General features: G+C 61.1%; 52 protein-coding genes (2 of these 52 only partly in view). 29 read left to right on the top strand and 23 right to left on the bottom strand.

The annotated features are described in order from the left end of the window. The 4 genes from C5748_RS07060 to trxA form a co-directional block, all read left to right on the top strand. Positions 1 to 683, top strand: partial view of a nucleotidyltransferase family protein gene (locus tag C5748_RS07060; protein WP_245428852.1) — the 3' portion only. Its footprint begins 70 nt before the window's first position; 683 of the gene's 753 nt are visible here — the last part of the coding sequence; its start codon lies beyond the left edge, outside the window; it ends in the stop codon at positions 681 to 683. Further along, positions 683 to 3,817 carry a double-strand break repair protein AddB gene (gene addB / locus C5748_RS07055; protein ID WP_105741224.1) on the top strand — a complete coding sequence of 1,045 codons (3,135 nt, stop codon included), beginning with the start codon at positions 683 to 685 and terminating at the stop codon, positions 3,815 to 3,817. Before C5748_RS07060 ends, addB begins: the two co-directional genes overlap by 1 nt. After that, positions 3,814 to 7,458 (top strand): double-strand break repair helicase AddA, encoded by a 3,645-nt coding sequence (gene addA / locus C5748_RS07050; RefSeq protein WP_245428850.1) that lies wholly within the window; start codon positions 3,814 to 3,816, stop codon positions 7,456 to 7,458. The genes addB and addA overlap by 4 nt, the downstream gene beginning before the upstream one ends. Positions 7,459 to 7,531: 73 nt before the next feature. Next, positions 7,532 to 7,855, top strand: a complete 324-nt coding sequence (gene trxA, locus C5748_RS07045; RefSeq protein WP_105741385.1) for a thioredoxin — start codon at positions 7,532 to 7,534, stop codon at positions 7,853 to 7,855. A gap of 114 nt (positions 7,856 to 7,969) precedes the next feature. Here the strand turns inward: trxA and C5748_RS07040 are convergent, their stop codons facing one another. From C5748_RS07040 to C5748_RS06990, 11 genes are all read right to left on the bottom strand, one after another. Continuing rightward, positions 7,970 to 9,301: a bifunctional folylpolyglutamate synthase/dihydrofolate synthase gene (locus C5748_RS07040; protein WP_105741223.1), complete on the bottom strand. Its 1,332-nt coding sequence runs from the start codon at positions 9,299 to 9,301 to the stop codon at positions 7,970 to 7,972. Positions 9,302 to 9,305: 4 nt separating this feature from the next. Next, on the bottom strand, positions 9,306 to 10,241 hold the full coding sequence (gene accD / locus C5748_RS07035; RefSeq protein ID WP_105741222.1) for an acetyl-CoA carboxylase, carboxyltransferase subunit beta: 936 nt from the start codon (positions 10,239 to 10,241) through the stop codon (positions 9,306 to 9,308). 114 nt (positions 10,242 to 10,355) lie between these two features. Then, positions 10,356 to 11,195, bottom strand: a complete 840-nt coding sequence (trpA, locus tag C5748_RS07030) for a tryptophan synthase subunit alpha (protein WP_105741221.1) — start codon at positions 11,193 to 11,195, stop codon at positions 10,356 to 10,358. Next, positions 11,192 to 11,662 (bottom strand): hypothetical protein, encoded by a 471-nt coding sequence (locus tag C5748_RS07025; RefSeq protein ID WP_105741220.1) that lies wholly within the window; start codon positions 11,660 to 11,662, stop codon positions 11,192 to 11,194. The genes trpA and C5748_RS07025 overlap by 4 nt, the downstream gene beginning before the upstream one ends. Positions 11,663 to 11,670: 8 nt before the next feature. After that, a complete protein-coding gene (gene trpB, locus C5748_RS07020; protein WP_105741384.1) occupies positions 11,671 to 12,891 on the bottom strand; it encodes a tryptophan synthase subunit beta in 1,221 nt (406 codons plus the stop codon). A gap of 38 nt (positions 12,892 to 12,929) precedes the next feature. Then, on the bottom strand, positions 12,930 to 13,595 hold the full coding sequence (locus tag C5748_RS07015; protein WP_105741219.1) for a phosphoribosylanthranilate isomerase: 666 nt from the start codon (positions 13,593 to 13,595) through the stop codon (positions 12,930 to 12,932). A gap of 53 nt (positions 13,596 to 13,648) precedes the next feature. Further along, positions 13,649 to 14,281, bottom strand: a complete 633-nt coding sequence (locus C5748_RS07010) for a YdcF family protein (protein WP_105741218.1) — start codon at positions 14,279 to 14,281, stop codon at positions 13,649 to 13,651. Continuing rightward, entirely contained in the window at positions 14,278 to 15,036 is a 759-nt protein-coding gene (locus C5748_RS07005) for a M48 family metallopeptidase (protein ID WP_105741217.1), read from the bottom strand. The genes C5748_RS07010 and C5748_RS07005 overlap by 4 nt, the downstream gene beginning before the upstream one ends. A 107-nt stretch (positions 15,037 to 15,143) precedes the next feature. Then, positions 15,144 to 15,602 (bottom strand): DUF2852 domain-containing protein, encoded by a 459-nt coding sequence (locus C5748_RS07000; protein ID WP_105741216.1) that lies wholly within the window; start codon positions 15,600 to 15,602, stop codon positions 15,144 to 15,146. Positions 15,603 to 15,713: 111 nt separating this feature from the next. Then, positions 15,714 to 16,886 carry a benzoate/H(+) symporter BenE family transporter gene (locus tag C5748_RS06995; protein ID WP_105741215.1) on the bottom strand — a complete coding sequence of 391 codons (1,173 nt, stop codon included), beginning with the start codon at positions 16,884 to 16,886 and terminating at the stop codon, positions 15,714 to 15,716. Between the two features lie 4 nt (positions 16,887 to 16,890). Next, positions 16,891 to 17,679, bottom strand: a complete 789-nt coding sequence (locus C5748_RS06990) for an alpha/beta hydrolase (protein ID WP_105741214.1) — start codon at positions 17,677 to 17,679, stop codon at positions 16,891 to 16,893. A 314-nt stretch (positions 17,680 to 17,993) separates the two neighbouring features. Between C5748_RS06990 and infC the strand changes: the two genes are divergently transcribed. The 7 genes from infC to pheT all read left to right on the top strand — a co-directional run bounded on the left by infC (position 17,994) and on the right by pheT (position 24,621). Continuing rightward, the gene (gene infC, locus C5748_RS06985) at positions 17,994 to 18,533 is read left to right on the top strand and encodes a translation initiation factor IF-3 (RefSeq protein WP_105741213.1); all 540 of its coding nucleotides are present in this window, start codon (positions 17,994 to 17,996) and stop codon (positions 18,531 to 18,533) included. A 144-nt stretch (positions 18,534 to 18,677) separates the two neighbouring features. Then, a complete protein-coding gene (locus C5748_RS06980) occupies positions 18,678 to 19,295 on the top strand; it encodes a methyltransferase family protein (RefSeq protein ID WP_105741212.1) in 618 nt (205 codons plus the stop codon). A 187-nt stretch (positions 19,296 to 19,482) separates the two neighbouring features. Next, positions 19,483 to 19,683: a 50S ribosomal protein L35 gene (rpmI, locus tag C5748_RS06975; protein ID WP_105741211.1), complete on the top strand. Its 201-nt coding sequence runs from the start codon at positions 19,483 to 19,485 to the stop codon at positions 19,681 to 19,683. A 29-nt stretch (positions 19,684 to 19,712) separates the two neighbouring features. After that, the gene (rplT, locus tag C5748_RS06970) at positions 19,713 to 20,114 is read left to right on the top strand and encodes a 50S ribosomal protein L20 (protein WP_105741210.1); all 402 of its coding nucleotides are present in this window, start codon (positions 19,713 to 19,715) and stop codon (positions 20,112 to 20,114) included. Between the two features lie 308 nt (positions 20,115 to 20,422). Beyond that, on the top strand, positions 20,423 to 21,505 hold the full coding sequence (gene pheS / locus C5748_RS06965; RefSeq protein WP_105741209.1) for a phenylalanine--tRNA ligase subunit alpha: 1,083 nt from the start codon (positions 20,423 to 20,425) through the stop codon (positions 21,503 to 21,505). Between the two features lie 22 nt (positions 21,506 to 21,527). Next, positions 21,528 to 22,208 carry a hypothetical protein gene (locus C5748_RS06960; protein ID WP_105741208.1) on the top strand — a complete coding sequence of 227 codons (681 nt, stop codon included), beginning with the start codon at positions 21,528 to 21,530 and terminating at the stop codon, positions 22,206 to 22,208. A 7-nt stretch (positions 22,209 to 22,215) separates the two neighbouring features. Continuing rightward, a complete protein-coding gene (gene pheT, locus C5748_RS06955; protein WP_105741207.1) occupies positions 22,216 to 24,621 on the top strand; it encodes a phenylalanine--tRNA ligase subunit beta in 2,406 nt (801 codons plus the stop codon). Between the two features lie 118 nt (positions 24,622 to 24,739). Here pheT and ada read toward each other — a convergent pair whose 3' ends face one another. From ada to C5748_RS06925, 6 genes are all read right to left on the bottom strand, one after another. Then, positions 24,740 to 25,819 carry a bifunctional DNA-binding transcriptional regulator/O6-methylguanine-DNA methyltransferase Ada gene (gene ada, locus C5748_RS06950; protein WP_105741206.1) on the bottom strand — a complete coding sequence of 360 codons (1,080 nt, stop codon included), beginning with the start codon at positions 25,817 to 25,819 and terminating at the stop codon, positions 24,740 to 24,742. A gap of 134 nt (positions 25,820 to 25,953) precedes the next feature. Then, a complete protein-coding gene (locus C5748_RS06945; RefSeq protein ID WP_105741205.1) occupies positions 25,954 to 26,823 on the bottom strand; it encodes a metal ABC transporter permease in 870 nt (289 codons plus the stop codon). Further along, positions 26,820 to 27,680 carry a metal ABC transporter permease gene (locus C5748_RS06940; RefSeq protein WP_105741204.1) on the bottom strand — a complete coding sequence of 287 codons (861 nt, stop codon included), beginning with the start codon at positions 27,678 to 27,680 and terminating at the stop codon, positions 26,820 to 26,822. The genes C5748_RS06945 and C5748_RS06940 overlap by 4 nt, the downstream gene beginning before the upstream one ends. Continuing rightward, entirely contained in the window at positions 27,677 to 28,582 is a 906-nt protein-coding gene (locus tag C5748_RS06935) for a manganese/iron ABC transporter ATP-binding protein (protein ID WP_105741203.1), read from the bottom strand. The genes C5748_RS06940 and C5748_RS06935 overlap by 4 nt, the downstream gene beginning before the upstream one ends. Continuing rightward, positions 28,579 to 29,499: a metal ABC transporter substrate-binding protein gene (locus tag C5748_RS06930; RefSeq protein ID WP_105741202.1), complete on the bottom strand. Its 921-nt coding sequence runs from the start codon at positions 29,497 to 29,499 to the stop codon at positions 28,579 to 28,581. The genes C5748_RS06935 and C5748_RS06930 overlap by 4 nt, the downstream gene beginning before the upstream one ends. A 274-nt stretch (positions 29,500 to 29,773) precedes the next feature. Further along, positions 29,774 to 30,190, bottom strand: a complete 417-nt coding sequence (locus tag C5748_RS06925) for an Lrp/AsnC family transcriptional regulator (protein WP_105741201.1) — start codon at positions 30,188 to 30,190, stop codon at positions 29,774 to 29,776. 146 nt (positions 30,191 to 30,336) lie between these two features. Between C5748_RS06925 and C5748_RS06920 the strand changes: the two genes are divergently transcribed. From C5748_RS06920 to C5748_RS06905, 4 genes are all read left to right on the top strand, one after another. After that, complete coding sequence (locus tag C5748_RS06920) at positions 30,337 to 31,392, top strand: ornithine cyclodeaminase (protein WP_105741200.1); 1,056 nt, start codon at positions 30,337 to 30,339, stop codon at positions 31,390 to 31,392. A 96-nt stretch (positions 31,393 to 31,488) separates the two neighbouring features. Further along, complete coding sequence (gene rocF / locus C5748_RS06915; RefSeq protein ID WP_105741383.1) at positions 31,489 to 32,409, top strand: arginase; 921 nt, start codon at positions 31,489 to 31,491, stop codon at positions 32,407 to 32,409. Between the two features lie 313 nt (positions 32,410 to 32,722). Then, a complete protein-coding gene (locus C5748_RS06910) occupies positions 32,723 to 33,883 on the top strand; it encodes a CaiB/BaiF CoA transferase family protein (protein ID WP_105741199.1) in 1,161 nt (386 codons plus the stop codon). Continuing rightward, on the top strand, positions 33,880 to 35,019 hold the full coding sequence (locus tag C5748_RS06905) for an ABC transporter substrate-binding protein (protein WP_105741198.1): 1,140 nt from the start codon (positions 33,880 to 33,882) through the stop codon (positions 35,017 to 35,019). The genes C5748_RS06910 and C5748_RS06905 overlap by 4 nt, the downstream gene beginning before the upstream one ends. Before the next feature lie 6 nt (positions 35,020 to 35,025). On the opposite strand, the gene C5748_RS06900 is transcribed toward C5748_RS06905, so the two are convergent. Together C5748_RS06900 and C5748_RS06895 are read right to left on the bottom strand one after the other, a co-directional pair. Then, entirely contained in the window at positions 35,026 to 35,556 is a 531-nt protein-coding gene (locus C5748_RS06900; protein ID WP_105741382.1) for a polysaccharide biosynthesis/export family protein, read from the bottom strand. Between the two features lie 213 nt (positions 35,557 to 35,769). After that, positions 35,770 to 36,990 carry a GNAT family N-acetyltransferase gene (locus tag C5748_RS06895; protein WP_158259821.1) on the bottom strand — a complete coding sequence of 407 codons (1,221 nt, stop codon included), beginning with the start codon at positions 36,988 to 36,990 and terminating at the stop codon, positions 35,770 to 35,772. 122 nt (positions 36,991 to 37,112) lie between these two features. On the opposite strand from C5748_RS06895, the gene C5748_RS06890 reads away from it, so the two are divergent. Together C5748_RS06890 and C5748_RS06885 are read left to right on the top strand one after the other, a co-directional pair. Further along, the gene (locus C5748_RS06890; protein ID WP_105741196.1) at positions 37,113 to 38,114 is read left to right on the top strand and encodes a glycosyltransferase family 2 protein; all 1,002 of its coding nucleotides are present in this window, start codon (positions 37,113 to 37,115) and stop codon (positions 38,112 to 38,114) included. Further along, complete coding sequence (locus C5748_RS06885; protein ID WP_105741195.1) at positions 38,111 to 40,279, top strand: beta-galactosidase; 2,169 nt, start codon at positions 38,111 to 38,113, stop codon at positions 40,277 to 40,279. Before C5748_RS06890 ends, C5748_RS06885 begins: the two co-directional genes overlap by 4 nt. A 7-nt stretch (positions 40,280 to 40,286) precedes the next feature. Here the strand turns inward: C5748_RS06885 and C5748_RS06880 are convergent, their stop codons facing one another. Both C5748_RS06880 and C5748_RS06875 read right to left on the bottom strand, forming a co-directional pair. Further along, complete coding sequence (locus C5748_RS06880; RefSeq protein WP_146119488.1) at positions 40,287 to 41,381, bottom strand: GNAT family N-acetyltransferase; 1,095 nt, start codon at positions 41,379 to 41,381, stop codon at positions 40,287 to 40,289. Positions 41,382 to 41,400: 19 nt separating this feature from the next. Beyond that, a complete protein-coding gene (locus C5748_RS06875) occupies positions 41,401 to 42,732 on the bottom strand; it encodes a lipopolysaccharide biosynthesis protein (RefSeq protein WP_105741193.1) in 1,332 nt (443 codons plus the stop codon). 153 nt (positions 42,733 to 42,885) lie between these two features. Here C5748_RS06875 and C5748_RS06870 point away from each other — a divergent pair, with 153 nt between their 5' ends. From C5748_RS06870 to C5748_RS06850, 5 genes are read left to right on the top strand one after another with little or no spacing between them, the layout of a single operon-like run. Further along, a complete protein-coding gene (locus tag C5748_RS06870) occupies positions 42,886 to 44,373 on the top strand; it encodes a GumC family protein (RefSeq protein ID WP_105741192.1) in 1,488 nt (495 codons plus the stop codon). A 6-nt stretch (positions 44,374 to 44,379) separates the two neighbouring features. After that, a complete protein-coding gene (locus tag C5748_RS06865; protein WP_105741191.1) occupies positions 44,380 to 44,694 on the top strand; it encodes a hypothetical protein in 315 nt (104 codons plus the stop codon). Next, positions 44,687 to 45,457: a polysaccharide deacetylase family protein gene (locus C5748_RS06860; protein WP_105741190.1), complete on the top strand. Its 771-nt coding sequence runs from the start codon at positions 44,687 to 44,689 to the stop codon at positions 45,455 to 45,457. Before C5748_RS06865 ends, C5748_RS06860 begins: the two co-directional genes overlap by 8 nt. Continuing rightward, a complete protein-coding gene (locus tag C5748_RS06855; protein WP_199194728.1) occupies positions 45,454 to 46,710 on the top strand; it encodes a glycosyltransferase family 4 protein in 1,257 nt (418 codons plus the stop codon). Before C5748_RS06860 ends, C5748_RS06855 begins: the two co-directional genes overlap by 4 nt. Then, a complete protein-coding gene (locus C5748_RS06850; RefSeq protein ID WP_105741189.1) occupies positions 46,707 to 47,858 on the top strand; it encodes a glycosyltransferase family 4 protein in 1,152 nt (383 codons plus the stop codon). The genes C5748_RS06855 and C5748_RS06850 overlap by 4 nt, the downstream gene beginning before the upstream one ends. On the opposite strand, the gene C5748_RS06845 is transcribed toward C5748_RS06850, so the two are convergent. Next, positions 47,845 to 48,633, bottom strand: a complete 789-nt coding sequence (locus C5748_RS06845) for a phosphate/phosphite/phosphonate ABC transporter substrate-binding protein (protein ID WP_245428847.1) — start codon at positions 48,631 to 48,633, stop codon at positions 47,845 to 47,847. The genes C5748_RS06850 and C5748_RS06845 overlap by 14 nt on opposite strands. Next, positions 48,630 to 49,682, bottom strand: coding sequence for a fatty acid desaturase (locus tag C5748_RS06840; protein ID WP_105741187.1), 1,053 nt, complete (start codon positions 49,680 to 49,682; stop codon positions 48,630 to 48,632). The genes C5748_RS06845 and C5748_RS06840 overlap by 4 nt, the downstream gene beginning before the upstream one ends. Positions 49,683 to 49,815: 133 nt before the next feature. On the opposite strand from C5748_RS06840, the gene C5748_RS06835 reads away from it, so the two are divergent. The 7 genes from C5748_RS06835 to dnaK all read left to right on the top strand — a co-directional run. Continuing rightward, complete coding sequence (locus C5748_RS06835; RefSeq protein ID WP_105741186.1) at positions 49,816 to 50,652, top strand: helix-turn-helix domain-containing protein; 837 nt, start codon at positions 49,816 to 49,818, stop codon at positions 50,650 to 50,652. Positions 50,653 to 50,833: 181 nt separating this feature from the next. Further along, positions 50,834 to 51,757, top strand: a complete 924-nt coding sequence (gene osmF / locus C5748_RS06830) for a glycine betaine ABC transporter substrate-binding protein OsmF (RefSeq protein ID WP_105741185.1) — start codon at positions 50,834 to 50,836, stop codon at positions 51,755 to 51,757. Between the two features lie 51 nt (positions 51,758 to 51,808). Then, entirely contained in the window at positions 51,809 to 52,990 is a 1,182-nt protein-coding gene (locus tag C5748_RS06825; protein ID WP_105741184.1) for an ABC transporter permease, read from the top strand. Further along, the gene (locus tag C5748_RS06820; protein ID WP_105741183.1) at positions 52,987 to 53,922 is read left to right on the top strand and encodes an ABC transporter ATP-binding protein; all 936 of its coding nucleotides are present in this window, start codon (positions 52,987 to 52,989) and stop codon (positions 53,920 to 53,922) included. Before C5748_RS06825 ends, C5748_RS06820 begins: the two co-directional genes overlap by 4 nt. Beyond that, entirely contained in the window at positions 53,919 to 54,677 is a 759-nt protein-coding gene (locus C5748_RS06815; RefSeq protein ID WP_105741182.1) for an ABC transporter permease, read from the top strand. Before C5748_RS06820 ends, C5748_RS06815 begins: the two co-directional genes overlap by 4 nt. Before the next feature lie 225 nt (positions 54,678 to 54,902). Beyond that, entirely contained in the window at positions 54,903 to 55,889 is a 987-nt protein-coding gene (locus C5748_RS06810; protein ID WP_105741181.1) for a Gfo/Idh/MocA family protein, read from the top strand. A 210-nt stretch (positions 55,890 to 56,099) separates the two neighbouring features. After that, positions 56,100 to 56,923, top strand: partial view of a molecular chaperone DnaK gene (dnaK, locus tag C5748_RS06805; RefSeq protein WP_105741180.1) — the 5' end (the start) only. Its footprint extends 1,087 nt past the window's final position; 824 of the gene's 1,911 nt are visible here — the first part of the coding sequence; it begins with the start codon at positions 56,100 to 56,102; its stop codon lies off the right edge, out of view.

Below are 56,923 nucleotides of genomic sequence, written 5' to 3'. Positions count from 1 at the left end.
CGATCACCGACACCATTCCAAAGCCGCTCATTCCCGTGGCGGGCAAGCCGCTGATCGATTGGGGGTTGGACGCATTGACGGCTGCCGGTGTGCGGAAAGCAGTGGTCAATGTGCACTATCTCGCCGATCAGATGGAAGCGCATCTGAAAAACCGGAGTCAGCCGCAAATTGTCATTTCCGACGAACGCGGACAATTGCTGGATTCGGCGGGCGGTATCGTCAGGGCCTTGCCGCATCTGGGGTCAGAGCCGTTTCTCATTATCAATGCCGATACGTTCTGGATCGATGGCGCGACTTCCAATCTGCGTCGTCTCGCCGCCCGATGGGATGAAAGCCGCATGGATATTCTGCTCATGGTGGCAGCGCTATTCCAGGTCTCCGGCTATGGCGGGCACGGCGACTTCGTTATGGTGCAAGACGGACGGCTCATGCGCCTCAGCGACATCGCCGGTTTTGATTTGAGCGATGCCGCCAGCTTGCCCTTCATTTATGCCGGTGCCGCGATTGTCCACCCCAGGATTTTCGCGAACGCTACAGGCGGCCCGGAATCGCTCAACCGCTATTTCGACCGCGCCATTGCGGAAAACCGCCTGCATGGCATGCAGATGGATGGCCTCTGGCTCACCGTCGGCACGCCGGATGCTATTCGTGAAGCGGAGGCCGTGCTTGCGGCAAAGGTGTGATGGCAAAACGGTCGCCCCGCCTGTTCTCGATCGCACCGGGGGCGCCATTCCTGCCGACGCTTGTCCGCGCGCTCCTTGACGGGACGCTGATCCCAAATTTTCCGGGAAAGACCGATGACCCGCTGGCGCTGTCGTCTGCCACTATCTATGTACCGACGCGCCGCGCCGCCCGCACTTTGCGCTCGCTGCTGGTCGAAATGAATCCGGCTAAATCAGCGATCCTGCCGACGATCCGCCCGCTCGGCGATGTCGACGAGGATGCGGCGATCTTCGATGCCGACCCCAGAGGTTTTCTCGACCTTGCGCCAGCGATCGGCGGCGCGGAACGGCTGCTGCTTCTGGCGCGGCTGGTGTGTCCTTGGCGGGAAAGTTTGCCGGCTCATGTTCGTGCGCTTTTCGGCAATGAGGATGTGGCGGTTCCCGCCACCACCGCCGATGCCATATGGCTTGCCCGCGATCTGGCCGATCTGATGGACCAGGTCGAGACGGAGGGCGCAAGCTGGACGGAACTCGCCGCGATCACCCCCGACGAACTCGCCGACTGGTGGCGCGTGACGCTCGGCTTCCTCGATATCGTCACCCGCCTCTGGCCGGAGATTCTCACGGAGCGGCAGCGCTCCAATCCTTCCGCCCATCGCAACCGGCTGATCGCGCTCGAAGCGGAGCGATTGCGCTGCCATCCGCCCGCGGGTCCTGTCATTGCCGCCGGCTCGACCGGCTCCATTCCGGCGACGGCGGAGCTCATCTCGGTCATCGCCGGTCTGCCCAACGGGGCGGTGGTGCTGCCGGGCCTCGACCGCGATCTCGATGCGGCCGCCTGGAACATATTGAATGAGGTCGAAGCCAATCCCTCGACCTTTGGCCACCCGCAATTCGGCCTGCGTAAGCTGATTGCCCATGTCGGCGGCCTGCGCGGAGATGTCGTGCATCTGGGCATGCCGGCAGAAAAACGGATGCGGGAGCGCATCGTCAGCGAAGCGCTACGCCCCGCCGAGACGACCGACGCCTGGGGCAGCCTGACGCTCGATCCGGCACAACGCACCAGCGCAATGCGCGATCTCGCGCTGATCGAGGCGGCAAACGAGCGCGAGGAGGCGCTGGCCGTCGCCGTGGCGCTGCGCCATGCGATCGAGCAGCCGGACCGTACGGCGGCGCTGGTGACGGCGGACCGCGATCTCGCCCGGCGCGTTTCGGCGGAGCTTGCCCGGTTCGATATCGAGGCGGATGATTCCGGCGGCCGCGCGCTGCGCGATACCGAGCCGGCGACGCTGTTCCGCTTGGCTCTCGAGACGGTTTTCAATCCCGGCGATCCCGTCGCGCTGCTGGCATTGGCGAAACACCCGCTGGTCAGCGTCGGCAAGGAGAGGGCGCAAATCCGCAGTGCGGCGGAAACGCTGGAGCTTGTCGCCTTTCGCGGCGGGACAGGCAGGGCTTCTGTTGCCGATCTGCCCGCATTCTTCGACCGACGGGTCGAGGAAAGCGCTGCCCTGCATTATCGCCCCGCCTGGCATGAGACTGTCAGCGCGCCAATGATCGCCGAAGCCCGCGCGCTCTGCGTGGCGCTGTCTGAGGCCGTCGCACCGCTAGGTCGTTTGGCAGGGACCGACGGACAAGTCGACATGGCGACAATCATTCGTGCCAGCGTCGAGGCACTGGAAAACCTGGCGCGCGACGAAAAAGGCGCTGTTGCATCGCTCTATCAAGGCGAGGCGGGCGAGAAGCTCGCTTCCTTCCTGCGCAATCTGGTGGCGGCGGAGTCCGGCCTCGATTTCGATATCAGGGAATGGCCTGCCATCGCCGATGCGCTGATCTCGGGCGAGACGGTCAAGCCGCGTCCGGGCGGCCATCCGCGCCTGTTCATCTGGGGTGCGCTGGAAGCTCGTCTCCAGACGGTCGATACCATCGTCATCGGCGGGCTGAACGAGGGCACATGGCCGGGCAAGACCCGCAACGATCCCTTCATGTCGCGCCCGATGAAGGCGGCCATCGCGCTGGAGCCGCCGGAGCGGCGCACCGGCCTTGCCGCGCATGATTTCCAGATGGCGCTCGGCATGGATCGCGTCGTGCTGTCGCGTGCTCAGCGCTCCGCCAATGCGCCGACCGTGCCGTCGCGCTGGCTGCAGCGGCTGGAAACGGTGCTCGGCCAAGACGAGACCAATGCGATGCGGGGCAGGGGAGTGCGCTATCTCCACTGGGCGCGCGAGCTGGATGCCGCGCCCGACGTGCCCTTCGTCAAACGGCCGGAGCCCGCGCCGCCACTTTCCGCCAGACCGAAGCATTTCTCGGTGACGGAAATCGAAACGCTCAGGCGCGATCCCTACGCCATCTTCGCCAAGAAGATTTTGCGGCTGCGCCCGCTCGAACCGCTGATCCGCGATCCGGCAGCGGCCGAGCGCGGCACGCTGTTCCACGATATTCTCGGCGCCTTCACGCAAGCCGGGATTGATCCCAACGGGCAGGACGCCCAAGCCGCGTTGTTCGACATGGCAAGGCGCTTCTTTGCCGCCGCCGCCCTGCCGGCCGAGATCGAGGCGGTCTGGTGGCCGCGCTTTGCAGCACTTGTACCGGAATTCCTGCGATGGGAGCAGGATCGTGCCCATGCGGTGGCTGAACGCCATGCCGAAATCGCCTCGCGGGCGCTGGAGGTGGATGGCCGGGGCGTCACCCTTTCGGGCCGCGCCGACCGAATCGATCTGATGCGCAATCACACAGCCGAGATCATCGATTACAAGACCGGCTCCACCCCGTCGCGACGCCAGGCGCATGTCCTGCTTTCGCCGCAACTGGCGCTGGAAGCAGCCCTTCTGGCGCGCGGCGCCTTCCGCGAGACGGGGGAGGTTCCGGCATCGGACCTCCTCTATGTGCGCCTGCGCGGCAATGGCGCGGTCGAACCGGAATCGATCCTGACGCTCGGCGGCAAGGCCAAAAGCGAAAAGACCGCGCCTGAGATCGGCGAGGAAGCATGGCGGCGCTTAAGCGAGCTGCTTGGCGAATATGCCGAGCCTGAAAAGGGCTATCTCTCCCGCGCGCTGCCGTTCCGCGAGACCGATCTGACCGGCGATTACGATCATCTCGCCCGGGTGCTCGAATGGTCGGCGGGCGGCGGCAATGACAACGGGGGGGGCGGCGAATGAAGAAGCTTCCGCCTATTCCGCAGGAAACGCTTGCCGCCCAGGCGCGCGCCGCCAATCCGCACGATTCCGTCTGGGTTTCGGCCAATGCCGGCTCGGGCAAGACCCATGTTCTGACCGAGCGCGTCATCCGCCTGCTTCTCGAAGGCGCCGATCCGTCGAAGATCCTTTGCCTGACCTATACCAAGGCGGCGGCGGCGGTCATGCAGAACCGCGTCTTCAAACGCCTTTCCGAATGGGCGATCCTGTCCGATGCGGCGCTTACCGAAAAGCTCGTCCAGATCGAGGGTCGGCAACCGGGTAGCGCGCGTCTTGCGGCCGCGCGCCGGCTTTTCGCGCGCGCGCTGGAGACGCCGGGCGGCCTCAAGATCCAGACTATCCACGCCTTTTGCGAGGCGATCCTGCACCAGTTTCCGCTCGAGGCGAATATCGCTGGCCATTTCGAGCTGATGGACGATCTGATGCAGGTGGCGCTGGTAGGAGAGGCGAGGCGGCAACTGCTGGAGAGGGCCCGTACTCCCCACCCGTCATTCTCGGGCTTGTCCCGAGAATCTGCAACGCAGGAAAGAAAAGCGACTACCGTCCTGACAGATCAGATCGCCGCAGATGCTCGGGACAAGCCCGAGAATGACGGCCCGAGGATTTCGAATGACGGCCAGAGGGAACTCGCCAGGGCCTTTGCCGATGTGCTGAGCGCTGCCGGTGAAATGGGCTTGCAAACGCTGCTCGACGAAGCAATCAACCGCCGCCATGCCCTCCAGCATTTCATCCGCGAAGTCGGCGGCAATGAAATCCGCCAGCCCCTGTTCTATGCCGCCTTCGGCTTTACCGGCGATGAGCGGGAGGAGGATATTCTGGGGAGGGTCTGGCCGATGCCGGAATTTTCCGATGTCGTGCTCGATAGAATCCTCGCCATCCCGAAAGGCGCTTCGCGCGCCCAGGATTTCGCCCTGCAATTGCGCCAGATGAAGAAGGCTTCGACGACGATCGACCGGGAGGAAATCCTGCGCCTTGCCTTCCTGAAATCGACGGGCGAGCCGAAGGCGGGCAGCTATGTCGCCTCGAAACCGGTGACGGCAATCCTGCCGGATTTCGAGGAAATTTTTGATCGCGTGGCGGCACGCGTTCATGAAGCGCTCGACCGGTTGAAGCAGTTGCGCCTTATCCGGCTCAATCTCTCCGCCTTCGTGCTGATCGATGATCTCCTGACGCGCTATCAGGCGATGAAGCGCAGCCGCGGCCTTCTCGATTTCGACGATCTCATCACGCGCACCGTCTCGCTTCTCGCGCGTGAAGGGGCAGGCCATTGGGTGCAATACAAGCTCGACCGCGGCATCGATCATATTCTGGTCGATGAGGCGCAGGATACGAGCCCGGATCAGTGGCAGGTCGTTCGCATGCTGTCGGCGGAGTTCTTCTCCGGATCCGGCCAGCGCGACGTCAGGCGCACGCTCTTCGCGGTGGGCGACGAGAAGCAGTCGATCTACTCCTTTCAAGGCGCGGTGCCGGAGGATTTCGCCGCCTCGGGCAAGGCGGTGGCGCAAAAGGCGCGTGCGGCGGAACTGACCTTCGAGGGCGTCAACCTCAACTTCTCCTTCCGCTCCACTCCCGATGTGCTTTCCGCCGTCGATCTCGTCTTCGAGCGACCGGAAGCCTATCGCGGCCTTGGCCTTGAGCCGGGACCGACGCAGCATGATGCGATCCGTCGCGACGCGCCGGGGGAGGTCGAGATATGGGATATGCTGACGCCGCAGGCCGTCGAGGAGCCGGAAGACTGGCGCTTGGCCGTAGATCATCTTGCTGCCCCCGCCGTCAGGCTTGCCAAGCAGATCGCCGCGACCATCCGGCACTGGATCGACAAGGGCGAGATCATCCCAGGCCAGCGGCGCAAGCTCGAGCCGCGCGATATCATGGTTCTGGTCAGGAAGCGCGATCAGTTCATGCCCGCTTTGTCGCGAGAGCTGAAACAATGCGGCGTGCCGGTTGCAGGCGCCGACCGGCTGAAACTCACCGACCATATCGCCGTCAAGGATCTCATGGCGCTCGGCCGCTTCGTGCTTCAGCCCTCCGATGATTTGTCGCTGGCAGCGCTTTTGAAGAGCCCGCTTTTCGGCTGGGATGACGACGGGCTGTTCGCGCTCGCCCATTCACGTCCCGGGTCGCAGACGCTGTTCGAACGCATGGGGCACGAAGCGCGCAATGATCCGGCGCTTGTCGCAACGCACGAAACCTTGCGGCGCTGGCGGGCCCAGGCCGATACCATGCCTGTATTCGAATTCTATGCCCGCATTCTCGGTGCCGATGGCGCGCGGCGTAAGCTTCTGGCGCGGCTCGGCCCCGAAGCCGGCGATGTCGTCGACGAATTCCAGAATTATGCGCTGGCCACTGAGCGGACCGGCCTGCCTGGCCTTCAGGCCTTTCTCGAAACGCTCGATGCGGCGACGCCCGAGATCAAGCGCGAGCTCGACCAGAACCGCGACGAGATCCGCATCATGACCGTCCATGCCGCCAAGGGCCTGGAAGCGCCGGTGGTCTTCCTCGTCGATCCGGGAAGCGCTGCATGGACGGCGAACCGCGCGCCGAAGCTCATTCCTTTCGACATGAAAGAACCGGAGGGCTGGGAGGGCAGGGGCTTCGTCTGGCAGCCCAATGGCGGATATGAAACCGCCTTCACCGCCGCCCGGATCGCTGAACTCAAGCGCCGTTCCGAGGAGGAATATCGCCGCCTGCTCTATGTCGGCATGACGCGGGCCGAGGACCGGCTGATCATCGCAGGCTATCGCGGCGTGCGCGACGGCGGCGAGACCTGGCATCGTCTGGTTGCCGATGCCCTGACGGAAAAATGCCAGTTGATCGATCATCCGGTCGAGGGTGTGGTGGCGCGGCGCTACCGCAAGACCGAGCCGGGCGAGATCGTGATCACGGCAAAGGATGAGGCTGCCGCGCCAGGGCCAGATCCCTTGCCGGATAATTACCGCCACGCCATGCTGTCCGAGCCGGGCCTGCCGCGCCCGCTCTCGCCATCGGGCGCGTCGGTGCTGATCGAAACCGGCGACGAAAGGCCGGTCGGACCGGGCTCGCCTGTGCTGGCTCCGGATGAGGCCGCGCCGGGCTTTGCGATCAGGCGCGGCACCGTCATCCACGCTCTGTTGCAGCGCCTGCCTGATCTGCCGGCGGAGGAAAGACGAGTGGTAGCGGAGCGTTATCTCGCGCACGCCGCCGGCGACTGGCCGGAAGCGGAACGGGAGAAGGCGCTTGCTTCGGTCTTCGCCGTGCTCGACGATCCGGCTTTTTCGCCGGTTTTCGCCAGGGGTTCACGCGCCGAAGTCGAGATCATGGGAACGCTGGCGCTGCGCGGCAAGGAGCATGCGGTTTCCGGCAAGATTGACCGCCTTGCGGTCGAAAATGGGCGAATCACCATCATCGACTACAAGACGAATCGCCCCGCCCCGCGCGATCTCGGCCACGTTCCGGACGCTTATATCGCGCAGCTTGCACTCTACCGTGCCCTGCTCCGGCCGCTCTATCCGGATCTGCCCGTCGAGGCGGCGCTGCTCTTCACCGAAGGGCCGCATATCGTGCCCATTCCCGCTGAGGCGATGGACAACGCCGTTGCCGCTCTTGAACGCCTCGCGCACTCGTGAGAAACAGAAGCTTGACGCGCGCGATAAGACTCACCACATGATGCGCAACATGTTCATCGAAAAGGAAAGCCTGATGGCAACCGTAAAGATCGACAACAGCAATTTTCAATCCGATGTGCTTCAGTCCAGTGAGCCTGTCGTGGTGGATTTCTGGGCGGAATGGTGCGGCCCTTGCAAGATGATCGCGCCTGCCCTCGAGGAAATCGCGTCGGAGATGGCTGGTCGGATCAAGATCGCCAAGATCAATATCGACGAGAACCCGGAACTCGCCGCCCAGTTCGGCGTGCGCTCGATCCCGACGCTTCTCATGTTCAAGGATGGTGAACTCGCCGCCAATATGGTCGGCGCCGCGCCGAAAAGCCGCCTGTCCGACTGGATCAAGACTTCGGTTGCGTAATTGCGCATTGCAGCGCCGTGCGTGCTTTAGGACGCACGATGCTGCAGTTGATTTTAAAAAGCCCAGTTTCATTCGACTGGGCTTTTTGTATTTCAGAGAGATTTTTGCTGGTTTTCAGCTCGGCGGCGTTCCGTTTTCCGCCAGAACGTCGCCTGCAAGATAGAGCGAACCGCCGATGAGGATGCGCGGCGGGATATCGTTGGGGTCCCAGGTGTCGCGCAGAAGCTTCAAGGCGTTCTCCACCGAATGGACCGGCTCGGCGGAAATGCCCGCCTCTTCCGCCGCCACGGCCAGGGCCTCATGGGAGATTCCTGCGTCGCTGGAGTGTATGGGCACGGTGAAGACATGCCGCGCCATGCCGGTGAAAGCTTTGAAATAGCCCACCGGATCCTTGGTGTTGATCATGCCCGTGATCAGGAACAGCGGTCGCGACGAGCGTTCTTCCAGCTCGGCGAAAGCCTCGGCGATGACGACGCCTGCCCCCGGATTATGCCCGCCATCGAGCCAGATTTCTGCATCAGGCACCGCCACATCGACGAGCCGCCCATGGGTGAGGCGCTGCATCCGCGCCGGCCAGTCCACCACGGTCATGGCTTTTTCGACGGCGCGATCGGGAATGGTGAAGCCGGCGACGCGTACCGCCTCGATTGCGGCGGCGGCATTGGAAAGCTGGTGGCGTCCGACAAGGCGCGGCAGCGGCAGATCGATCAGGCCGGTCTCGTCCTGATAGACCATGCGGCCATGTTCCTCATAGGCAAAATAGTCCTGCCCATAGATGGAAAGCGGACAGCCGAGCCGTTCGGCGGTTTCCATCATCACCATGCGCGCGGCATCATTTTCCTGAAAACCGATCACGACAGGGCAACCGCGCTTGATGATGCCCGCCTTCTCCGCCGCGATCAGCTCGATCCTGTCGCCCAGATAGGATTGATGGTCGAGCGAGACCGGCATGATCAGCGTGACCGCGGGTTCGGGAATGACATTGGTGGCGTCGTACCGGCCGCCGAGCCCCACTTCGAGGATCACCGCATCGGCGGGATGCTCGGAGAAGAGGACGAAGGTAACGGCGGTGAGGATTTCGAACACGGTGATCGGCCGGCCGGCATTGGCTTCCGCCACGCGCGACACAGCCTCGACCAGCACGTCGTCGCGCACCAGTTGGCCAGCCCCGGGTTCCCCGATGCGGTAGCGCTCATGCCAGCGCACCAGATGCGGCGAAGTATGGACATGCACGGTCAACCCGGCGCATTCGAGCAGCGCGCGCGCGAAGGCGCTAGCCGATCCCTTGCCGTTGGTCCCCGCCACATGGATGACGGGCGGCAGTTTCAGATGTGGATTGCCCAAAGCATCCAGAAGCCGCGCGATGCGGTCGAGCGACAGGTCGAATCCCCGGGGGTGCAGACCGAGAAGCCGCTCGATTTCCTGTTCGGCGGTTTTCAAAGCCATGATATCAGGCGGCGGCGCTGTCAGCCGTCAGATCCGGCGTGTTGTCTTGGACAGTCTCGGCCTCTTCCTCCGCCATTTCGGGTGCCGTCGCCGGCTGTTTCATCATCATCTTGAGAAGCCGCGCGACGGTCGCCTTCATCTCCAGACGCGAGACGACCATGTCGACCATGCCGTGCTCCATCAGATATTCGGCGGTCTGGAAGCGCTCGGGCAGCTTTTCGCGGATTGTCTGCTCGATGACGCGCGCGCCGGCAAAGCCGATCATCGCGCCCGGCTCGGCGATATGCACGTCGCCCAGCATGGCATAGGAAGCCGAAACGCCGCCCGTGGTCGGATTGGTCAGGACGACGATATAGGGCAGGCCCGCTTCTTTGAGCATTTCCACCGCCACCGTCGTGCGGGGAAGCTGCATCAGCGACAGGATGCCCTCCTGCATCCGCGCGCCGCCGGAGGCCGAAAACAGCACCATGGGACGTTTCTGTTCGATGGCCGTCTCGAAGCCTTTGATGATCGCCTCGCCGGCCGCCATGCCGAGCGAGCCGCCCATGAAGCCGAATTCATGGATGGTGGCAACGATCGGCAGGTCCTCGATCGTGCCAAGGGCATTGATGATGGTGTCGTCGAGGCCGGTGCGCGCGCGATAATCCTTCAGACGGTCGATATAGCGCTTCTCATCGCGGAATTTCAGCGGATCGACGGGAACCTTGACGCCTTCCAGCACCTCATATTTGCCATCATCGAAGAAGAAACGCAGACGATCCTTGGCCGGAATCCGCATATGATGGCCGGAAGCGGGGATCACCCACTGATTGCTCTCCAGATCCTTGTGGAACACCATCTCGCCGGTCTCCGGATCCTTGATCCAGAGATTTTCCGGCATTTCGCGGCGGCCGAGCATCGAATTGATCTTGGGCCGGACGTAGTTCGTGATCCAGTTCATGATCTCGCTTCCGTTTTTCTAAAAGCAAGTCCAGGAAAAGTGTGAAGCGGTTTTCCGTCCGGACTTGCGTAAAATAAACTTAAGAGCGGGAACCGCTCTGATGAATTTAAGCGCTTATTCGGCCGCCGCAAGGCGCGCGGCGCGAATCCCGGTGGAAAGGCCGCGAACCATGGTCGCGACCGCCTCCGCCGGATCGGCGACGAGCGAGCCGTCGGGCCGGATCGTGTTGGCGACGGCGTTGACGATGGCCGTACCGACGACGACGCCGTCAGCCGAGGCGCCGATGATCTTCGCCTGCTCGGCGGTCTTGACCCCGAAGCCGACGCAGACGGGAAGTGCCGTATGCGCCTTGATGCGGCTCACCGCACCTGCCACTTTCGACGTATCGGGCAGCGCCGATCCGGTGATGCCGGTCATCGAAACGTAATAGACGAAGCCGGAGGTATTCTCGAGCACCTTGGGCAGGCGCTTCTCGTCTGTCGTCGGCGTCGCCAGCCGGATGAAGTTCATACCGGCCTTCAATGCTGGAATGCAGAGTTCCTCGTCCATCTCCGGCGGCAGGTCGACGATGATCAGGCCGTCGACACCGGCCTGCACCGCTTCTTCCAGAAAACGCTCGACGCCATGGATATAGATCGGATTGTAATAGCCCATCATCACCACAGGCGTGGTGTCGTCGCTCTCACGGAATTCCGCAGCCATGGCCAGTGTCTTGACCAATGTCTGTCCGCTTTTGAGCGCGCGCAGCCCTGCCGCCTGAATGGCCGGGCCATCGGCCATGGGATCGGAGAACGGCACGCCGAGTTCGATGATGTCGGCACCCGCCTCCGGCAGCGCCTTCATGATCCTCAGCGAGGTTTCGTAATCCGGATCGCCGGCCATGAAATAGGTGACGAGCGCCGGACGCCCCTCCTGCTTCAATGCGGCGAATTTCTTGTCGATACGTGTGGTCATACTGTGCCCCGTGGCATGGTGCGCGTCAGATAGTCGGTGATGGATTTTCCGGACATCGCCGTGTCCATCCATGCGCGCCGTTCAAAGTCGATGATTGCCAATTCCCAGACGCAGGCCATGAGCAGGGGTTCGGCCGGGATGAAGTCCGCATCGCCGCCGAGCTTCGATCGCCAGAGCATCTGTGTGGCGATGTCGCCCTCGATCCACCAGTGAAGAAGCAGCCAAAGCCCTTCCTGTCCTTGGTGGAGAATCGCAAACCCTGCACCGAGATGCCGGGTTTGCGCCAGCTTTCCGCCTGCTGCTTCAATCAGCGCGCGCGCCTTGTCGATCGCAGCTGGCGCGATCGGCTTTGCCGGATCGGCCTCGATAAGGCTGAGCTTGATGCTTGCCGGGCCGCAGTCCACAAGGCCGTCGAACCATGCGGCGCGCGGCTGATAGGCGGATATTTCGGGAACCGGTTGGCTCATGGTCGCAATCAAATCTCCATGCCGAGCATCTGCCCGACGGTGTGCACGTCCTTGTCGCCACGACCGGACAAATTGACGATCATGACCTGATCCTTGCCCATTTCAGGCGCAAGCTTGACGGCATAGGCGATGGCGTGGGCGGATTCGAGCGCCGGAATGATGCCCTCGACGCGCGTGGTGAGCTGGAAGGCGTCGAGCGCTTCCGTGTCGAGGATCGGCACATAGGAAACCCGGCCCGTATCGCGCAGCCAGGAATGCTCCGGGCCGACGCCGGGATAATCGAGTCCGGCCGAAATCGAATGGCCTTCGAGGATCTGGCCGTCTTCGTCCTGTAAAAGATAGGTGCGGTTGCCGTGCAGCACACCCGGACTTCCGGCATTCATCGAGGCACAATGCTCGTCACCGTCGAGGCCATGCCCGCCGGCTTCGACGCCGTAGATTTTCACGTCCTTGTCGTCGAGGAATGGATGGAAAAGGCCGATGGCATTGGAGCCGCCGCCGACAGCCGCGACAAGCGCATCGGGCAGGCGGCCTTCTTGTTCGAGGATCTGCTGGCGCGCTTCCGCGCCGATGACCGACTGGAAATCGCGGACGAGCTCGGGATAGGGATGCGGGCCCGCCGCTGTGCCGATCAGATAATAGGTATCCTCGACATTGGTGACCCAGTCGCGCAGCGCCTCGTTCATTGCGTCCTTCAGCGTGCCGTTTCCGGCGCTGACCGGCTTTACCTCGGCGCCGAGCAGCTTCATCCGGAAGACATTGGGCTTCTGCCGCTCCACGTCGGTCGCACCCATATAGACGACGCAGGGCAGGCCGAAGCGCGCGGCGACCGTGGCCGACGCCACGCCATGCTGGCCGGCGCCCGTCTCGGCGATGATGCGCGTCTTGCCCATGCGCTTGGCGAGCAGGATCTGGCCGAGGCAATTGTTGATCTTGTGGCTGCCGGTATGGTTCAGATCTTCGCGCTTGAAATAGATCTTCGCGCCGCCCAGATGCTTGGTCAGGCCCTCGGCGTAATAGAGCTTCGACGGCCGGCCGGCATAATGGGTCGAAAGATCCTGCAGCTCCGCCTTGAATTGCGGGTCGTTCTTGGCGGAATCATAGGCCTCCTGCAATTCGAGGATCAGCGGCATCAAGGTTTCGGCCACGAAACGTCCGCCGAATATGCCGAACATGCCCTCTTCGTCAGGACCCGTCTTGAATGAGTTTGGTTCAGCCGGCTTGTTCAACGTTCGCTCCATTATATCAAGGCCGATTTCAGCCCATTTCAGGCTGCGCCCGACATCGTGTTCGTTGCCGCGCGCACCGCCTGGAAGAATTCCCCTATCAGGCGCACATCCTTCTCGCCCGGTGCGATTTCCACGCCCGACGAGATATCGACCGCAGGCGCATTCGTTGCCTTGAGCGCCTCAGTGATATTGCCCGCATTCAGCCCACCCGAAAGCATGTAATCGACATCGCCGTCAAGCATTGCCAGCACGCGCCAATCGAAGGAAACGCCATTGCCGCCGGGCAGCTCCGAGCCCTTGGGCGGCTTCGCGTCGAAGAGTAGCCGGTCGGCGATGCCCTGATACGGCGTGATCGCGGCAAGGTCCGTCGCTTCTCGGATGGAGAAAGCTTTCATGACGGGCAGATGATAGCGCGCCTTGATATCGGCTGTCCGCTCGGGCGTCTCGTGCCCGTGCAGCTGGAGCATGTCGGGGCGCACCGCCTTGACGATCGCATCGAGCGTTGCATCATCGGCGTCGACCGTGACGGCGACGGCCTTTGCCCGGCCTTCCGCGGCCGTCCGCAGCCGGCCTGCGGTCTCGGGGTCGATATTGCGCGGGCTCTTGGTGAAGAAAATGAAGCCGATATGCGACGCGCCGCAGTTAAGCGCGGCAGCGATTGTATCAGGCGTTTTCAAGCCGCATATTTTGATATCGAGAGCCATGGTCTGCCACGTCGCATAATTTGCCCGAGGAGTCGAGCATTTCACGGGTAAACCTAGCCCGGATGTTCGTCAAAACCATGTTCAACGAGAAAATCATAGGCCGCCATTACCTCCGGCGGAATGTCCTGCGGGATCTGGAAACCTTTCGCCGGATATTCGAGAATGCGCTTGAGGTCGCCGACCATTTCGTGGACCAGTTTTTCGAACGGATAGGCGGCGGTCGGCTGCTCCTCGAAACCGGTTGGCGGCGCGCTGATCAGCGCCTCGACCTCTGGCCATTGCCTGGCGACGGTGGCAAGCACCCGGCGCTGCGTCTGCGGCTTGGTGACGATGATGACGCTCATGGCGCTGTCCCCCAGGAGACCATGCGTGAACCGGATATTCTCGCCGATATTCGTCGCTTCCGGCTCAATTCTGATCGCCGCGCGTGGCACACCTTCGGCAATCGCGGCATCAGCGAATGTTTCCGCCTCGCTTTTCTCATAAAGGCCTTCGGTCCAGTTGCCGGACTTGCCGGTAAAGACCAGAAGCGGCGAAAATCCGGCTTGAAACAATGATGCGGCGCGTTTTGCCACGCGCAGATCATAGCTGCCGAGGCCGATGATCGCATCGGCCGGCCGCAATTCGTCATGAACCAGATGGAAATTCCACAGCGTGCGCGCCGCGTCATGAATGGTGCCGTTCATGAGAAATCGATTGCCTGCAGGGCGCTGCCATTGCGCTTCAGCCAGGCTTTGCAACGGTCCGTGTCGGGGCATAGTTCCCGGCACAGCTTCCAGAATTCCGGGCCATGGTTCATTTCGATGAGATGCGCCACCTCATGCGCAACGAGATAGTTGATCACAGGGGGAGGCGCCATGGCGATGCGCCAGGAGAAGGAGAGTACGCCGTCGGTGGTACATGATCCCCAGCGGCTCTTGGTATCCTTGTAGCGGACCACTTTGGCGCGCCTGCCGACTGTCGCCGTGTGGCGGGCGACCAGCGCTTCCATCTCGTGCTTGGCCTCGCGCTTGAGAAAATCGGCGATGCGCCGCGACAGATGCAGCCTGTCGCCATAGATCACCAGCGTCGGCGCGCCGTCTTCGCCTGTTATCATCTCGGCCATGCCGCGTCCCGGCTCATGCACGATCAGATGCGGCACGCCGCGTATCGGGATCTTGATGCCCGGGCGCACCGTCGGACGATCCGGCAGCTTGGCGATGCGGGCTTCGATCCAGCCTTCATGGCGGGAAAGAAAGCGCTCGACTTCACGCGCAGGCAGCCCCGGCGGAATGGTGACGCGCAGGCCCTTGCCGCCCGCTTCGATGCGCAGCGTCAGCCGCGTCGCGCGTGGATTTTCGACCACCCGCAACGGCAAGGTGCGGCCCGCCACCTCATAGGCGCGGTCGCTCGTGACTTGAGGAGTCTTTTTCGGCGCGGCACGAAACAGGGACAGGACCATGGGAGGAACAATAAATGATTCGCGGAAGATTGTAGCTGGAGGGCAAAAACAGAGACGGCGCGGAATATTCCGCGCCGTCTCCAGTTTTAAATCAAATAAGGCGTCCGTTATTCGACATCGGTGACGTCGGAACCGGACTTGCGGGCAGGAGTCTTCTTGCCGGCGCTACGGCGTTCGGCCATGAAGCGGTCGAATTCCTCCTTGTCCTTGGCACGGCGCAGTTCGCTCGCATAGGCCTCGAAATCGGCACGGGCCTCATCGAGCTTGCGGCGCTCTTCGGCGAGTCGTTCCAGTTCCTTGCCGCGCCATTCGTCGAAGGCGGCATTGCCGGTCGAAGACGATGCACCGGAAAATGCTGTGCCGGCGGTGCCGCAGCTACGACGGAAACCTTTGAACATGCCGTCCGTCGCGTCATTCACGTCGCGCTTGAAGCCTTCGAGACGGTCGCCCCAGATGATGTAGGCGAGCATGGCGAGCCCGAGTGGCCAATAGACGACGAAGCCGAGGATCATCAGCGCGATGGTAGCCGGCGTCCAGGCCGGGCGGATCAATGCGGAAGTGTTCATTTCAACCCCGTTTGCAATCAAGAGCCGGCCCCTATTGGCCGCTTGAATATCGAATTGGTGAATGAATTATGGCTTTTCAAGAAGGGATTGTACGATTTCTGGTCGCGCTTATCAGGCCGATTGCTTCCGTTTCACGGTTGCTGCTGCTCTTTTGCCATGTTCGAGCGCCGCGACGGCGAGGCCGGCGACCAGTGCCCAGAAGGCGGAGCCGATACCGCCGACCGTGATGCCGGAGGCGGTGACGGCGAAAGTGACGATTGCCGCCAGCCGCTCGTCTTCAGTCTTCAGCGCCAGCACCATGGCGTTGATGAACGGGGCGATGAGCGCCAGCCCGGCGATCAGCACGATCAGCACGACCGGAAGCACGGCGAAGAGAGCCACAAGCGACGCACCGAAGATGGCGAAGATCAGATAGCACAGGCCATAGGCGGGGCCGGTCAGCCAGCGCCGCTTCGCATCGGGATGCGCGTCCGGTCCGGTGCAGAGCGCCGCCGATATCGCCGCCATATTGGTGGTATGCGCCCCGAAAGGCGCGATCAGAAGCGACAGGAGACCCGTCACCTGTAGGCAGGGGCCGGTCGGCGGCTCGTAGCCCGCCGCGCGCAGCACGGCGAAACCCGGCAGGTTCTGCGAGGCCATCGTGACGAGATAAAGCGGCAGCGCCAGGCCGATGATCGCGTTTGCGCGGAAAACCGGGCTGATCCAGGTCAGCGTCGAGAGTTCGGGTGCCGGGAGCTCCGGCACACGGCCCGCCGCGAGCGCGAAGATGATACCGGCAAAGAGCACCGTCAGCACGGCCATCGCCGGATTGAACAGCCGGATGATGAAGAACAGCGCCACCAGCGGCAGGACCAGCACCGGGTCGACCGGCAGCGTCTTCGCCGCGCCGATGACGAAGCTCATCAGGATGCCGGCCAGCATGCCCGACGCGACGGAGGCCGGAATGCGCGACACCAGCGTCGAGATCGGCTTGACCAGCCCTGTTATGATGATGGCGATCGCGGTGACGATGAATGCGCCGACAGCCTCCTGCATCGTGAATCCAACGCTCGCGCCGATCAGCGCCAGCCCCGGCGTCGACCATGCGGTGATGATCGGCATCCTGTAGCGCCAACTCAGCCAGACCGAGGACGCCGCCAGGGCAAGACAGAGTGCCGTGACCCAGCTCGCGGTTTCGGCCTGGGTCGCCCCCAGCGCCTGCGCCGCGGCGATGATGAGAGCCAATGTGCCGCCGAAGCCGACGAAGGCGGCAACGCTGGCGGAAGCGATCACGGAAAGGCGCATGATGTCAGTTTCCGGGTTGTGATGAAGCGATGCGCTCGCCGAGCGCTGAAACAGTCAGGGTGAGAAGCTCGAGATCCTGCGGTCGCGACAGGCGATGATCGCCGTCGCGCACCAGCGTCAGCGTCACATCGTCCATCGGCAGGTGCTCGACGAGCGTGAGCGCGTGGCGATAGGGCACATCGGCGTCTTCCATGCCCTGCAGGATGTGAACCGGGCAGCCGGTCTCGATGATGCCTTTCAGCACCAGGTTCCGGCGGCCATCCTCGATCAATGCCCGCGTATAGACATAAGGGTTGGGCGAATAGTCCGACGGCTTCTCGAAAGAGCCCTTTTCGGCGAGGTCACGCCGCTGGCCGTCGGTCATTTGCGGCTCGACCAGCGCAACGGTGAAATCCGGAGCCGGCGCGATCAGGACGATGCCGGCGGGCGCGTTGCCGGATCCGCGCAATTCCTGCGCCATGCGCAGCGCGATCCATGCCCCCATGGAGGAGCCGATCAATATCTGCGGACCCGAGGCAAAGCGGCGATAGACCGCGAGGCTTTCGTCCAGCCAGCGCGAGATGGTGCCGTCATTAAAATCACCGCCGGACTGGCCGTGGCCGGAATAATCGTGGCGCAGGCAGGCATGGCCCGTCTCCGCCGCCCATTGATCGAGATGCAACGCCTTGCCGCCCATCATGTCGGAACGGTAGCCGCCGAGCCAGACGATGCCGGGCGCCGTGTTCCCCGGACGATGCTGCACGGCGATCCTTACCCCGTTCACATCAAGGAAATCCGGTGCTGCAGCGTCCATCGATCGTCTCCTCTTCTTGCTGCGGATATGCTTTCCGCCCCTGTGCCTGCTTGTGCCATGCATTTGGCTGGCTTGAAAACCCTCGATCCGGCCTGATGGCGCGCTGCGGACTTGAAATGCCTAGTATAGTGACCGATATTTCACTTATCGCGGGCAAATGAGAGGTTTCGCTCGCGGGGGTGATTTCTCGTCAGAAAGATGCTATTGACATCCGCGCCTGCTTGGCGACATCTCCGCCGAGAGCGCGGTTATGTGTCAGGCATGACCATGTGGGATAAAGAATACCAAGTGAAACAGTTCAGGAGATAACGACCATTCGCCGACCGTTCAGAGCGGCGCCGGTCCAGAAAGACGGACCGCGCTCCAACCGAGATATCCGGGTTCCCCGGGTTCAGCTTATCGATGCCGAAGGTCAAAACCACGGCGACGTCACCATTCAGGAAGCCTTAGCGCTTGCCGAGGAGGCGGGGCTCGATCTCGTCGAGATCGTGCCGAACGCCGAGCCTCCGGTGTGCAAGATCGTCGATCTCGGCAAGCTGAAATACCAGAACCAGAAAAAAGCCGCCGAAGCGCGTAAGAAGCAGAAGACGGTCGAGATCAAGGAAATCAAGATGCGGCCGAACATCGACACCCATGATTATGAGGTGAAGATGAAGGCTGCCGGGCGCTTCTTCGAGGAAGGCGACAAGGTCAAGTTCACGCTGCGCTTCCGTGGCCGCGAAATGGCCCACCAGGAACTCGGCATGAAGCTCCTGGATCGCGTCAAGGAGGACACCGTGGAGATCGCCAAGGTCGAGGCCGAGCCGCGTCTCGAAGGCCGCCAGATGATGATGGTGCTTGCACCGCGTCAATAATCCGGCTGGCAGCATACCTTCCGAAAAGCCGCCCTTGGGCGGCTTTTTTGTTGCCTGTGGGAGATTTGGCGGTTTCGCCACAAATTGCCCATGAAGTGCGCCAAGAAGCGGCAATTATCAATTTTATCGGCGGGGAATTCCAGCATGCGCACATTGAGTGATATGGGCCGGTTCCAACAGCGCAGGCGCATCGTTATTGCCCTGCTGATCGGACTTATGGTTTTCGCGCTCCTGTTCGTGCGTGCGGTAGGGCAGGACAACGCGTTCCATGAATATGTGGAAGTATTCGGGCTTAGCTTCATCGTGCTCGCCATTGTCGGGCGTATGTGGTGCACACTTTATATAGGTGGGCGCAAGAGCGCCGAAATTGTCCGTTATGGCCCGTACTCCGTCAGCCGCAATCCGCTCTATGTCTTCAGTACGATTGGTGCGGCCGGCATCGGCGCGATGACCGGAAGCGTTACTATCACCCTGGGTTTCGCGGTGCTTTGCTATTTCGCCTTCTTGGTGGTGATCCGCGCCGAGGAAGGCTATCTGGAAAAGACCTTCGGCGAAAGCTACCGCACCTATCTGGCCGAAGTGCCCCGCTTCTTCCCGCGCTTTTCGCTGTTCTCGGACCGTGCCGAGCTGACGGTGAAGCCTGACAGAATCTACCGCACCCTTTTCGACGGCCTCGTATTCTTCATCGCCTATCCCTTCTTCGAGTTCGTCGAGTATCTTCAGGGAGTGCATATCCTGCCCGTTCTGCTGCGGCTTTATTGACAGCGCGGACGCGTTCATCCCTTGCATTTCTCCGGCTTTGTGCCTATAAGGCCGCGTTCGAACCGCCCGGCAGGGCATGCCGTGGCGGTTTCTTATGCTTTTCGGGCTTTGGTCGGCTCGGAACAGTAAAAACAAGAGGTGTGGAGTTCCGAAGGAACGACAGGGACCTCAAAAAAGGAGTAGCAAAATGCCCAAGATGAAGACCAAATCTTCTGCCAAGAAGCGGTTCAAGATCACCGCCACCGGCAAAGTCAAGGCCGCTGCCGCCGGCAAACGCCATGGCATGATCAAGCGCTCGAACAAGTTCATTCGCGATGCACGCGGCACGATGGTTCTCGCAGAACCCGATGCCAAGATCGTGAAGAAGTTCCTGCCGAACGGCCTTTGAGCCGAACCTAGATTTAAGGAGATCATATCATGGCACGCGTAAAACGGGGCGTAACGTCCCATGCCAAGCACAAGAAGGTTCTCAAGCAGGCCGAGGGTTTCCGTGGCCGCCGCAAGAACACCATCCGCGCCGCCAAGGCTGCTGTCGATCGCTCGAAGCAATATGCCTATCGCGACCGCAAGAATCGCAAGCGCTCTTTCCGCGCTTTGTGGATCCAGCGCATCAACGCCGCCGTGCGTGAGCATGGACTGACCTATGGCCGCTTCATCGATGGTCTTTCCAAGACCGGCATCGAAGTCGATCGCAAGGTTCTGTCGGATCTCGCGATCCACGAGCCGGAAGCATTCGGCGCGCTGGTCGTTGAGGCCAAGAAGGCGCTCGAATATCTGAAAGATACCACGCCGAACGCTTTTGAAGGCGCTGTCCATTAAGCCAGTCGCCTCTCCCAAAGCAAAATCGGTACTGTTTGGAGAACCCGCGCTGGCTTAAGGCTCGCGCGGGTTTTTCGCTTCTTACCCGCTAGAGGTTGTCAGAACTAACTTGAAACAGCATCCCCCTCTGGCCGTCATTCTCGGGCTTGTCCCGAGAATCTGCTGCGCTATCAGGACGGTAATTGCTTTTCTTTTTCTTGTCGGCAGATTCTCGGGACAAGCCCGAGAATGACGGCAGAACAAGGAGCTTTATCCTGCCAGCGTTTCAATTAAACCATGGCAACCTCTAAACTCACGGAACTTGACTCATGTCCGATATCGCTGAACTGGAACAGTCCCTTCTGGCTGAGATCGCCGCGGTGCAAGACGAGCAGGCCATCGAGGCCGTCAGGGTCGCGGCTCTTGGCAAGAAAGGTTCGATTTCGGAAAAACTGAAATCGCTCGGCAGCATGTCGCCGGAGGAGCGCCAAACGCAAGGACCGGCCATTAACGGGCTGAAAACCCGCGTCACCGAGGCGCTGGGCCTGCGCAAGGCGGAGTTGCGCGATGTGGCGATCACCGCCCGCCTCGAAACCGAGAAGGTCGACGTCACGCTGCCCGTGCGCGCATCGCCTGTGGAGCGGGGCCGTATCCACCCGATCAGCCAGGTTATCGACGAGATCACCGCGATCTTCGCCGACATGGGCTTCGCTATCGCCGAAGGTCCTGACATCGAGACGGATTATTACAATTTCACTGCGCTGAATTTCCCCGAAGGCCATCCGGCGCGCGAGATGCACGACACCTTCTTCTTCAACCCGGATGAAAAGGGCGAGCGCAAGCTTCTGCGCACCCACACCTCGCCGGTGCAAATTCACACCATGGAAACGCAAAAACCGCCGATCCGCATCGTCATTCCCGGCAAGACCTACCGCATGGATTCCGACGCGACCCATTCGCCGATGTTCCATCAGGTCGAGGGATTGGTGATCGACAAAACGGCCAATGTCGCCAACATGAAATGGGTGCTGGAGGAGTTCTGCAAGGCGTTCTTCGAGGTGCCGTCGCTGAAGATGCGCTTCCGCCCGTCCTTCTTCCCGTTTACCGAACCATCGATGGAAGTCGATATTCAGTGCGACCGCTCGGGAACCGAAGTCAGGTTCGGTGAAGGCGACGACTGGATGGAGATCCTCGGCTGCGGCATGGTGCACCCCAATGTGCTGCGCTTTTGTGGCCTCGATCCGGATGAATATCAAGGCTTCGCCTGGGGCATGGGAATCGACCGCATCGCCATGCTGAAATACGGCATGCCTGATCTGCGCGCCTTCTTCGACGCCGATGTCCGCTGGCTGCAACACTACGGCTTCCGCCCACTCGACATGCCGACGCTGTTCGGTGGGCTGAGCAGCTAATCGTTGAAATAAGGGGGCTAGTATGACGGCATTCATGGAAAAAACGGCAAAGAGTTGCTTCTTCGTTGCCCCAATCGGTGTTCCGAAGTCTGATGTTCGTGACCGATCGGATAAAATACTGAGGTATTTGGTCCGACCAACAGTGGAAGAACTAGGATATTCCGTTCAGAGAGCAGACGAAATTGATGAGCCTGGCTTGATCACGTCTCAAATAATTCGCCGAGTAGTATCTGATGATCTCGTGATTGCAGATCTGACAGGTGGGAATCCCAATGTTTTTTATGAATTAGCTGTTCGCCATGCTTCTCAGAAGCCCTTCATTCAATTGATTGATTCAAAAGAAAAAATTCCGTTCGACATAGCAAACACGCGTACAATTCATGTCGATCACACTGATCTGATAAGTGTCGATGAAGCCAGAGAGGCTATGAAGAAGCAAATTAAAAAAGTCGAGAAATCAAAGCATCCTCTAGAAAATCCTCTTACCAGTTTGTTGCGTCTGAACATACCAGATGGCGAAAATATCACCATCGGTTCTGTATATGAGCGACTATCCGAGATGGAGGAGGCGATTAGACAGGATATATCCGATGTAGAACTTTTTCCAGATCACATAGAAGTGCCTGGGTACGAAAGGGAGTTCAGAGAGATATACGATATGCTTTACGACATAAGGCACCAGATAGCACTTACCAAGAAGTGAAAAAACCATGAAATTCACACTCTCCTGGCTCAAGGATCATCTCGATACCGACGCCCCGCTCGAACAGATCGTTGAGACGCTGACGATGATCGGCCTTGAGGTCGAAGCCGTCGATGACAAAGCGGCGCTGGAGCCCTTCAGGATCGCAAGAGTATTGACGGCGGAACGGCATCCGGATGCCGACAAGTTGCAGGTGCTCGCTGTCGATACCGGCGACGGCAAGCCCATTCAGGTGGTCTGCGGCGCGCCGAATGCCCGCGCGGGTCTGATCGGCGTTTTCGCGCCGCCCGGAGCCTATGTGCCGGGCCTCGATGTGACCCTATCGGTGGGCAAGATCAGGGGCGTCGAGAGTCATGGCATGATGTGCTCCGAACGCGAGCTTGAGATGTCGGATGAGCATAATGGCATCATCGACCTGCCCGCCGACGCGCCGGTCGGGACAAGCTTCGCCGCCTATGCCGGGCTTGACGATCCGGTCATCGAGATAAACCTGACGCCGAACCGCCCGGACGCGACCGGCGTCTACGGCATCGCCCGCGATCTCGCGGCAGCTGGTCTGGGCACGCTCAAGGACGGCACTGTCGCCCCGGTCAAGAGCGAGGGGCCAACGCCGGTCAAGCTGACGATCGAGACGCCGGATCTCTGCCCCGGCTTCGCGCTGCGCCTGGTCAGGGGCGTGAAGAACGGCCCGAGCCCGAAATGGCTGCAGCAGCGGCTCACGGCAATAGGCCTTCGCCCGATCAATGCGCTGGTCGATATCACCAATTACATCACCTTCGACCGGGGCCGTCCGCTGCATGTCTTCGACGCGGCCAAGGTCAAGGGCGATCTTGTGGTGCGCCGCGCGCGCGACGGCGAGACGGTGCTGGCGCTCGATGGGCGCGAATACAAGCTCAACGACCAGATTTGCGTCATCTCCGATGATAACGGTATCGAATCGATTGCCGGAATCATGGGGGCTGAGCATTCCGGCTGTGACGAAAACACCACCGATGTGCTGATCGAATCGGCGCTCTGGAATCCGGGCAACATCGCCCGTACCGGTCGCGAACTCGGCATCATCACCGATGCGCGCTATCGCTTCGAGCGCGGCGTCGATCCGGAATTCATGGTGTCGGGGCTGGAACTGGCAACCCATATGGTGCTCGATCTGTGCGGCGGCACGCCTACCGAGGCCAAAGTCGCGGGCTATGCCGGTCACGAACCCAAGCTGGTCACTTTCCCGGTTTCCGAGGTGAAACGCCTCACCGGCATCGAAGTGGCGAAAGCCGAAAGCCTCGATATCCTCAAGCGCCTCGGCTTCGCGCCGCAAGGCGATGGCGATATCGTGGATGTTCTGGTCCCGTCGTGGCGGCCCGATGTCGATGGCAAGGCCGATCTGGTCGAGGAAGTGATGCGCATTCACGGCGTCGACAACATCGCGCCGCAGCCTCTGCCGCGCCACGCTTCGGTCAACGGCAAGATCCTGACCGTGCTGCAGATTCGCACCCGTGCTGCCAAACGCGCATTGGCGGCACGCGGCATGATGGAGGCGGTGACATGGTCGTTCATTCCGGCTGCCCATGCCAAAGCCTTCGGCGGCGGCGCGGCGGAACTCAAGCTCGCCAACCCCATCGCCGCCGATATGTCCGATATGCGGCCCTCGCTGCTGCCGGGGCTGCTCTCTGGCGCGCAGCGCAATGCGGATCGCGGTTTCAACGATCTGGCGCTGTTCGAAGTGTCCGGCACCTATGAGAGCAGCATGCCCGACGGCCAGCGCCGCGTCGCAGGCGGTGTGCGCCGCGGTACGGCGAAGCTCGCCGCCACCGGCCGCCATTGGGCCGGGAATGCCGCTCCGGTGGATGTGTTCGATGCCAAGGCCGATGCGCTGGCGGTGCTGGAAGCCTGCGGCGCGCCGGTCGACCGGGTGCAGATCGAGGCGGGCGGGCCGTCCTGGTATCATCCGGGCCGCTCCGGCACGATCAAGCTCGGCCCGAAGGTGGTTCTCGGCTATTTCGGCGAATTCCATCCCAAAACGCTGGAAACGCTCGATGTCAGCGGCGTGCTCTGCGGCTTCGAAGTGTTCATCGATGCTATTCCGGAGCCGAAACAAAAGCCGACACGCACCAAGCCGCCGCTCACGCTCTCGGCGTTCCAGACGGTGCGCCGCGATTTCGCTTTCGTGGTGGATAAATCGGTCGAGGCGGCCTCCGTGCTGCGCGCGGCAGGCGCTGCAGATCGCAAGCTGATATCAGGCGTGCAGATATTCGACATATTCGAAGGCCCGGCCCTCGGTGAGGATAAAAAATCCATCGCCATCGAGGTAGCGATCCAGCCGCAGGAGCGCACGCTGACGGATGAGGATCTGGACGGTCTGGCAAAGCGAATCGTTGAAAATGTCGGCAAGCAGACGGGTGGTGTTTTGCGGGGGTGATCAGGTCGGTGCTTGAGCACCACCCCCCTCTGCCCTGCCGGGCATCTCCCCCCTTGTGGGGGAGATGCCCGGCAGGGCAGAGGGGGGTGCCTCGCGATTCCATTAAAACAGGAACGCTCTACACCCCGCTTTCCCTCTGCAGCAGCGCCCGCTTGCGCTCCACCCCCCAGCGATAACCCGAAAGGCCGCCATCATGCCGCACCACGCGGTGGCAGGGGATCGCCACGGCGATGGCATTGGCGGCGCAGGCCTGGGCCACGGCCCTGACCGCCCTAGGCGCGCCGATGCGTGTGGCGATTTGGCTGTAGCTCGCCGTCTCGCCCGCCGGAATATCGCGTAGCGCCTGCCAGACGCGCTCCTGGAATGCCGTACCGCGCAAATCGAGCGGCAGGTCGAGGCCGATCGCCGGCGCTTCAACAAAGCCGACCACCTTCGACACCAGCGCCTCGAATTCAGCGTCGCCGCCGATCAGATTGGCCTTGGGGAACTTGTCCTGCAGGTCGCGCGCAAGCGCATCCGGATCATCGCCCAGAAGAATGGCGCAGACGCCTTTCCCGCTTGTTGCCACCAGAATGGCGCCCAGCGAACATTCCGCGATGGCGAATTTGATCTCCGCCTCCACTCCACCGGCGCGAAACGCGCTTGGCGTCATGCCGAGAACCTTGTTTGAGGTCTCGTAGAAACGGCTGCTCGAACTGAAGCCGGCATCGTAGATCGCTTCGGTGACGCTGCCCTTGCCCTCTGAGAGATGGCCGCGGATGCGGTGGGCGCGATGCGCTACGCCATAGGCTTTTGGCGTCAATCCCGTGATCGACTTGAAGAGGCGATGGAAGTGGTAGGGGCTGATGCCTGCCGTCCCGGCAAGCGCGTCCAGCGCCGGCAGTTCTTCCGAGGCTTCAATCCTGCGGCATGCATCGGCGACGATGGCCGCATGGCGCTGGGCCCGAGACGCCTCATTGGGCCGGCAACGCAGGCAGGGCCTGAAGCCCGCCTTTTCGGCCTCCGCGCAATCGGCGTGGAAGGCGATGTTCTCCGGCTTGGCCAGACGGGATGGGCATGTCGGGCGGCAGTAGACGCCGGTTGTCCGCACCGAATAGACGAATTTTCCGTCAAAAGCCGGATCGCGGTTGACCAGCGCCGTCCAGCGCGGATCGCGCTCGGCGGGTGTGACAGGTGCAAGTTTGGCGACAAGGTTCATTGCTTTCATCCTTCAATTGCTCTTGGTCCACCTTTCTATCGCTAGCCGTAAGGACAAACACTCCGGCGCTTGCTTTCAAATTCCGGGACTCTGTCTGCCTCCAATATAGTCGTTATTGGCCAGATCCGCACGGATCAGCTGATGGGAGAATTTTCTTCGGCACCCAACCGCCGCATTTCCTGCCGCGCGGCTTTCCTGGTCGAGAAGAAGAATGCGCCGATGAAGGCGATCGTCATCAGGAGGACGATGGTCGGCGCCGGCGCGCTGTCGATGAAGAAGCTGAGATAGACGCCGAAGAAGGACGCAAGCACTGCAATAATCATCGAAAGCAGCAGCATCGGGCCGAAGGCGCGCGTCAGCAGGAAGGCGATGGCGCCGGGCGCGATCAGCATGGCGATGGCGAGGATGATGCCGACCGCCTTCAATGCGCCGACGATGGTCAGCGATATGATTGCGAGCAGGCCGTAATGCAGGAGCCGTACCGGCAGGCCCACGACCTTTGCCTGCACCGGATCGAAGGCGTGCAGCAGCAGATCGCGCCATTTGACGGCGATGATGCCGACTGTGACTGCGGCGATGATGCCGGTTTCGAGGATATCCCGCGGGCCGATGCCCAGCATGTCGCCGAACAATATATGGTCCAGATGCACATCCGACTGGATCTTGGTGTAGAGCACGATGCCGAGGCCGAACATGCCGGAGAAGACCACACCCATCACGGTATCCTGCTTGATGCGGCTGTTTTCCTTCAGGAAACCGGTGGCAAGCGCGCAGAACATGCCCGCCACGAACGCGCCGATCGCGAAGGGCACGCCGATGATGTAGGAGACCACGACGCCGGGAAAGACGGCATGCGAGATGGCATCTCCCATCAGCGACCAGCCCTTGAGCACGAGAAAGCAGGAGAGAAGCGCCGTCGGAATGGCGACGAGCACGGAAATCACCAGCGCATAGCGCATGAATTCGAACTGGAACGGCTGGAAGAGCGTATCGAAAAGGCTCATCTCATGCCCTCCAGCGCACTCGCCGCGCGGCGCCGCGCCGCGAGCATGCCATGCTTGGGCGCCAGGAAGAACGCCACGAGAAAGATCAGCGTCTGTTCGACGACGATGATGCCGCCCGTGGCGCCATCGAGGAAATAGCTGATATAGGCGCCGGAGAAACTGGTGATTGCGCCGATGGCCACGCTGATGATCAGCAGCCTTGGAAAGCGATCGGTCAGGAGATAGGCGGTCGCACCTGGGGTGACCACCATGGCGATGACCAGGAATGCGCCAACCGTCTGGAGAGCCGCTACCGTGCAGGCCGAAAGCAGCGTGAAGAAGACGATCTTCAAAAGCGTCGGGTTGAGGCCGATGGAGCGCGCATGGTTCTCATCGAAGAACGTCACCATCAAATCTTTCCATTTGAATAGCAGCACAGCGAGCGAGACAAAGCCAATGATCGCGAGTTGCAGCGTATCTGCTGGTGTAATCGCGAGGATGTTGCCCAGAATGATGGTCTGGATGTTCACCGAGGCCGGCGACAGCGACATCATGAACAGCCCCAGTCCGAAGAACGAGGTGAAAATCAGCCCGATGATGGCATCCTCCTTCAACCGCGTGCGCTGGTTGAGGAACAGCATGGCGCCGGCCGCAAGCGCGCCGGAGAAGAAGGCGCCGATGGAAAACGGCAGGCCGAGCATATAGGCCCCTGCGACGCCTGGCACGATGGAATGGGAAAGCGCATCGCCGATCAGCGACCAGCCCTTGAGCATCAGATAGGCCGAAAGAAAGGCACAAACGCCGCCGACAAGCGCGCTGACCCACATGGCGTTGACCATATAGTTGTAGGAGAACGGCTCCAGGAGAACGGCCATCACTTCGGTGCCTTCTTGCCGTCGAGCGACCCGCGTGTGGCTGGCTTGTCGTCATAAAACACAAGCGGCCGCTCGTCGTCGGTGATCACATTGAGCCCCTGCCTCTTTCCCGCTTCCGGCTGGCCGAGGACGAAATGGCGAAGCACGCCGCCGAATGTCCTTTCCAGGTTTTCCTGCGTGAAGATCTGTGCCGTCGGGCCAAAAGCAAGAACGGTCCGGTTCAAGAGGATCGTCCGGTCGCAGAATTCCGGCACGCTGCCGAGATTGTGCGTCGAAACCAGCATCACACGGCCCTCGTCGCGCAGCGACCGCAGGAGCTCGATGATCGCGTCCTCCGTCTTGACATCGACACCGGTGAAAGGTTCGTCGAGCAGGATGACGCGTCCGTCCTGCGCCAGCGCACGCGCAAGGAAGACGCGCTTTTTCTGGCCGCCCGAGAGTTCACCGATCTGCCGCTTGCGGAACTCGCTCATGCCGACCCGCTCCAGCGCCGCCGCAACGGCTTCATGGTCGCGCGCCTTTGCCATGCGCATCATGTTCATATGGCCGTAGCGGCCCATCATGACGACGTCCTCGACCAGAACCGGAAAATTCCAGTCGACATCCTCGTTTTGCGGCACATAGGCGACGACATTCTTCTTCAGCGCCTGGCCTGCCGGCTGGCCGAGAATGGAGATCGTCCCTTTCGCCGGACGGACAAAGCCCATGATCGCCTTGAAGAGCGTCGACTTTCCGCTGCCATTGACCCCGACAAGCGCACTGATCGTGCCCGTCGGAATGTCGAAACTGGCATCGTGGAGCGCCGTATGGCCATTGCGATAGGTGACCGTCAGATCTCTCACGGCAAGTCCTGCGCCGGCATCGCCGGGCGCAGGAGAGGCGAACGGCATGATCCGTGCGTTCATTCGGCAAGTCCCTTTGCGATCCTGTCGGAGGTCACGCGCAGGAGCTCGATATAGGTCGGAACCGGGCCGTCCGGCTCGCTCAGCGAATCGACATAGAGTTCACCGCCATATTTCGCGCCCGTCTCCCGCGCCACCTGCTGGGCGGGCTTGGGGGATACGGTGCTTTCGCTGAAGACGACGGCAATCCCGTTGGCTTTGACCGCATCGATCACCCTGCGCACCTGCTGCGGCGTGCCCTGCTGGTCGGCATTGATCGGCCAGAGATAGAGCTCGTTGAGGCCGAAATCGCGGGCGAGATAGCTGAACGCGCCTTCGCTGGTGACCAGCCAGCGCTTTTCCGGCGCAATGGCGTCGAGCTTCGCCTGGATCGGCCCGATCGTATCCATGATCTTCTTCTTGTAGGCCTCGGCATTCGCCTCATAGGTCGCGGCATTATCGGGGTCGTATTTGACGAAGGCGTCGCGGATATTGTCGACATAGATCAGCGCATTCCTGGGCGACATCCATGCATGGGGATTGGGCTTTCCGGCATAGGGCCCATCGGCGATGCCCATCGGCTCGATACCATCAGAGACCACGACGCCCGGAACCCCTTCGAAATTCTGGAAGAACCGCTCGAACCAGCGTTCCAGATTGAGCCCGTTCCATAAAATCAGCTGTGCATCCTGGGCCTTGACGATGTCGCGCGGCGTCGGCTGATAATTATGGATTTCGGCGCCGGGCTTGGTGATCGATTCCACGATGGCCGCATCGCCCGCGACGTTTCCGGCCATATCGGCGATCACGGTAAAGGTGGTCACCACCTTGAATTTCGACTGGGCCTGCGCACTTTGGGCCTGGGGAACGCCCGCCATGAGGCCCAAGGCCAAGGCTCCGGCGATGCCCGCAAGTATGTGGCGTCTGATGCGATCGAACATATCCAAGCTTTCCTCACTATGCATTGCCCACTGTGAATGGTGGGACAGTCAAATTTTGCAATTGCATTTCATTCTCAATTGTAAGGTTATACACTTTCGCAAAACTTGCAACTGCGAATGATTTGCAAAATGGGAAATTTGCTCGATTTGGTGAGACGCGGGATTTCGAGCCATTCTGCACCGCCGAGGGCAGTGGAGATGGCGAGGTACCTCAGGCCGGCAATAGAGTTGCTGTATGGCAGCGGCGAAAGTCGCCGCTTTTGTCTGAAAGACTCTAGGCGGGGGCCAGCAGCAGGCTGGTCTCGGAGCGGGCGATGCCGTCGATGAGGCGCACCGAATTCAGCACCCGATCGAAATCGACGAGACTTGCCACCTCGATTTCGGCGACGAGGTCCCAGGCGCCGTTGGTCGTATGAAGAGAAAGGATCTCCGGATTTTTCCGGAGGCTCTGGATGGCCTGGTGCGTGTTGCGGCCGACGACCTCGATCAGCATGATCGCCCTGATGCGATCGCTGCCGGCCATGTCTTTGACGCGTACGGTGAAGCCGAGGATGACGCCATTGGCGACGAGCCGGTCGAGCCTGTTCTGTACGGTCCCGCGCGAGACCGCGAGAATATCGGCCAGTTTGGAAAGCGGCGCCCGCCCGTCTTGCCTGAGCGCCGCTATGAGTCGGCTATCGAGATCGTCCATCGTCAGCTCTTCTGTTAAAATGCTCAATATCGATATGCAATATTAGTAAAGAAATGCCGAATCTTAAAATTATTTAGCATTTCTTTTAAAATTCCGCGCCCATACCCTGACGATAGAAACTTACGGATGGTGAGGGCAGGACGCAGATGGTTCAGTTTGTCGGGACGCAGAACATGATCGATCTTGTCGGGTCGATCGGATTGAATAGCCTGTTTCGCAAGCTGGTCGCCTATATCGAGCAGGACTTCGTCCGCTGGAACGAGTTCGACAAGACGCCGCGCATCGCCTCGCATTCCGATAATGGCGTCATCGAGCTGATGCCGACCAGCGATCACGATCTCTACGGCTTCAAATACGTCAATGGCCATCCGCAAAATCCCGTCCATGGATTGCAGACGGTGACGGCGTTCGGCCTGCTTGCCGATGTCGCCACCGGCTATCCCGAATTCATCTCCGAAATGACCATCGCCACAGCGCTGCGCACGGCGGCGACCTCGGCGATGGCGGCGAAATATCTTGCCCGGAAGGATGCGAAGGTAATGGCGCTGATCGGTATGGGAGCCCAGGCCGAGTTCCAGGCGCTGGCCTTCAAGGCCATTCTGGACATAGCTGAGCTTCGCGTCTTCGATATCGACCCCGCAGCCTACCCGAAATTCCTGCGCAACATGGCGCAGTCGGGCGTCCGCATCACGCGGGTCCAGAGCGCCGAAGAGGCGGTTGTCGGCGCCGATATCATCACCACCGTCACCGCCGATAAAAAGCGGGCGACCATTCTTTCCGACAACATGATCGGCGCCGGCGTGCATATCAACGCGGTCGGCGGCGATTGCCCGGGCAAGACGGAACTGCATCGCGACATTCTGCTGAGATCGGATATCTTCGTCGAGTTCCCTGACCAGACCCGGATAGAAGGCGAGATCCAGCAACTTGATGCCGACCATCCCGTGACGGAGCTATGGCAGGTGATCACCGGCGAAAAGTCGGGACGTGTCTCACCAAGACAGATCACGCTCTTTGATTCCGTCGGTTTCGCGGTCGAGGATTTTTCCGCCCTCCGCTTCGTCCGCGACATGGTGCAGGGCACGCGCTTTTACAGGGATATCGACCTGATCGCCGAGCCGGCCGACCCGCGCGACCTTTTCGGGCTCCTCGCGAAAACCAGTTCTGCGGCGGCGCGCCCGGCTCCGGCGCTTACCTCTTAAAATTAATCACGCAACACGAATTTTCAATTGGAAGATGGCCCTGCTTCTGCGATGAACGCTCGCAGAAATGCGGGCGCAACGCGCAACAGAATAGCCATGATCAGCCAGATCGACCACAAGAATATCGTTCTCCTGGGCGCACCTGTCGAGGAAGGCGCGGGAAGGCTCGGCTGTGCCATGGGTCCGGCGGCGCTGCGCCTTGCCGGCATCCAGCCGGCGCTCGAAAAGCTCGGCCACACCGTGGAGGACCGGGGAAATCTCGCGCCCGAAAATCTCTCCGGATTCACCTTGCCGGGATTGGCCAGGAATGCCGCCCTGATCGGCGGCTGGACCCGAACGCTCGACCGTGCCGCTTACGAGACGCTGAAGGACGGCAGGATGCCGATCTTTCTCGGCGGCGATCACAGCCTTTCCATGGGCACGGTGGCCGGTGCGGCGCGCCATGCCGAGGAACAGGGCCGCAAGCTCTTCGTCCTCTGGATGGATGCGCATGCGGATTTCAACACGCCGGTCACCTCGCCCTCGGGCAATATGCACGGCATGTCGGTAGCGTTCTTCTGCGGCGTCGATGGCTTCTCAGGCATATTGCCGGATGACAGGCCTGTCGTCGCCCCCGAACATGTCTTCATGTGCGGCATCAGGTCGATCGATCTGGATGAACGCGCCGAACTGACCAAAGCCGGCGTCAATGTCTTTGACATGCGCTCCATCGACGAGCACGGTATCGTTGCGCTGATGAAGCGCATCATCGAGACGGTGAGCGGGGCCGATGGCTTGCTGCATGTCAGCTTCGATACGGATTTTCTCGACCCCGACATCGCGCCGGGCACCGGAACAATCGTCCGTGGCGGCGGCACCTATCGCGAGGCGCATGTCGCCATGGAAATGCTTTACGATAGCGGGCTCGTCACATCACTCGATATCGTCGAACTCAATCCGTTCCTCGATGATCGCGGCAAGAGCGCCTATCTGCTCGTCGAACTGGTGAGCAGCCTCTTCGGCCAGAAGATTTTCTGAGCCCTCCACACCATTCCCACACTGCCGCTATCGATCCCGTTCCCTCGGGAGTGTCGAGCCTGTTTGTGCCTGGCGGTGCAAATAGCATGATTCCTGGCGGGCTTCCTCTTGCCAAAACCCATATGTGAAAATAGTATTCATAAACGAAGATATGGGAGGAAGTATCTTGGCACCCACGCTGAGCCTTATGGTGACCACCGCTGAAATCTATGAAGCATCTCTTCATGGATGACGTGATCTGTATGGTCCCCAACAATCCTCGCCAGGAATCAGGCCGCTATTGCCGGACGGACCGGGAGACAGGATCAAGCACATGACCAGAGATACCGAATTGCCGCTGACGGGGCTTCTCGTCGTCGATATGAGCCAGTTCCTATCAGGCCCCTACTGCTCGCTGCGTCTGATGGACCTGGGCGCGCGCGTCATCAAGATCGAGCGGCCCGATGGCGGCGACCTTTCGCGCCGGCTCTATCTGAGCGACACCGAGATCGGTGGGGATTCCACCATCTTTCATGCCATCAACCGGGCCAAGGAAAGCCTGGCGATCGACCTGAAAAACGCAGACGATCTGGCGGCGCTGCGCAAGCTCCTGGCCAAAGCCGACGTTCTCATCCAGAATTTCCGGCCCGGCGTCATCGAGCGCCTCGGCCTCGACTATGAAACGGTCAGGAATATCAATCCGCGCCTCGTCTATGCGTCGATCAGCGGTTATGGCGAGGAGGGGCCGTGGGTGAAGCGCCCGGGTCAGGACCTCCTGGCGCAATCGCGCTCCGGCGTGATGTGGCTCAATGGCGATGAAGCCCAGGGACCGGTGCCCTTCGGTCTTGCCATCGGCGACATGCTGGCCGGCGCGGCTGCGGCGCAGGGCATTCTCGCCGCGCTGGTCCGCCGCGGCATCACCGGCAAGGGCGCCCATGTCGAGACGAGCCTGCTCGAAGTGTTGATCGACCTGCAGTTCGAGGTGCTGACAACCTATCTCAATGATGGCCGGCGGCTGCCGAAGCGCTCGGAATTCAGAAGCGCCCATGCCTACCTCTCCGCGCCCTATGGCGTTTATCACGCAGCCGATGGCTATCTCGCCATCGCCATGACGCCGATCTCCAAGCTTGCCGATCTGCTTGAAATGGATGAGCTCGCGCCCTATCGCGACGATCCGTCGAGTTGGTTCACGGCGCGTGACGATATCAAGGCGAAGATTGCGGCCAGGATCGTCACCAAGACTGTAGAGGAATGGTTGGCCATTCTCGAGCCGGCCGATATCTGGTGCGCCAAGGTGCTCGACTGGAATGAACTGCTCGAAAGCGACGGGTTCAAGGTTCTCGATATGCTGCAGACGGTAAAGCGCGACGACGACGTCACGATCCAGACCACGCGTTCGCCGCTCCGGATCGACGGCGTGCGGCCGAACTTCACCCGCGCCGCGCCGAGGATCGGCGAACAGAGCGCGGCTATTCGCGCGGAGTTCGGTCTATGAGCCCGGTCACGCTGAAAGGCATGACCTGGAGCCATCCGCGCGGCTATGACCCGATGGTCGCATGTTCCCGCCTGTGGCAGGAAAAGACCGGTGTTGCGATCGAATGGGACAAGCGCTCGCTGCAGGATTTCGAAAGTTTTCCCGTGGAGGAACTGGCCAAGGCTTACGATCTGATCGTCATCGATCATCCGCATGTCGGCCAGATCACCGGGGAAGGGTGCCTGGCGCCGCTCGATATCGCCGGCCGCGGAGAGGATCTCGCAGCCCTTGCATCGGCGAGCGTCGGAAAATCCTTTCCGAGCTATCATTGGCAGGGTCGCCAATGGGCCTTTCCCATCGATGCGGCGACGCAGGTCCAGGCCTGGCGCCCGGATCGCCTACCGACCGCGCCTGCCCGATGGGCCGAGGTGCTGGAACTGGCCCGGCAGGGCTGCGTGCTCCTGCCTCTGCGTCCGCCCCATTCGCTGATGAGCTTCTTCACCCTGAGCGGCAATCTCGGCCACCCCTGCGCCGACGACGGTCCCGGCGATCTCATCGGCCTTGAAGCGGGATGCGCCGTGTTCGAGATGCTGCGGGAGATCGCGGCACTGGTCCATCCCTCCTGTTTCGAGATGGATCCGATCGCGATTCTCGAAAGGATGGCGGAAGCGGACTCGTCCTTCGTCTGCTCGCCTTTGATCTATGGCTACGTCAATTACGCTATTCCAGGCTTCCGCCCCGCTACGATCCGCTTCGCCGATATTCCGGTAACTGGTAATGCCGGCCCGGTCGGTTCGGCGCTTGGCGGCACCGGCATCGCCGTTTCGGCTTTCTCGAAGCGGCAGGCCGAAGCCATCGATTTCGCCTATTGGATCGCCAGCGCGGATGTGCAGCGTGGACTCTATGCGGCCTCCGGCGGTCAGCCGGGACACGCCGCTGCATGGGAAGACGAGACGGTGAACGGAGCGACGAGCGATTTTTACATCGCCACGCGCGCGACGCTGGAAGGCGCCTGGGTGCGCGCGCGCCATGATGGCTATATGGCCTTTCAGGAGGCAGGCTCCGACCGCCTTAACGAGGGGCTTTTGCGTGGAGATAGCGCGCGCAATGTGGTTGCCGATTTGAACCGGCTCTTCGCCGAGAGCTTCAGGAGATAACGCACCCTAGAACAGGCGTTCGCGGACATAGATGGTGTCGCCTGGCAGGAGGGGATCGGTGATGAGGACGCGGCCTGTGATGATCTTGCCGTTGAACTGCCTTGTGATGTCGACATCGCTCTGGTTGGCGCGCGGCGAAAAGCCGCCGGCGGCGGCGATGGCCTTTTGCGCGGTCATGCCCGGCACATAGGAATATTGCCCGGCCGCGCCGACTTCGCCCATGATGAACACCGGACGGTAGCGGTCGATCTCGACGGAAACGTCAGGATCGCGCAAAAAGCCGTTGCGCAGCTTGGCGGCGATCGCCGCCTCGAGTTGCTGCAAGGTGCGGCCGCGGGCCGGCACCTTGCCGGCGAGCGGAAAGGCGATATAGCCGGAGGGATCGACGCTATAGGTGTTGGTGAGATCGGCCTGCTCGAAGACGGTGATGCGCAGCCGGTCGCCGGCATCGAGCATATAGGGCCGGTTGAGCGCCTCGTGGAAGGCGGCGGGCGCAGGGCGATAGCTGGCGCATCCGCCGATGGTAAGAGCCATCATGCCGAGAGCCGTCAGGAAAATGCGCCTTGTCTGCACCGCTTAAACCTCTGCACCACTTGAAACCCTGCCGCTGCGCAAGCCGTTTGGGATTGCCGCCCCACCTCGCCGGGATCGTCGCATGTCATTATCTCCATGCTCTTATCGAATGATTAGGGTTAATGGCCGGTAAAGGCGGATATCATCGGTGTGCTCGACATTGTTCAGGCGGTGCTCTCATGCACGCTTGCGGATCGCGCGCAGCGCCGTCCATTTCAGCGGACGCACCTTCTGCCAGAACCGCGTGCCGCGCAGCCGCTCAATCGCCCGCATCCGGCTGATATAGAGACCTCCGCGCCAGGTGCGAGTACCGGTCTTTTTGGAAAGTGGGACCGTGATCTCGCAGTGATCGAGCTTCCACGGCTCGTCGCCGATGCCATGATCCATGTATTCGAAGCCATTTTGATGAAGCCATTCGAGCGTCCGGTAATTGACGATATGGCCGACCGAATATTTGGCCCACTCTCCGGCTTCGAAGCTCATCAAAATCCCGTAATAGCGTTTGCCGTGCACGAGCCCCCAAAGTGTCGAGACGATCTCGTCTCCGACCTTGATGGCCGATAGATGCAGCATGCCGGCTTCAGCGAATATGTCCGTTCCTTCCTCGAAGAACGCCCGTTTATCCGGTTCCGCGTCGAAGCCGGGAACATGGGTTTCCACGAAACGGCGCTGCTTCTGCTTGAGAAGCGCATGGACGATTTCGTCCCTTTCGGCCTTTCCGGAGGCGATGACATATTGGCAGGGCGCGATGCGCTCAAGGTTGCGTATCTTCCTCATAAGGGTCTTGTGCTGCGGTTGCGCCTTCTGGATATCCGTCCATGGACGGCGCAGATCGGTCCCATGGCAGGATACGTCGTTCGGCCCATCGGAGATCAGATGCAGCGGATTGGTCAGTCCCTCGACATCCCCCGGCATCTTGTCGAGTATGAGCACGTCGAAGCGTGGCAGTGCGGCAACGACCGCTTCCCAGAGTTGCTCCGCCAGGGGCCGCGACCATTCCCACGGCACGGGGAAAAGGATCGGCGCATTATAATCCGCCGCGCCCTCATCGATGAAGCCGAGGATTTTCGCACCCTTGCTTGCCCTGATGCAGAGCGGAATGAAGATAACCGGATTGCCCGACGCGTCGCGTACCTCGACCAGGCAGACGCGTGCGCCGCGGGACCGCCCGAAGGTCGCCCGCCAGACGTCGAGGAATGTCTTCGTTTGGAAAACATGATAACGGGCCTCCGCCGGCGAAAGCGGCCCTCCTGCAGGCCATTCGGCCGACAAACCTTCGAGGCTGTCATGAATGCGGATGGTGAAAGTCGGGTGCACGGCGAGATCTGTCCTATGGCAAAAGAGCGATGTGCCGAGGAAACCTGAATGTCGAAACAGCACCGGATTGCCAGCGTGCATTCTCCACCACCTGCCCCGCACCATCATCTATCGCATGTTTCTCTTAAAAAAAAGCTTTCGAATGAAAAGTGGATTTGCTAGCCCGTACGAGGCGGCGCGCCAGCAGGGGGTGAGATACGGGTATGGCTGTTTCTGTCATCATGAAAACCCTCAATGAGGAAAAGCGGATCGCTGCGGCGATCGAGAGCGCGCTTGTCGCATTGCCGGGCGGCGACTTGGAAATCATCGTCGCCGACAGCGGATCCTCGGATCGCACGGTCGAGATCGCCGGCAAATATCCCGTCACCGTCGTGCAGATAGAAGCGCCGGCCAAACCGAGTTGCGGCATCGGCCCGCAATTGGGCTTTCAGTACAGCCACCATGATCTGATCTGTCTCATGGATGGCGACATGTTGCTCGACAAGGATTTTCTTGGGGCTGCCGTCGCTTTTCTGGAGGCCGATCCGCGCGCGGCGGGCGTCACCGGCCATGTGGTGGAGATGAATGTCGACAATCTGGAATTTACCCGCCGGGTACGCCGCGCCTCGCCCGAAAACAGGACCGGCCCCGTCGACCGGATGAATGGCGGCGGGCTCTATCGGCGCAGCGCCATCGAGCAGGCCGGCTATTTCTCCGACCGCAACCTGCATGGCTATGAGGAATTCGATCTCGGCGTCCGGCTGCGGGCACGGGGTTGGAGTCTTCACCGGCTGGACCGGCCGTTCGTCTCTCATTTCGGCCATTCCATCAATGCATACAAATTACTGGTGAAACGCTGGCAGTCGAAATATTTGCGCGGCGTCGGCGAATTGCTGCGTGCCGCGCGCGGTAAGCCCTACTGGAACAATCTCCTGAAGGAATTGCCGGAATTGCGGCTGTGGGCCGGTGTCTATGCCTGGTGGCTGATCATGCTGGCGCTGCTGGTCTTCCTGCCCGACAAGAGATGGGCGGTCGCCATCGATCTCGCGCTCATCGTTCTCGTCATTTCGGCCATGAGCTTGAAACAGCGAAGCCTGCCGCTCGGCTTTTATGCCGTCGTCGCTTGGTGCTTCCATGCCGCCGCCCTGCCGCTCGGCTTCTTCCATCCCCGGCACGCGCCGGATGCCTGGATCGAAAGCCGCGTCATTTCGCAACCGCGCCGATGAGGTTGCTTCTCACGCTTCTGAGCCTTTTGACAACCGCGGCACCCGCCGTCGCGGATGATGTCTGGTCGCCGGTGCGCGAGGTTTCGCTGGAACTTGGCCCGGGAAGCCCGCTCGATTTCTCCGGCTTCCTCGCCAATCCGCCGATAGAGGATGCGAGCCGCATCGTCATAAACGGCGATGGGCGTCTGGCGCGCGCGAATGCCTTGGAAAAACCCGTCCGTTTCCTCTGCGCCTCGCTCGGCTGGAGCCCGGCATCGGGCGGCTTTCCCGATCATGACGGGGCGGATCGATATGCCAGGCAATTGCGCATGCATGGCTATAATATCGCCCGGTTTCATTTCGTCGATGCCGCCCTGATGTTCGGGCGGAGCCGGGACTTCGATTTCGACACTGAAGTGATGGACCGTTTCCACTATCTGATGGCCGCGCTGAAGCGCAACGGCATCTACTGGATCATGGACGGGCTCACGTCCTCGCGTGGCGCCTATGGCGGTTATGAGGACCGCTGGGAGTTCAACAGCGACCTGAAACTGACGGTGCAGATCGAGGAAGACGCATTCCAGCACTGGCTGCGCTTCCAGGAAAAGGTGCTCGCCACGGTCAATCCCTATACCGGCATCGCGCCGATCAGGGATCCGGCGCTCGCCCTGATCATTCCATTCAATGAAAACAGCATAGAATTCGACAGCATCCTCCATGAGCGGGACGGCACTCCGCATTATTCGGACAAGCTGCGGCCCGCCTTCAACGATTGGCTGAAAAAGCGTTATGGATCGACGGATAAGCTTGCCGATGCCTGGGGCTGGGTTCAGCGGGGCGAGCGAATCGAAGACGGAACGGTAGGCCTGCCTGCCAACCGCTACGAGAAGAGCCCGAGGATGCGCGATCTCCAGGCTTTCTTCGTCGATGTCGAAACCCGCTCCGCCGAGCGCATGACGCAGGCGCTTCGCAAGCTCGGCTATACCGGCATCGTCAGCCCCTACAACAATTGGCCAAGTATCCAGACAAGCCTCTCGCGCGCCGGCCAGCAGGCGGTGGCGATGAACACCTATCAGGATTGGGTCGGTTCCTACGAGCCGGGAAGTTCGATCCAGCAAAAGAGCTCGATCGCCGATGGTGCGGCCTATATGCGCGTCATCGCCGCCGCCCGTTGGCTGGGCCGCCCGTTCTTCGTCACGGAATATGACCATCTCTTCTGGAGCCGCTACCGCTATGAGGCCGGGATCGTCATGCCCGCCTATGGCGCCCTGCAGAACTGGGATGTCTTGTGCCGCCATGCGCATGGACCGATCATTCTGGCCTATGGCGAGGATTTCGCACATAAACGGCAGATGCTGCCCTATGCGATCGCGCTCGATCCGGTGGCCCGCGCCGGCGAAACATTGGCCGCCCTTTTGTTCCGGCGCGGCGATGTCAGGGGTTCGCCCGTTTCCATTCCCTTCCTGATCAAGGGCGAGGAGGATTTGACGCAAAGCGTCGAGGCGCGTGAGCGGGATGATCTCACCAGCCTCGCGCTTTTGAGCGCCATCGGACTCAGCCGCCCCGATGATAACCACCTTGCCGGCAAGCAGGATCTCACCATCCCTTCGCCGCGCAGGAACGCATCCGCCGACGCCATCATAGCGGCACTGCGCGATCGCGATATTCTGGATTATGACAACGAAACCGATGTGGCGGATGGCGTCTATGTCAGCGACACCGATGAGATCCGTCTCGATCGTGACAAATTGCGGATCAGCGTGACGACCGGGCAGACGGAGGCGATCGCCTTCGCCGATCTTCCTGGAAGCATCAGGCTGAAGAGCCTGACTGCCGCGGGCGCCAGCGGAAGCGGGATGTTTGCCGTCTCGTCGCTCGATGGTCTGCCGGTTGCTGCAAGCCGCCGCCTTCTGGTGATCTTCGCCACCGATGCCCGTAACAGCGGCATGCGGTTTGCCGATGCGGAAGAACGCGTCATCGCCGATTTCGGCCATCTGCCTGTTCTGATCAAGGTCGGAAGCATCGCGTTCACGCTTCCGGGCAAGGGAAATTGGCGCCTGTCGCCCGTCGGCCTCGACGGTCGCGTCCATCCGCCGGTCGCCTCCGGGCAGGGTGATATTTCCACGCGTCTTTCCAACGATGCGCCGGATGGCCCCACCACCTATTTCCTCATAGAGCGGGATTGACCCGGATTTACTGAAAGTCGGACATGAGCCGGCTCCAGGATTCGCCTGCAAGACCGCCTATATAGATGTCGTTGCGCTCGATGGCTTCGCGGATTTCAGCCCGGGGTGTCGAAACGCAGACATGCGCCTTGTGCCGGTAGACCATGGCGCGATGCCGCGAAAGCGCATTGAGCAGCCTTGGCTGTACGCGTCCTTCGGCGGCTATATATCCGGCCTTGTCCAGATGATGCAGCATCCGGCCGATGACCGCCCGTTCCATGCCCCTGGCGGGAAGCACATTCAATACGTGCGCGACCGATCCTGGCCGGCCGAAATAGATGAAGCAGCCGCAAAGCTTGTCACTGCGATCGAACACCGCCCGGATCTGCGGCGCACCCCATTTGTCGTTCAGAGCGGCGACGCGCATGATCCATTCAAGCTCCGGCCTCGACCAGACGGGATGCACGGAGTAATCGGTCAGAAATGTCGGAGCATGGCTGAGGAATGCATCCTGCGTCATGGCCTCGTCATGCACGCCGGGAGGCGCTTCGACGCAAAGCGTGCTGACCATCCTTCTGGCGATGCCGTCCAGCGGGCTCGCCAGCGGACCGGCGGGCAGGCGGCCCAGAAGCGGAATGCGCTGGCTGGAACGATGTGCGAGAAGCGCGGCGGGCCGGAACGTCCGACGCCATTCGAGCCCCTGCATCGGCAACTCCACGCCGCCGACGGCTTTGAAATGGTCCGCGCTGACGGGAGAAGCGCTGTCGGTGAAACAGAAATCCTGTCGCCGAAAGGCGAGCGTCAGCTTGGCGGGGCCGCGCGGCGCGGCTGCCGGATCGACCATGAAGGTGCATAGGAGACGCGCCGTCACCGGCCGGCCGACGACCGAATATTGCATCGGGATCACCGAAATGACGCTGTCTATGCGGCCATCCGGCCCTTCATGCACGATGCTGCCGTTCTCGCGGCTGTAGGATGGGCTGGTGAAGAACAATTCCTTGAAATAGCGATTGAATTCCTCTGGGGATTCAATTGGTTTCTTCCGGAACACCTTGAAGAAAATCCGCCCGACCTGCGGAATATCGTCCATTTCCATTGGACGTATCCTGTCCCGTTCACTCATGCGCCCCTCCGGAATGCGTTTATTGCTTGAGATTATCTGTTGTGCCGGGCTTGGCATCCACCTTTGCATCCGCTGCCTTCCGGCTGCGGCGGACAAGGCGGGTGAGGACCATCCATGAGGCAATCACGATGCCTCCTTCGATCACATAGATGGAAACGAACGTGCCCTGCGGTGGAGCGAGCCATGTCGCATAGGCGATGAGAACGGCGCCCAGCGCGTTGCCGGTGTTGAGGATAGCGGCGCGGAATGCATGATGACCCGCCGCCCCGAGTACCTCGGTGGCGACTGACCAGATGGCGACGAGAATGACCACCCAGCAAAGGATGCGGGTGAAGGATACGAGGGAGACATATTCCTGGCCGAACAGGAGCGGCAGGAATGGCGCAAGCAGAAATATGGCCACTGCCGAGGCGACGCCGATGCCGAATCCGGCGATGAGAATCTTCTTGCTGCGGCCGATGGCGTTATGGATACCCCCGGCGCTTGCCACGGCGAGGCTGGGATAAACCAGCCTGTTGAGGGCGTCGATCGTCATATAGCTGCTGTCGGTGATGCGCCGCACCACGCCATAGCTGCCGACGATTTCCGGCGTTGCGACGATGCCGAGCACCAGCATGTCGGCATTCTGCCGGATGGCGCGGAAGATGAAGGGCGTGGCGAAGAGGATGCCGAGGCGGATCTCCTCGCGGACGATGCGGTATTGCGGAGGTCCGAGTTTGCGCAACGACCACGCATAGGCCAACGCCACCAGCAAATGGGCTGCGAATTGCCACACCGCCCATTGCGCCACCGTGGAAACCCCGAAAACCAGGCAGGCGAGTGCCGCCGCCGCAGTTCTGGCAAAGGCAAAGCCGACAACCGATTTGTTGGCGTTCGAAAATTGCGAATGAGCGATGAATATCTGCTCCGTCAGCGAAATCGTGCGCACCAGCACGATATTGGTGATCAGCATCAGGAGGATGATCACCCTGTTCGCTGATGGATCGGGTGACAATTCGATCCAGTGGGGCAGGATGAGTATGCCCGCAACGACCAGGATCACGCCGCTTGCCGCGATCAGGATCAGGTTGTGTCCCAGCATCGTGGGATAGATGGCGTGGTCGCGTGCGACGCGGCGCACCAGGCATTCGTTTGCGCCGAGACCGCACAGATGGACAGCAATGCTGGCGATCGCGATGAAGGAAACATAGACGCCGAACTGGTCAGCGCCCAGGAAGCGGGCGAGTATGGCGAAAGTGACGAGCTGGGCCGCATTCGCCGTGACGAGGCTGCCGCTTGAGGCTGCATATGACAGCACCATAGGCAGAAACCGTCTGAGCCGCTCGGCGCCGTCAGTCAAAAAATGCGCCATTGATGATGCGACCCGCCTAAAGAGCTTGCTTATGTCGTTGCACTCTGTAATTCCGACATAGCATTTTGTTAACCAAATTTTTCAACATATCGCTTAGTTCTCGATACAGGAAAACCGTTACGCTTTGATTGATGATGACAAGGCATGAGCCCTATGTACACCTTACGTGACCTTGCAGCCAAGGCGCAGACGGGCACCGCAACAAAGGCGGAGGCCGGTGATAGCCATGTGCGGACGATCAGCGATCCGAAGCCAAAACCTGTCCATCCCATCGCCTTTCCGCAGGTCGATCTTGCCAGCATCCTTTCCTGGCTGTTCACCCGTTGGCACTGGCTTCTTGCGGCAATGCTGATCGGCGCCCTGATCGGGATAGGCTATGGCATCACCGCCAAGCCGCGTTACACCGTCTATACCGATATTCTCGTGCCGCCTTCCAATCTTCAGGTCGTGCCGAACGATATCTATCCGCGCAACGAGCAAAGCGAAAGCCAGCTCCTCGATGTCGGGAGCAAGCTCCTGGTCCTGACCTCGGGCAGTGTGTTGCGCCGGGTGGTGAAGGAACTCGATCTCGAGAACGATTCGGAATTCACCGGCAAGGATGGCGGCTTCAGTCTCCGGTCGCTTTTCGGCGCAAAGCCAAAATCGGGCGATATGACCCTGGCGGCGATGCGCAGCCTGTCCGAACGTATCGCGGCGCAGCGCCAGGAGCGCACCTTTATCATCACCGTATCGGTCTGGACCAGCGATCCCGAGAAATCCGTCCGGGTGGCCGACGCACTTGCCAAGGCATTCGAGCAGGAAGTCGTACAGTCGGAAGCCAATGATGCGGGGCGGGCGGCGGAAGCGCTGGGCGGCCGCTTGGCCCAACTCAAGAAGTTGGCAACCGAGGCGGAGCAGAAGGTCGCGGCTTTCAAGCAGGCCCATGGCCTGCAGACCAGCGGGGGTGAACTGATCAGCGCCCAGTCGATGGGGCAGATCAACGTCAGGCTGATCGATGCAAGGGCGCGCTTGGCCGAAGCCCAGTCCCGTTACACGGAGCTGACTGCGGCAAGCTCGAGCGCGATAAGCCCGTCAAGCACCCTGCAATCGCCGACACTGACCGGCTTGCGCACGCAATATGCGACCGTCAAGCAAAGGGTCGACGCCATGTCCATGACCTATGGCCCCCGCTATCCCGGGCTGGTCAGCGCGCAATCGCAGCTTGAAGGATTGGAGCGCGGCATCGCTCAGGAAACCGCACGGATGTTGCGGGCGGCCCAGGTCGACCTCGATCAGGCCACTGCGGTGGTCGATGCCCTTAACAGGCAGTCTGCGAGTGCGCGGGCATCCGTCTCCATCGATAATGACGCACAGGTTCAGTTGAGTGATCTCGAACGCGACATGGCAGCCAAGGTCGCCATTTACCAGACCTTTCTGACGCGCGCCGGAGAGACGGCCGAGCGCCAGCAGCTCGATACCACCAATATAAGGGTGATATCCACCGCAGTCCCGCCGCTGAGCAAGAGCTGGCCTCCGCGGACGATACTTTTGATCGCTGGCGGCGCATTCGTCGGATTGGCCATTGGCATTTGCCTCGTCCTGGCGATAGGTTTGCTCGGCGCTTTCCGGGAGGATCAGCGGATGGCGCGGGAGCGGGGGTGATCTATCATGCGGATGGTCGGGCAAAACGGACAGGCGGAAGAGGCCACCATGGGGGTTCCGGGTCCCATTCTGGTTGTGGCCCGGTTATTGTTCCTGCCGCTGGCTTATGTCGCCAAAGCGGACAAATCCGCAAACAATCCCACCTTGACCCGGCTTTATGGGATTTATACGGCATGCGTCGAAAGCCTGTTCTTTCAAAGCGGCAGCCCCATGTGGTTCGCCATGCTCTTTGCCGGCTTCGGTCTTCGATTGCAGGCGCGCGCACATGTTGTGGTGAGTGCAATTGCTTCCAAACCCCGCACGGCGGTAGCCTATGCCTGAGATATTCAAGAAACTCGATGCTTGGGCGGGCGGCATCCCCGACAGGCTGCTGCGGCGCATGCCTGGCCCGCGCATTTCCATAACGACTTCCCGGCCCCTGGTATCCTTCACATTCGATGATGTTCCGGATACCGCGCTGACCAATGGCGCGCGCATTCTCGAAGAGCATGGGGTGCGTGGCACCTTCTATATCTCGGGGTCGCTTGCCGGAAGCGAAGAACCCGACCGCACGCTGATAACTGAGGAAGGCTGCCGCGAGCTTGTCGCCCGAGGGCATGAAATCGGCTGCCACACCTTTTCCCATATGAAGGTGCGCCATATGAGCGTCGAGGCCATAGATGCCGATCTCGAGCGCAACGAGCATTATCTCGCCCAGATCGAGAAAACCGCTTCGAAACGCAATTTCGCCTATCCCTACAACGCCGGTTCCTTCTCAGCGCGACGGATATTCGAGAACCGGTTCTCCACCTGTCGGATGGGCGGAGAGCAGATCAATCGCGGTTCCGTCAATCCGGTCTTCCTGCATGGCGTCGAGATCAGGCAGCCGGAAACCCATGCGCAGGGGCTGACGGGCCGGATCGATGAGCTCGTCGCGGAGCCTGGATGGCTGATCTTCTTCACCCATGATATAGCGCCGACGCCGACGCCCTATGGCTGTACGCCGGAAACCTTCGAGATGCTGGTTGCCTATGCGCTTCTCCGCGGTTGCACTGTTCTGCCCGTCAGGGACGCCCTCGCCCAACTGGATATCAGGAGACCGTGACCCTGAAGCAATCCGCAAGAGACACGCATCCGCGCCTCCTGGCCATCAACAATTATTTCTATCGGCGCGGCGGGGCGGAATCGATCTTCTTCGAACACATGCAGCTTTTCCAGGAGATCGGTTGGGACGTGGTGCCCTTCGCGATGCAGCACCCGGAGAATCGCGCTTCCCCGTGGTCCGAATATTTTGTTTCGGAAATCGAATATGGCCGCAAAAGCAGCCCGCTGACCAAAATCGTCCAGGCCGGAAAAATCATCTATTCGTTCGAGGCGCAGCGCAAAATCGAGGCTTTGATCGAGCGCGCCCCTCCCGACATCGCCCATGCGCATAATGTCTATCATCATATCTCGCCATCGATTTTCCCGACGCTGAAGAAAGCAGGCATCCCCACGGTGATGACGGTGCATGATCTGAAGCTCGCCTGTCCGGCCTACAAGATGCTGGTCGATGGCCATATCTGCGAGGAGTGCCGCGGCGGCAGGATCTACAATGTCGTCCGGCATCGCTGTATCAAACAGTCGACGGCATTGAGCGGTCTTGTCCTGCTTGAGACCATGGTCCACCGCGGCCTCGGGCTCTACCGGCACAAGGTGGACAAGTTCGTCGTGCCGAGCCGCTTCTACCGCGAAAAGCTGATCGAATGGGGATGGCCGCCGGAACAACTCGTCTACATCTCGAATTTCGTCGACACGCAAGGCTTCTCGACCGATTGGGAGGAAAGCGACTATTTCGTCTATGCTGGCAGGCTTGCTCCCGAAAAAGGGATCGCCACGCTCATCCGCGCCGCCGCATTGTCAAAACAGCGGCTGGTCATCGCCGGCACCGGTCCTGAAGAAAAGGCTCTGCGGGCGCTGGCCGAAGAACTCGGCGCGGATGTCGCGTTTGCCGGTCATGTCTCTGGCGAAAGGCTCGCCCGCCTCATCGGCGAGGCGAAGGCGCTGGTGTTGCCGTCGGAGTGGTACGAGAACGCGCCGGTCAGCATATTGGAGGCCTATGCACTTGGCAGGCCGGTTATCGGCGCCGATATTGGCGGCATTCCGGAAATGATCATAAAAGGGGAAACGGGAATGACGGCGGTTTCAGGGGATGCGGAGGATCTCGCGCGGGTCATCAGCATCATGGCGGATTTGCCGCCTGCGGCGAGAGCCCGCATGGGGTCGAACGGACGTGACTGGATTGCCCGCGAATTCTCGTCGGATGCATACCGCGACCGCATGGTCGATCTTTATGCCGCGCTCGGAGCGTCGCAATGATCAAACGCCCAGCGCAGGAAAGACGGCCCAAGGTGATGATGCTGGGGCTGCGCGGAATTCCCGATGTGCAGGGCGGCGTCGAAAAGCATGTCGAGGAACTCAGCCGCCATTTTGTCGAAATGGGCTGGGATGTGGAGGTTCTCGGCCGCAAGCCCTATCTGCCGAATTCCGCTCCCTACACCTGGAAAGGCATCACGGTGCTGCCGCTCCGGGCGCCCCGTTCGATGAAATTCGAAGCCATCGTCCACACCGCGCTGGGCGTTCTCGTCGCGGCGTGGCGGCGTCCCGATATCCTGCATATCCACGCCATCGGGCCGGCGCTGCTCACGCCGCTCGCAAGGCTCATGGGGCTTAAGGTCGTCGTCACCCATCACGGTTTCGATTATCACCGGCAGAAATGGGACCGCTTCGCCAGGACGATATTGAAGCTTGGAGAAGGGGCGGGAATGCGCTTTGCCAACAGGCGCATCGCGGTTTCCAACGATATCGCCCGAACCATGGAAAAACGCTATGGCGTTGCGATGCAGTTCGTGCCCAACGGGGTCACGGTCCGTCGCGGCGTTTCGGACACCGGTGTCCTGGAGACATTCGGCCTTGAGCCGCGTCGTTACATCATTCTGGTCGCGCGCATCGTGCCGGAAAAGCGCCAGCATGATCTGATCGCCGCCTTTGCCAGGCTGAACGATCCGTCGCTCAAGCTGGTTCTCGTCGGCTCCGCCGAATACACCGATTCATATGCCGGCGAGGTCATGGAACTGGCCGGGAAAACGCCCGGGGTCGTTCTGGCCGGCATGCAGACCGGCGACGATCTGGCCTGCCTTTTCGAGAATGCCGGGCTCTTCGTGCTGCCGTCGAGCCATGAAGGCATGCCGATCGCGCTGCTCGAGGCGATGGCCTATGGTCTGCCGGTGCTTGCGAGCGACATCACCGCCAATCTCGAGATCGGCCTGCCCGCCGAGGATTATTTCCCGCTCGGCAATATCGATGAGCTGACCACCGCGCTGCGCCGCAAGCTGGCCGAGCCCTTCTCCGAAAAGGAGGCATCGGCGCGGAGTAGCCAGGTTGAAAAGGATTATGGCTGGCTCAATATCTCGGATCGAACGCTTCAGGTATATCAGGAGATCAAAAGCCGCCCTAAGCCGCAGTGATGACCTGCCCGAGTAACAATGTTCGTGAGCAGATCAGCGGCAACCCCTTCCGCCGGGCCGTCCAGCCGACGATGTGGAGCTCTTTCGCCGCCGGTTCCAGTCTGCATGCAAGCGCCCAGGATTTGCAGTCGATCGCGGCGATGTCGGCAATGCCTTCGGCGACCGTGCGGATCGAGGCGCGGTGCCCGCCTGTTTTCACCATTTCCGCGAAAATGGCGGGACTTTCGCCAACCGCTTCCAGATCGCGTTTCAGCGCCAGGTAGCCCGAAAGTGAATCCTGCTCGTTGAAAGCAAAGCGCCTTTCGCGAAAAACCGCGGCTGGAAGGCGGGCGTCGCCGTCCGGTGGAGGCGGCACCGGCTGCCCTTCGCCCCCGGAAGCGCCCTTGTGCGCTATGATCACGCTCGAATAGAAATCGCCGCTGCCGCCGGCGATGCCGTCATAATCGGTCTGCCCGATCACGCTCACATGGGAGCCGAGCCCCAGTCCCATTGGTCCCCAGCAGGCCTCGGCGACCAGCAGGTCGGGATGGCGCCACAGGACCGAAAGATCGAATTCATCAGGCGGAAGGCTCGCCGGATCGGCGGCGATGATATGGCCCTGCCCGTCACGGATGCCGCCGGGAACGGCCGGCATCGCGCCATTGCACCGTGTGAGCTGCTCCGGCGCGTCGATGTCCTGCCGGCGCAGATGGTCGCGCATCCCCGCCCAGCGCGCATCCGTTTCATCGCGCAGTTCGGGCCAGTCATACATCGGAAGCGCTGCAATATGTGTCACTCGTATTTCGGTTCCCCAGGGATCGGCGCGGTTGCGCCGCCATGGATATTGATACGGAAGCGCCGCGGACGGAAGGCCTGATCGGGAATAGCCTCCGGCAGGGCTGTCGGTTGGCCGCGTCGCAGCACCGGATGAACGACGGGCTCCTTGACGCTGAGTGCGAAGGCGCGCAGCACCTCGAAATAATTGGGGAACACGTAGCCCTCGTTCATCCGCTGCCATTCCTCCCGCTTCGCGCGGTAAAGCGCCGGCAACTCGTACCAGGCGGCCCTCGGCTGTTTGTGATGCACGAAGTGCAGATTATTATTGAGGAAAAGCGGCGCCAGCACCGATTTTTCGACAATGATGGTCCGGCCGTCCGGCCGTTCCGACCATTGATGTTCGCAATAGGAGCGGAACGCGATAAGCGAGAGGCCGAGATAGGCCGAGGTCACGGCATAGAGCCAGGGCGGAATGCCGAGCGCCAGGGAGAGGATCAGGAGGACGGGTAAGAGGCCGGCGAGATGCCGCAGCCAGGCCGAACGGACTTGTCTGTCGTCTGCCCGGATATTTTTCCATTCCGAGGCGAGAAATCCGGTGATCATCAGTGCCGGGCCGATGCTGATGCGCCCCAGGAGCGTGTTGTTCCAGCGTAGTATGGTTTTCAGGAAGAAAGGCAATTTCTGCCAGTCGGCGAGCGCCCGGTAATAGCTTTCCGGGTCGTCATAAGGATCGGTCAGCCGCTCGTCGGCATGATGCTGCAGATGCGTCTGCTTATAGCGCCGGTAGGGAATGAACAGGCCGAGAGGCAGAAAGACCAGCGCCTCGTTGACGCCGGCGCTGCGCGTTGGGTGGCCATGCAGCGCCTCGTGCTGCAGCGAGGAATGGAGAGCCACCGCGATCCCCATCAGGACAAGGGCGAGGACTGGCATGAAGGGGAAGAGGAACGCACCCGCCCAGAACCAGAAGGCGTAACAGGCGGCGATCAGCGCCAGCGTCGGCCATTCGATTCGAAATGATTTTTCGCGGCGCAGCCTTGTGCCGCGCTTACGAGCAGATTTTCCGTTCATGTATGTGCCCCGATTTGCTGGATCGAGAATCGCACTGGGGACGGAGTCGAACAATGAGAGTATGATGACAGAATGTTGATTCTGATAACCGATCAGGGCATATGTTTATAATCATCGACAATATGGGATCAAGATGGACAAAAGGGATCTGGCGGAACTGTTCCGCAAGCGTCTGGTCGAACTCGTTGCCCGATCGGGCGAAAGCCAGTCGGCATTCGCCGCGGCGATAGGTATCGACCGGTCGGCGCTGTCGCAGCTTCTTTCCGGCAGTTCTCCCCGTCTGCCGCGCGTCGAAACGCTGCTGAATATCGCCGAGCGCCATTCCGTATCGCTCGACTGGCTGCTCGGTCTTTCACAGGACAAGGGCCTGATGGGCGAGTTGCGGCCCATACTCGAAATCGAGGAAGGAAGCGAAGGCTATGACGTCACGCTTTTGATGAAATGGCATGCCGAGGCTGCGGGATCGAAAATCCGTTATGTCCCCTACCGCATTCCCGATCTGCTGCGCACGCCGCAGGTCATCACTTACGAAGCGGCGGCGACGCATCAAAGCGCGGTGACGCAGGCAAGTGAAACGGCATTCCGGTTGGATTACAACCGCCAGCCCGGCACTGACATGGAGGTCTGCATGCCGAGGCAGACGCTCGAAGCTCTGGCTGAAGGAAGTGGTGTGTGGAGCGGGCTCGCCCGCGTTGCGAGAGCCGAGCAGCTCCTGCATATGGCGGATCTCGTCAACGAACTTTATCCGTCGCTGCGCCTGTTCATATTCGACGGGCGCGAGCGTTTTTCCGTGCCCTATACGGTATTCGGTTCGCAGCGCGCCGCGATCTTCGTCGGCGGCATGTATCTCGTGCTCAACAATGCCGAATCGATCCGCATCATGCAGCGGCATTTCGACGAGCTGATCCGCTGTACCCGTATTCACGCCCATGAGGCGGCTGCCTTCGTGCGCAATCTCAAGGCGTCCTGAGCCAATTTGAGTCAGCTTATGTCAGTTGGATGCGATTATCGGTACTTTCTTTTTGCCCGTATAAATGCTTCCTTTTCTCCAGCCGCTCCACTTGTGGAACATGGTGCTCCGACCGGTTCGGATATCCATGATATGAAGATGCATCAGGCATTGAACGGGGAATACGAAGGGGAATACGCAAATGTCCTACAGGAATATCTTTCTCAGTGCCGCTCTGGGTGCAGCCTTGGCCCTCGGATTTTCCGTCGGCTCCGCCGGTGCGCAGGTCGTCGTCTCCTCGAAGATTGATACGGAAGGCAGTGTGCTCGGCAATATCATCCTGGCCGTGCTGAACGCCAACAATATTCCCACTACCAACCGCATCCAGCTCGGCGCGACGCCTGTCCTGCGCCAGGCGATCATCGCCGGTGAGATCGATATCTATCCCGAATATACCGGCAATGCCGCGTTTTTCTTCGAAAAGGCCGACGACCCCGTCTGGAAGGATGCCGCAAAGGCCTATGAGGAAGCCAAGAAGCTCGATTACGACGCCAACAAGATCGTCTGGTTGACGCCGTCGCCTGCCAACAACACCTGGGCGATCGCGATGCGCAAGGATGTCGCCGAGCCGAACAAGCTCGTCACGCTCAGCGATTTCGGTAAATATGTTTCGGATGGCGGCGAGGTCGTGCTTGCCGCGTCCTCGGAATTCGTCAATTCGGCCGCGGCGCTGCCCGCCTTCCAGACGGCTTATGGTTTCACGCTGAAGCCCGATCAGCTGATCACGCTTTCCGGCGGCGATACCGCCGCCACCATTGCTGCCGCCGCCAACAAGACCAACAATGCCAATGCCGCCATGGTCTACGGCACCGATGGCGGCATTGCGCCGTCCGGTCTCGTCGTGCTCGAGGACGACAAGGGCGTTCAGCCGGTCTATCAGCCGGCGCCGATCATCCGCGAGGCGGTGCTGAAGGAGCACCCGGAAATCGAAACCCTGTTGAAGCCGGTTTTCGAAAAGCTCGATCTGGTCACATTGCAGGACCTCAATGGCAGGGTGCAGGTCGGCGGCGAGCCGGCGAAGGCCGTGGCGGAGGATTTCCTCACGAAGAACGGCTTTCTGAAATAGGCGTCGCGGCCGGGGGCCGCGTGGTGCCGTGATGGTAGGAGGGGGCATCCGATGAGCGGAAACCGCATCCGCCTCGATAAACTCGGCGTCGTCATCGCCGCGATTGCGGTGTGCGGCGTCTTCCTCGCGCCCTTTGCCACGTTTCGCGCCAACCGGATCGTTCCAGGCGAGGCGCGAACGATTTTCGAAGCCTTGCCGTCTTGGGCCGCTGTGACGCTGCTGCTCGTTCTCGCCGTCGCCGCCATCATCGCGCTCCTGCGGGTTGCGCTGCCGTGGCGGCTTGCTGCGAGCCTTGCGGCGCTTGCGGCGCTGATGCTCCTTGTCGGCCTTGCCGCGAATCATCTGACGCCACCTGAAAACACCTATGCCCGCGTCTCGCCCGCCTCGGGCTTCTGGCTTCTGAATTTCGCATTCGCACTCCTGGCGGCGGATAGCTTCACACGGCTTCGCCTGACACCCGTTGCGCGCATCGCCGTTCTGGCGCTTGCCGCGCTTGCCGTCGCGGCCATCCTCTATTCAGGCAGTTGGAACGGTCTTTCGATCCTCAAGGAATATGCCAACCGGGCCGACAGCTTCTGGGCCGAGGCCACCAAACATGTGACGCTGGCGCTCGGCTCGCTTGCCGCCGCCGTCGTCGCCGGCATACCGCTCGGCATCCTTTGCCATCGCGTGCCGGCGTTGCGCGACGCCGTGCTCAATGTCCTCAATATCATCCAGACGATCCCGTCCATCGCTCTTTTCGGCATTCTGATCGCGCCGCTCGGCTGGATCGCGGTCCATGTGCCGGGCGCAGCCGAAATCGGCATTCGCGGCATCGGCGCCGCGCCGGCCTTTGTCGCGCTTTTCCTTTATTCGCTTCTGCCTGTTGTGGCGAACACGGTGGTCGGGCTCGCCGGTGTGCCGCCGGCGGCCAATGATGCGGCGCGCGGCGTCGGCATGACGGCCCGCCAGCGGCTTTTCTCCATCGAGTTTCCGCTCGCCTTTCCCGTCATCCTGACCGGGATCAGAATCGTGCTGGTGCAGAATATCGGCCTTGCCACGATCGCCGCGCTGATCGGCGGCGGCGGCTTTGGCGTCTTCGTCTTCCAGGGTATCGGCCAGACGGCGATGGATCTGGTGCTGCTCGGCGCGGTGCCGACCGTGGTGCTCGCCTTCGCCGCCGCCATCATTCTTGATGCTGCCACCGAAATGACCGCATTCAACGGGGCCCGAAACGAGGCAGTGACCGCATGATCGAGATCGAAAACATCACCAAGCGTTATGGCGACGCGGAGGTCGTCAGTGACGTGTCGTTTGTGGTCGAGCCGCGCACCGTCACCGTGATCGTCGGCACGTCGGGTTCCGGCAAGACGACGCTCCTGCGGATGATCAACCGTCTGGTCGAGCCGACATCGGGGACGATAAAGCTCGATGGCCGCGACAACCGGGCGATGCCGGCCTATGAGCTGCGCCGTCATATCGGCTATGCCATCCAGGGGCACGGACTTTTTCCCCATCGCACGGTGGCGCAGAACATCGCCACCGTGCCGGTCCTGCTCGGCTGGGAGAAAAGCCGCATCGATGCGCGGGTTGAAGAGCTTCTGTCGCTGTTCCAGCTCGATCCCGCCATTTTTGGCCCGCGCTACCCACACGAACTCTCGGGCGGCCAGCAGCAGCGCGTTGGTGTCGCCCGCGCCCTTGCGGCGGAGCCGAATGTCCTCCTGATGGACGAGCCGTTCGGCGCGCTCGACCCGGTGATCAGGGCCAAGGCGCAGGACGACCTGCTCGCCATCCAGAAACGGTTCGGCACCACGATCATCCTCGTCACGCACGATATGGAGGAAGCCATCCATCTGGGCAACCGGATCGCCGTCATGGACGAGGGCAGGTTGATCCAGTACGCGACACCGGCCGAGATCCTGGCCAAACCGGCCACCGCCTTTGTCGAGACGCTGATCGGCGCCGGCGACAGGCCGTTCCGCTTCCTGTCGCTGAACGAAGTCGGCGAAGCGGTGGAGCCGGGGACGGCGGAGGGCGAAGCCTTGCCGGTCACCGTGACGCAGCGCGATGCGCTTGCCGAACTGCTCTGGTCGGGGCGCACGGCGCTCCCCGTGGAAGCCGACGGAAAGCGCATCGGGCGCGTCACCGTCGAAGGTTTGATCAAGCGAGCGGCGAGGCCGGCATGAAGCTTTCGCTGCCGGTCTTTCTGCGGCTTTTCGTGCTCGCTTTGCTGATATGTTTCCTTGTCAGGCCGGATTGGTTCGAGCCGGTCTTCAAACCGCTGACGCAGAACAACGCGCCGGTGATCTACAATCACGGCAGTCTCCTGACGCTGACGCTTCAGCATTTGCGCATCGTGTTCATCGCCACATCAGCGGCCGCGGCGGTGGCATTGGCGCTGGCGATCCTCGTCACCAGACCCATCGGCGCGGAATTCCTCCCGCTGTCGCGCAGCCTCGTCAATATCGGCCAGACCTTTCCGCCGGTCGCGGTGCTGGCGCTGGCGGTGCCCGCCATCGGCTTCGGTGAAAAGCCGACACTGATCGCGCTTTTTCTCTACGGCCTGCTGCCGATTTTCGAAAATGCGCTGACCGGGCTCACCAATTTGCCCGTTGCCGTCGTCGAGGCGGCCAGAGGGGTCGGCATGAACGAGCGTCAGAGGCTCGTCAAGGTCGAGCTGCCGCTGGCTCTGCCGGTCATTCTGGCGGGCATCCGGCTCTCCGTAGTGATCAGCCTGGCAACTGCCACCATCGGTTCGACCGTCGCGGCAAAGACGCTGGGCGAGGTTATCATCGCGGGCCTCATCTCCAACAATCTCGCCTTCGTCCTGCAGGGAGGGCTGATCGTCGGCATCCTCGCCGTGCTCATCTATGACGGGCTCTCGGCGGTCGAGCGCATGCTGGCGCGCCGCATGGGACTTTCGGTGGCGCGGGCGGCCTGATCGAAACCGCCGAAGCAGCCGACAGACGATACGGTGAGCTCATTGCCGAGTTTGCGTGTTCTCATGTGGATGCTCATTGATTTCTATAAGTCCTGATCGGGTTTGCAGTCTTTCCTTTTACCTCGCCGGTAGGTAGGTTCCGACCTTCTTTGCTTTGCGCAAGTCCGGACGGAAAACGGTTTCCACTTTTCCTGGACTTGCTTTACGAAAAAAAGAGGAGTTGCCATGTTCCGCTGGGGTGTTCTTTCGACGGCGAAAATCGGTGTGACGCTGGTGATCCCGGCGCTTTGCGCGGCGGATAACGGCGTGGTGACGGCGATCGCCAGCCGCGATATCGCCAAGGCCCGCGCCGTGGCCGACCGTTTCGGCGCGCCGCATGCCTTCGGGTCCTATGAGGAACTGCTCGCCTCCGACACGGTCGACGGCGTCTACATTCCGCTGCCGACCTCTCAACATGTCGAATGGGCGATCAAAGCGGCGGAAGCCGGCAAGCATGTGCTGTGTGAAAAGCCGATTGCGCTCCATGCAAGCGAGATCGCATCGCTCATCCGCGCCCGCGACACCTATGGCGTGCTGATCGCCGAGGCCTTCATGGTCTATTATCACCCGCAGTGGATCAAGGTGCGCGAACTGATCGGCTCCGGCGCCATCGGGACGCTTCGCCATGTGCAGGGCGCTTTTACCTATTTCAACAAGGACCCTGGCAACATGCGCAACCAGGTGGCGCTCGGCGGGGGCGCACTTCCTGATATCGGCGTCTATCCGACGGTCGCGACCCGCATGAGCACGGGTAAGGAGCCGCTGCGCGTGCTTGCAAAGGTCGAGCGCGATCCGGATTTCGGCACGGACCGCTATGCCGATATCATGGCGGAATTCGACGGTTTCGACCTCTCCTTCCATGTCGCCACGCAGCTTGCGGCGCGCCAGTCGATGGTCTTCCATGGCGACAAGGGTTACATTGAGGTCCAGGCACCGTTCAACACCGGCAAATACGGTCATGCCAGGATAAATCTTCACGATGCCGGCCACAGTCAGGCGACGGAGTGGAATTTCCAGGATGTTAACCACTATCAGCTTCAGGCGCAAAGCTTTGCCCGGGCGGCTCAGGGCGAGGACGTTCCTGTGTTTACATTGGAAAACTCTATTGCGAATCAGCGGTTTATCGATGCAATCTATCGCGCCGGCGAGAGCGGCGGCTGGGAAGAGGTCTGAATGCAGGCGTTTTGGACCCCTTGGCCGTCGATGATTTTACTGCTGTTACATGTCTTGTGACTTGCAGTAAAAAACAGCCCTTCTTATATACGCCGCGATACGGTGCGCTGGTTCTCGGCAGGGAACCACGTGCCGTTTGAACCCGGTAGGGGCTGCTGAATGGAATGCTCGGCAGAGGTCCCGGCAGCCTGCTGAATGGAGAAATGTGAAATGGCAAAAGTAATCGGCATCGATCTAGGAACGACCAACTCCTGCGTCGCCGTCATGGACGGTAAGAACGCAAAGGTCATCGAGAATGCGGAAGGTGCACGAACCACGCCTTCCATTATTGCTTTTACGGATAGCGACGAGCGCCTCGCGGGCCAGCCGGCCAAGCGTCAGGCCGTCACCAATCCGGAAGGAACGCTTTTCGCGGTCAAGCGCCTGATCGGCCGCCGCTATGACGACCCGACGGTCAAGAAGGACAAGGCTCTTGTGCCTTACAAGATCGTCAAGGGCGACAATGGCGATGCCTGGGTCGAGGTGCACGGCCAGAAATATTCGCCCTCGCAGATTTCCGCGATGATCCTGCAGAAGATGAAGGAAACTGCGGAAGCCTATCTCGGAGAGAAGGTCGAGCAGGCCGTCATCACCGTGCCGGCCTATTTCAACGACGCCCAGCGCCAGGCAACCAAGGATGCGGGCAAGATCGCCGGCCTGGAGGTGCTGCGCATCATCAACGAGCCGACGGCTGCGGCCCTTGCCTATGGTCTCGACAAGAAGGAAGGCAAGACCATCGCCGTCTACGATCTCGGCGGCGGCACCTTCGATGTTTCGGTCCTCGAGATCGGCGATGGTGTGTTCGAGGTGAAGTCGACCAACGGTGATACCTTCCTCGGCGGCGAGGACTTCGACATGCGTCTGGTCGAATATCTGGCAGCCGAGTTCAAGAAGGAACAGGGCATCGACCTGAAGAACGACAAGCTCGCCCTGCAGCGCCTGAAGGAAGCTGCGGAAAAGGCCAAGATCGAGCTGTCGTCCGCTCAGCAGACCGA

It is taken from the genome of Phyllobacterium phragmitis, assembly GCF_002980495.1.
GTDB lineage: Bacteria > Pseudomonadota > Alphaproteobacteria > Rhizobiales > Rhizobiaceae > Paramesorhizobium > Paramesorhizobium phragmitis.
Note: the sequence above shows the minus strand (reverse complement) of the source record. Positions and strands in the feature narration are given on the sequence as shown.

What these genes read in the sequence shown, in the direction of transcription:
- C5748_RS07025 (WP_105741220.1), bottom strand. Translation starts at nt 11,662, where the DNA reads ATGAGCCAACCGGTTCCCGAAATATCCGCCTATCAGCCGCGCGCCGCA.
- C5748_RS06840 (WP_105741187.1), bottom strand. Translation starts at nt 49,682, where the DNA reads ATGAACGGAAAATCTGCTCGTAAGCGCGGCACAAGGCTGCGCCGCGAA.
- C5748_RS06905 (WP_105741198.1), top strand. Translation starts at nt 33,880, where the DNA reads ATGAGCCCGGTCACGCTGAAAGGCATGACCTGGAGCCATCCGCGCGGC.
- C5748_RS06920 (WP_105741200.1), top strand. Translation starts at nt 30,337, where the DNA reads ATGGTTCAGTTTGTCGGGACGCAGAACATGATCGATCTTGTCGGGTCG.
- C5748_RS07005 (WP_105741217.1), bottom strand. Translation starts at nt 15,036, where the DNA reads ATGGTCCTGTCCCTGTTTCGTGCCGCGCCGAAAAAGACTCCTCAAGTC.
- C5748_RS06860 (WP_105741190.1), top strand. Translation starts at nt 44,687, where the DNA reads ATGCCTGAGATATTCAAGAAACTCGATGCTTGGGCGGGCGGCATCCCC.
- addB (WP_105741224.1), top strand. Translation starts at nt 683, where the DNA reads ATGGCAAAACGGTCGCCCCGCCTGTTCTCGATCGCACCGGGGGCGCCA.
- C5748_RS06910 (WP_105741199.1), top strand. Translation starts at nt 32,723, where the DNA reads ATGACCAGAGATACCGAATTGCCGCTGACGGGGCTTCTCGTCGTCGAT.
- rpmI (WP_105741211.1), top strand. Translation starts at nt 19,483, where the DNA reads ATGCCCAAGATGAAGACCAAATCTTCTGCCAAGAAGCGGTTCAAGATC.
- C5748_RS06865 (WP_105741191.1), top strand. Translation starts at nt 44,380, where the DNA reads ATGCGGATGGTCGGGCAAAACGGACAGGCGGAAGAGGCCACCATGGGG.
- C5748_RS06850 (WP_105741189.1), top strand. Translation starts at nt 46,707, where the DNA reads ATGATCAAACGCCCAGCGCAGGAAAGACGGCCCAAGGTGATGATGCTG.
- pheT (WP_105741207.1), top strand. Translation starts at nt 22,216, where the DNA reads ATGAAATTCACACTCTCCTGGCTCAAGGATCATCTCGATACCGACGCC.
- C5748_RS06930 (WP_105741202.1), bottom strand. Translation starts at nt 29,499, where the DNA reads ATGTTCGATCGCATCAGACGCCACATACTTGCGGGCATCGCCGGAGCC.
- trpA (WP_105741221.1), bottom strand. Translation starts at nt 11,195, where the DNA reads ATGACCACACGTATCGACAAGAAATTCGCCGCATTGAAGCAGGAGGGG.
- C5748_RS07000 (WP_105741216.1), bottom strand. Translation starts at nt 15,602, where the DNA reads ATGAACACTTCCGCATTGATCCGCCCGGCCTGGACGCCGGCTACCATC.
- C5748_RS06960 (WP_105741208.1), top strand. Translation starts at nt 21,528, where the DNA reads ATGACGGCATTCATGGAAAAAACGGCAAAGAGTTGCTTCTTCGTTGCC.
- C5748_RS06900 (WP_105741382.1), bottom strand. Translation starts at nt 35,556, where the DNA reads ATGATGGCTCTTACCATCGGCGGATGCGCCAGCTATCGCCCTGCGCCC.
- C5748_RS06990 (WP_105741214.1), bottom strand. Translation starts at nt 17,679, where the DNA reads ATGGACGCTGCAGCACCGGATTTCCTTGATGTGAACGGGGTAAGGATC.
- C5748_RS07010 (WP_105741218.1), bottom strand. Translation starts at nt 14,281, where the DNA reads ATGAACGGCACCATTCATGACGCGGCGCGCACGCTGTGGAATTTCCAT.
- osmF (WP_105741185.1), top strand. Translation starts at nt 50,834, where the DNA reads ATGTCCTACAGGAATATCTTTCTCAGTGCCGCTCTGGGTGCAGCCTTG.
- C5748_RS06895 (WP_158259821.1), bottom strand. Translation starts at nt 36,990, where the DNA reads ATGCACGCTGGCAATCCGGTGCTGTTTCGACATTCAGGTTTCCTCGGC.
- C5748_RS06875 (WP_105741193.1), bottom strand. Translation starts at nt 42,732, where the DNA reads ATGGCGCATTTTTTGACTGACGGCGCCGAGCGGCTCAGACGGTTTCTG.
- C5748_RS06995 (WP_105741215.1), bottom strand. Translation starts at nt 16,886, where the DNA reads ATGCGCCTTTCCGTGATCGCTTCCGCCAGCGTTGCCGCCTTCGTCGGC.
- C5748_RS06820 (WP_105741183.1), top strand. Translation starts at nt 52,987, where the DNA reads ATGATCGAGATCGAAAACATCACCAAGCGTTATGGCGACGCGGAGGTC.
- addA (WP_245428850.1), top strand. Translation starts at nt 3,814, where the DNA reads ATGAAGAAGCTTCCGCCTATTCCGCAGGAAACGCTTGCCGCCCAGGCG.
- ada (WP_105741206.1), bottom strand. Translation starts at nt 25,819, where the DNA reads ATGAACCTTGTCGCCAAACTTGCACCTGTCACACCCGCCGAGCGCGAT.
- C5748_RS06835 (WP_105741186.1), top strand. Translation starts at nt 49,816, where the DNA reads ATGGACAAAAGGGATCTGGCGGAACTGTTCCGCAAGCGTCTGGTCGAA.
- C5748_RS06870 (WP_105741192.1), top strand. Translation starts at nt 42,886, where the DNA reads ATGTACACCTTACGTGACCTTGCAGCCAAGGCGCAGACGGGCACCGCA.
- C5748_RS06980 (WP_105741212.1), top strand. Translation starts at nt 18,678, where the DNA reads ATGCGCACATTGAGTGATATGGGCCGGTTCCAACAGCGCAGGCGCATC.
- C5748_RS06815 (WP_105741182.1), top strand. Translation starts at nt 53,919, where the DNA reads ATGAAGCTTTCGCTGCCGGTCTTTCTGCGGCTTTTCGTGCTCGCTTTG.
- C5748_RS07040 (WP_105741223.1), bottom strand. Translation starts at nt 9,301, where the DNA reads ATGGCTTTGAAAACCGCCGAACAGGAAATCGAGCGGCTTCTCGGTCTG.
- rplT (WP_105741210.1), top strand. Translation starts at nt 19,713, where the DNA reads ATGGCACGCGTAAAACGGGGCGTAACGTCCCATGCCAAGCACAAGAAG.
- C5748_RS06890 (WP_105741196.1), top strand. Translation starts at nt 37,113, where the DNA reads ATGGCTGTTTCTGTCATCATGAAAACCCTCAATGAGGAAAAGCGGATC.
- trxA (WP_105741385.1), top strand. Translation starts at nt 7,532, where the DNA reads ATGGCAACCGTAAAGATCGACAACAGCAATTTTCAATCCGATGTGCTT.
- C5748_RS06925 (WP_105741201.1), bottom strand. Translation starts at nt 30,190, where the DNA reads ATGGACGATCTCGATAGCCGACTCATAGCGGCGCTCAGGCAAGACGGG.
- rocF (WP_105741383.1), top strand. Translation starts at nt 31,489, where the DNA reads ATGATCAGCCAGATCGACCACAAGAATATCGTTCTCCTGGGCGCACCT.
- C5748_RS06945 (WP_105741205.1), bottom strand. Translation starts at nt 26,823, where the DNA reads ATGAGCCTTTTCGATACGCTCTTCCAGCCGTTCCAGTTCGAATTCATG.
- C5748_RS06880 (WP_146119488.1), bottom strand. Translation starts at nt 41,381, where the DNA reads ATGAGTGAACGGGACAGGATACGTCCAATGGAAATGGACGATATTCCG.
- C5748_RS06935 (WP_105741203.1), bottom strand. Translation starts at nt 28,582, where the DNA reads ATGAACGCACGGATCATGCCGTTCGCCTCTCCTGCGCCCGGCGATGCC.
- pheS (WP_105741209.1), top strand. Translation starts at nt 20,423, where the DNA reads ATGTCCGATATCGCTGAACTGGAACAGTCCCTTCTGGCTGAGATCGCC.
- accD (WP_105741222.1), bottom strand. Translation starts at nt 10,241, where the DNA reads ATGAACTGGATCACGAACTACGTCCGGCCCAAGATCAATTCGATGCTC.
- C5748_RS06885 (WP_105741195.1), top strand. Translation starts at nt 38,111, where the DNA reads ATGAGGTTGCTTCTCACGCTTCTGAGCCTTTTGACAACCGCGGCACCC.
- C5748_RS06825 (WP_105741184.1), top strand. Translation starts at nt 51,809, where the DNA reads ATGAGCGGAAACCGCATCCGCCTCGATAAACTCGGCGTCGTCATCGCC.
- C5748_RS07015 (WP_105741219.1), bottom strand. Translation starts at nt 13,595, where the DNA reads ATGGCTCTCGATATCAAAATATGCGGCTTGAAAACGCCTGATACAATC.
- C5748_RS06810 (WP_105741181.1), top strand. Translation starts at nt 54,903, where the DNA reads ATGTTCCGCTGGGGTGTTCTTTCGACGGCGAAAATCGGTGTGACGCTG.